59 protein-coding genes (1 of these 59 running past the window's edge) are annotated in these 57671 nt (G+C 44.6%); 55 read left to right on the top strand and 4 right to left on the bottom strand.

The window, feature by feature from the left end; translation table 11 throughout:
- The 14 genes from PHS53_04130 to PHS53_04065 form a co-directional block, all read left to right on the top strand.
- Positions 1-1159, top strand: part of the annotated coding region (locus PHS53_04130; protein ID MDD5357307.1) for a hypothetical protein (this coding region is incomplete at its 5' end). 2240 nt of the annotated region lie to the left of the window's left edge; 1159 of its 3399 annotated nt are in view.
- Between the two features lie 61 nt (positions 1160-1220).
- Complete coding sequence (locus tag PHS53_04125; protein ID MDD5357306.1) at positions 1221-2117, top strand: hypothetical protein; 897 nt, start codon at positions 1221-1223, stop codon at positions 2115-2117.
- A gap of 260 nt (positions 2118-2377) precedes the next feature.
- Positions 2378-2587, top strand: coding sequence for a hypothetical protein (locus PHS53_04120; protein MDD5357305.1), 210 nt, complete (start codon positions 2378-2380; stop codon positions 2585-2587).
- A gap of 114 nt (positions 2588-2701) precedes the next feature.
- Positions 2702-4630: an SUMF1/EgtB/PvdO family nonheme iron enzyme gene (locus tag PHS53_04115; protein MDD5357304.1), complete on the top strand. Its 1929-nt coding sequence runs from the start codon at positions 2702-2704 to the stop codon at positions 4628-4630.
- Between the two features lie 243 nt (positions 4631-4873).
- The gene (locus PHS53_04110; GenBank protein MDD5357303.1) at positions 4874-5143 is read left to right on the top strand and encodes a GIY-YIG nuclease family protein; all 270 of its coding nucleotides are present in this window, start codon (positions 4874-4876) and stop codon (positions 5141-5143) included.
- A gap of 14 nt (positions 5144-5157) precedes the next feature.
- A complete protein-coding gene (locus PHS53_04105) occupies positions 5158-6915 on the top strand; it encodes a GspE/PulE family protein (GenBank protein ID MDD5357302.1) in 1758 nt (585 codons plus the stop codon).
- Positions 6916-6925: 10 nt separating this feature from the next.
- Positions 6926-8155 (top strand): type II secretion system F family protein, encoded by a 1230-nt coding sequence (locus tag PHS53_04100; protein ID MDD5357301.1) that lies wholly within the window; start codon positions 6926-6928, stop codon positions 8153-8155.
- Positions 8155-8634 carry a prepilin-type N-terminal cleavage/methylation domain-containing protein gene (locus PHS53_04095; protein ID MDD5357300.1) on the top strand — a complete coding sequence of 160 codons (480 nt, stop codon included), beginning with the start codon at positions 8155-8157 and terminating at the stop codon, positions 8632-8634. The genes PHS53_04100 and PHS53_04095 overlap by 1 nt, the downstream gene beginning before the upstream one ends.
- Before the next feature lie 5 nt (positions 8635-8639).
- Entirely contained in the window at positions 8640-9122 is a 483-nt protein-coding gene (locus PHS53_04090) for a hypothetical protein (GenBank protein ID MDD5357299.1), read from the top strand.
- A 3-nt stretch (positions 9123-9125) separates the two neighbouring features.
- Positions 9126-9677 carry a hypothetical protein gene (locus PHS53_04085; GenBank protein ID MDD5357298.1) on the top strand — a complete coding sequence of 184 codons (552 nt, stop codon included), beginning with the start codon at positions 9126-9128 and terminating at the stop codon, positions 9675-9677.
- 6 nt (positions 9678-9683) lie between these two features.
- Complete coding sequence (locus PHS53_04080) at positions 9684-11126, top strand: hypothetical protein (protein ID MDD5357297.1); 1443 nt, start codon at positions 9684-9686, stop codon at positions 11124-11126.
- Between the two features lie 31 nt (positions 11127-11157).
- Positions 11158-11922 carry a triose-phosphate isomerase gene (gene tpiA / locus PHS53_04075; protein ID MDD5357296.1) on the top strand — a complete coding sequence of 255 codons (765 nt, stop codon included), beginning with the start codon at positions 11158-11160 and terminating at the stop codon, positions 11920-11922.
- Between the two features lie 119 nt (positions 11923-12041).
- Positions 12042-13181: a phosphoglycerate kinase gene (locus PHS53_04070; GenBank protein ID MDD5357295.1), complete on the top strand. Its 1140-nt coding sequence runs from the start codon at positions 12042-12044 to the stop codon at positions 13179-13181.
- Positions 13182-13365: 184 nt separating this feature from the next.
- Positions 13366-17523 carry a PKD domain-containing protein gene (locus PHS53_04065; protein MDD5357294.1) on the top strand — a complete coding sequence of 1386 codons (4158 nt, stop codon included), beginning with the start codon at positions 13366-13368 and terminating at the stop codon, positions 17521-17523.
- Positions 17524-17585: 62 nt separating this feature from the next.
- Here PHS53_04065 and PHS53_04060 read toward each other — a convergent pair whose 3' ends face one another.
- A complete protein-coding gene (locus PHS53_04060; GenBank protein ID MDD5357293.1) occupies positions 17586-17948 on the bottom strand; it encodes an HIT domain-containing protein in 363 nt (120 codons plus the stop codon).
- A 118-nt stretch (positions 17949-18066) separates the two neighbouring features.
- Between PHS53_04060 and PHS53_04055 the strand changes: the two genes are divergently transcribed.
- From PHS53_04055 to PHS53_04025, 7 genes are all read left to right on the top strand, one after another.
- Positions 18067-19176 carry a hypothetical protein gene (locus PHS53_04055; protein ID MDD5357292.1) on the top strand — a complete coding sequence of 370 codons (1110 nt, stop codon included), beginning with the start codon at positions 18067-18069 and terminating at the stop codon, positions 19174-19176.
- A gap of 6 nt (positions 19177-19182) precedes the next feature.
- The gene (locus tag PHS53_04050) at positions 19183-19482 is read left to right on the top strand and encodes a hypothetical protein (protein MDD5357291.1); all 300 of its coding nucleotides are present in this window, start codon (positions 19183-19185) and stop codon (positions 19480-19482) included.
- A gap of 48 nt (positions 19483-19530) precedes the next feature.
- Positions 19531-21255, top strand: a complete 1725-nt coding sequence (gene recJ / locus PHS53_04045; protein ID MDD5357290.1) for a single-stranded-DNA-specific exonuclease RecJ — start codon at positions 19531-19533, stop codon at positions 21253-21255.
- A 65-nt stretch (positions 21256-21320) separates the two neighbouring features.
- Complete coding sequence (locus tag PHS53_04040; protein ID MDD5357289.1) at positions 21321-21746, top strand: hypothetical protein; 426 nt, start codon at positions 21321-21323, stop codon at positions 21744-21746.
- 169 nt (positions 21747-21915) lie between these two features.
- Positions 21916-22677, top strand: a complete 762-nt coding sequence (locus tag PHS53_04035; protein MDD5357288.1) for a ribonuclease HI — start codon at positions 21916-21918, stop codon at positions 22675-22677.
- A 2-nt stretch (positions 22678-22679) separates the two neighbouring features.
- Positions 22680-24206 carry a ComEC/Rec2 family competence protein gene (locus PHS53_04030; protein ID MDD5357287.1) on the top strand — a complete coding sequence of 509 codons (1527 nt, stop codon included), beginning with the start codon at positions 22680-22682 and terminating at the stop codon, positions 24204-24206.
- A 217-nt stretch (positions 24207-24423) separates the two neighbouring features.
- Positions 24424-25443, top strand: coding sequence for a hypothetical protein (locus tag PHS53_04025; protein MDD5357286.1), 1020 nt, complete (start codon positions 24424-24426; stop codon positions 25441-25443).
- Between the two features lie 65 nt (positions 25444-25508).
- Here the strand turns inward: PHS53_04025 and PHS53_04020 are convergent, their stop codons facing one another.
- Positions 25509-26105 (bottom strand): Fe-Mn family superoxide dismutase, encoded by a 597-nt coding sequence (locus PHS53_04020; GenBank protein MDD5357285.1) that lies wholly within the window; start codon positions 26103-26105, stop codon positions 25509-25511.
- Between the two features lie 80 nt (positions 26106-26185).
- Here PHS53_04020 and PHS53_04015 point away from each other — a divergent pair, with 80 nt between their 5' ends.
- From PHS53_04015 to PHS53_04005, 3 genes are read left to right on the top strand one after another with little or no spacing between them, the layout of a single operon-like run.
- Positions 26186-26446, top strand: coding sequence for a GIY-YIG nuclease family protein (locus PHS53_04015; protein ID MDD5357284.1), 261 nt, complete (start codon positions 26186-26188; stop codon positions 26444-26446).
- Positions 26443-27018: a hypothetical protein gene (locus tag PHS53_04010; protein ID MDD5357283.1), complete on the top strand. Its 576-nt coding sequence runs from the start codon at positions 26443-26445 to the stop codon at positions 27016-27018. Before PHS53_04015 ends, PHS53_04010 begins: the two co-directional genes overlap by 4 nt.
- The gene (locus PHS53_04005; GenBank protein ID MDD5357282.1) at positions 27019-27897 is read left to right on the top strand and encodes a ComEC/Rec2 family competence protein; all 879 of its coding nucleotides are present in this window, start codon (positions 27019-27021) and stop codon (positions 27895-27897) included.
- 108 nt (positions 27898-28005) lie between these two features.
- Here PHS53_04005 and PHS53_04000 read toward each other — a convergent pair whose 3' ends face one another.
- Complete coding sequence (locus tag PHS53_04000) at positions 28006-28248, bottom strand: bL28 family ribosomal protein (GenBank protein MDD5357281.1); 243 nt, start codon at positions 28246-28248, stop codon at positions 28006-28008.
- Positions 28249-28298: 50 nt separating this feature from the next.
- On the opposite strand from PHS53_04000, the gene PHS53_03995 reads away from it, so the two are divergent.
- The 19 genes from PHS53_03995 (at position 28299) to PHS53_03905 (ending at position 49736) form a co-directional block, all read left to right on the top strand.
- Positions 28299-28901 carry a site-2 protease family protein gene (locus PHS53_03995; protein MDD5357280.1) on the top strand — a complete coding sequence of 201 codons (603 nt, stop codon included), beginning with the start codon at positions 28299-28301 and terminating at the stop codon, positions 28899-28901.
- Positions 28902-29096: 195 nt separating this feature from the next.
- Entirely contained in the window at positions 29097-29753 is a 657-nt protein-coding gene (locus PHS53_03990; protein ID MDD5357279.1) for a hypothetical protein, read from the top strand.
- A gap of 4 nt (positions 29754-29757) precedes the next feature.
- Entirely contained in the window at positions 29758-30375 is a 618-nt protein-coding gene (locus PHS53_03985) for a glycosyltransferase family A protein (GenBank protein ID MDD5357278.1), read from the top strand.
- Positions 30376-30391: 16 nt separating this feature from the next.
- On the top strand, positions 30392-31033 hold the full coding sequence (locus PHS53_03980) for a class I SAM-dependent methyltransferase (protein MDD5357277.1): 642 nt from the start codon (positions 30392-30394) through the stop codon (positions 31031-31033).
- A 74-nt stretch (positions 31034-31107) separates the two neighbouring features.
- Complete coding sequence (gene rpsL, locus PHS53_03975; GenBank protein ID MDD5357276.1) at positions 31108-31530, top strand: 30S ribosomal protein S12; 423 nt, start codon at positions 31108-31110, stop codon at positions 31528-31530.
- An 86-nt stretch (positions 31531-31616) separates the two neighbouring features.
- Positions 31617-32087 carry a 30S ribosomal protein S7 gene (gene rpsG, locus PHS53_03970; protein ID MDD5357275.1) on the top strand — a complete coding sequence of 157 codons (471 nt, stop codon included), beginning with the start codon at positions 31617-31619 and terminating at the stop codon, positions 32085-32087.
- A 63-nt stretch (positions 32088-32150) separates the two neighbouring features.
- Positions 32151-32366, top strand: a complete 216-nt coding sequence (locus PHS53_03965) for a hypothetical protein (protein ID MDD5357274.1) — start codon at positions 32151-32153, stop codon at positions 32364-32366.
- Between the two features lie 90 nt (positions 32367-32456).
- On the top strand, positions 32457-34610 hold the full coding sequence (gene fusA, locus PHS53_03960; protein MDD5357273.1) for an elongation factor G: 2154 nt from the start codon (positions 32457-32459) through the stop codon (positions 34608-34610).
- Between the two features lie 288 nt (positions 34611-34898).
- Positions 34899-35441: a hypothetical protein gene (locus tag PHS53_03955; GenBank protein MDD5357272.1), complete on the top strand. Its 543-nt coding sequence runs from the start codon at positions 34899-34901 to the stop codon at positions 35439-35441.
- Positions 35442-35562: 121 nt separating this feature from the next.
- Positions 35563-38472 (top strand): Ig-like domain-containing protein, encoded by a 2910-nt coding sequence (locus PHS53_03950; GenBank protein ID MDD5357271.1) that lies wholly within the window; start codon positions 35563-35565, stop codon positions 38470-38472.
- 85 nt (positions 38473-38557) lie between these two features.
- Complete coding sequence (locus tag PHS53_03945; GenBank protein MDD5357270.1) at positions 38558-41146, top strand: fibronectin type III domain-containing protein; 2589 nt, start codon at positions 38558-38560, stop codon at positions 41144-41146.
- Positions 41147-41293: 147 nt separating this feature from the next.
- Complete coding sequence (locus tag PHS53_03940; protein ID MDD5357269.1) at positions 41294-44506, top strand: fibronectin type III domain-containing protein; 3213 nt, start codon at positions 41294-41296, stop codon at positions 44504-44506.
- A 212-nt stretch (positions 44507-44718) separates the two neighbouring features.
- The gene (gene tuf / locus PHS53_03935; GenBank protein ID MDD5357268.1) at positions 44719-45909 is read left to right on the top strand and encodes an elongation factor Tu; all 1191 of its coding nucleotides are present in this window, start codon (positions 44719-44721) and stop codon (positions 45907-45909) included.
- Between the two features lie 127 nt (positions 45910-46036).
- Positions 46037-46342 carry a 30S ribosomal protein S10 gene (rpsJ, locus tag PHS53_03930; protein ID MDD5357267.1) on the top strand — a complete coding sequence of 102 codons (306 nt, stop codon included), beginning with the start codon at positions 46037-46039 and terminating at the stop codon, positions 46340-46342.
- 94 nt (positions 46343-46436) lie between these two features.
- The gene (rplC, locus tag PHS53_03925) at positions 46437-47039 is read left to right on the top strand and encodes a 50S ribosomal protein L3 (protein ID MDD5357266.1); all 603 of its coding nucleotides are present in this window, start codon (positions 46437-46439) and stop codon (positions 47037-47039) included.
- A gap of 5 nt (positions 47040-47044) precedes the next feature.
- Complete coding sequence (rplD, locus tag PHS53_03920) at positions 47045-47719, top strand: 50S ribosomal protein L4 (protein ID MDD5357265.1); 675 nt, start codon at positions 47045-47047, stop codon at positions 47717-47719.
- Between the two features lie 5 nt (positions 47720-47724).
- On the top strand, positions 47725-48096 hold the full coding sequence (rplW, locus tag PHS53_03915; GenBank protein ID MDD5357264.1) for a 50S ribosomal protein L23: 372 nt from the start codon (positions 47725-47727) through the stop codon (positions 48094-48096).
- 5 nt (positions 48097-48101) lie between these two features.
- Positions 48102-48953, top strand: coding sequence for a 50S ribosomal protein L2 (gene rplB, locus PHS53_03910; protein MDD5357263.1), 852 nt, complete (start codon positions 48102-48104; stop codon positions 48951-48953).
- A gap of 285 nt (positions 48954-49238) precedes the next feature.
- A complete protein-coding gene (locus tag PHS53_03905) occupies positions 49239-49736 on the top strand; it encodes a PGDYG domain-containing protein (protein MDD5357262.1) in 498 nt (165 codons plus the stop codon).
- A 161-nt stretch (positions 49737-49897) separates the two neighbouring features.
- Here the strand turns inward: PHS53_03905 and PHS53_03900 are convergent, their stop codons facing one another.
- Positions 49898-50527, bottom strand: a complete 630-nt coding sequence (locus tag PHS53_03900; GenBank protein MDD5357261.1) for a transposase — start codon at positions 50525-50527, stop codon at positions 49898-49900.
- A gap of 182 nt (positions 50528-50709) precedes the next feature.
- Here PHS53_03900 and PHS53_03895 point away from each other — a divergent pair, with 182 nt between their 5' ends.
- The 12 genes from PHS53_03895 (at position 50710) to PHS53_03840 (ending at position 57492) form a co-directional block, all read left to right on the top strand.
- Positions 50710-51330: a hypothetical protein gene (locus tag PHS53_03895; GenBank protein ID MDD5357260.1), complete on the top strand. Its 621-nt coding sequence runs from the start codon at positions 50710-50712 to the stop codon at positions 51328-51330.
- A 191-nt stretch (positions 51331-51521) separates the two neighbouring features.
- On the top strand, positions 51522-51863 hold the full coding sequence (gene rpsS, locus PHS53_03890) for a 30S ribosomal protein S19 (protein ID MDD5357259.1): 342 nt from the start codon (positions 51522-51524) through the stop codon (positions 51861-51863).
- A 96-nt stretch (positions 51864-51959) separates the two neighbouring features.
- Positions 51960-52346 (top strand): 50S ribosomal protein L22, encoded by a 387-nt coding sequence (rplV, locus tag PHS53_03885; GenBank protein MDD5357258.1) that lies wholly within the window; start codon positions 51960-51962, stop codon positions 52344-52346.
- 9 nt (positions 52347-52355) lie between these two features.
- Positions 52356-53030 carry a 30S ribosomal protein S3 gene (gene rpsC / locus PHS53_03880; GenBank protein MDD5357257.1) on the top strand — a complete coding sequence of 225 codons (675 nt, stop codon included), beginning with the start codon at positions 52356-52358 and terminating at the stop codon, positions 53028-53030.
- Positions 53031-53038: 8 nt separating this feature from the next.
- Positions 53039-53455, top strand: coding sequence for a 50S ribosomal protein L16 (gene rplP, locus PHS53_03875; protein MDD5357256.1), 417 nt, complete (start codon positions 53039-53041; stop codon positions 53453-53455).
- A 93-nt stretch (positions 53456-53548) separates the two neighbouring features.
- Positions 53549-53728 (top strand): 50S ribosomal protein L29, encoded by a 180-nt coding sequence (gene rpmC, locus PHS53_03870; GenBank protein MDD5357255.1) that lies wholly within the window; start codon positions 53549-53551, stop codon positions 53726-53728.
- Between the two features lie 5 nt (positions 53729-53733).
- Entirely contained in the window at positions 53734-53991 is a 258-nt protein-coding gene (gene rpsQ / locus PHS53_03865; protein ID MDD5357254.1) for a 30S ribosomal protein S17, read from the top strand.
- Positions 53992-53995: 4 nt separating this feature from the next.
- Positions 53996-54367, top strand: coding sequence for a 50S ribosomal protein L14 (gene rplN / locus PHS53_03860; protein MDD5357253.1), 372 nt, complete (start codon positions 53996-53998; stop codon positions 54365-54367).
- Between the two features lie 174 nt (positions 54368-54541).
- The gene (gene rplX / locus PHS53_03855; GenBank protein ID MDD5357252.1) at positions 54542-54847 is read left to right on the top strand and encodes a 50S ribosomal protein L24; all 306 of its coding nucleotides are present in this window, start codon (positions 54542-54544) and stop codon (positions 54845-54847) included.
- 9 nt (positions 54848-54856) lie between these two features.
- Positions 54857-55405: a 50S ribosomal protein L5 gene (gene rplE, locus PHS53_03850; protein ID MDD5357251.1), complete on the top strand. Its 549-nt coding sequence runs from the start codon at positions 54857-54859 to the stop codon at positions 55403-55405.
- A gap of 112 nt (positions 55406-55517) precedes the next feature.
- Positions 55518-56957, top strand: a complete 1440-nt coding sequence (locus PHS53_03845) for a Ser-Thr-rich GPI-anchored membrane family protein (protein ID MDD5357250.1) — start codon at positions 55518-55520, stop codon at positions 56955-56957.
- A gap of 349 nt (positions 56958-57306) precedes the next feature.
- Positions 57307-57492 (top strand): type Z 30S ribosomal protein S14, encoded by a 186-nt coding sequence (locus tag PHS53_03840; protein MDD5357249.1) that lies wholly within the window; start codon positions 57307-57309, stop codon positions 57490-57492.
- Positions 57493-57671 lie beyond the last annotated feature (179 nt).

Raw genomic sequence — 57671 nt, 5'->3', positions numbered from 1 at the left:
GATCGAATTGTCGGGGACGAATCACGTCTCTCCGGATCCGAATCTTGCCAATACCTCTTCTCCTGATTATGGCATGCAAGGAGTGACATTTAACAGAACAACAAAGAAATTTATCGGTTTCGGATGGAATGCTGGTGTTGGTTCTGGGGGATTGGGTTGGGTAAAGTTTTGGGATGTAAACTACACTGGAACTATTCCTGCACAGATCAGCACTACGTGTTCTTCAAGTCCAAGTGGTACGGTATACGTCGGAACTCCCGTGACATGGTCTTTGACTGCACCTATTAACGGCACAGCTCCTTATCATTATGCATGGTCTGGAGAAGGTATAGTCACGCCAGCAGCAGATGCTCCTTCTGTTACTGCTACTTATACAACAACAGGTCCAAAACAAGCATTTGTTACAGTAACTGATAGCGCAGGTGGTTCGGTCAATCCTACCTGCACTATTACAGCAGATCCTTCTCCTACCCCTCCTCCGACACCCCTTTCTGTAACAGATTGCGAGGCAAATCCTACAAGTCCGATCTTAAATCTTCCAATGAATTGGGTCGCAATTCAGCATGGTGGCTCGGGATCTTACAGTTATAGTTGGTCTGGCGATGGTATAACAACAACAGGTGCAAATCCTAATTATGACGATCCTTCTCCGCAGGTTACCTATACATCGCTTTCGCCGAGTCCTCAGAAGACAGTGAGTGTCACTGTGACTGATAATGTAACACACGAGACTGGCAACAGAAGTTGTTCAGCGACTGTTAAAGAGGCTTTCGTCGGGACCTGTCCCAATAAAAGCGTGATAATGACTTCTTCTGGTCTCTCCGTTCCTTTCTCCTGGGTAGTTTCCATTCCTACGGACAATCTCCCTGCGCCCGTTCCTCCCGCTCTACCTCCTCATTGTGATTATTCTTGGGAGATTGTAACTGGCGGAAACCCAATCCCATCTTTGACAAATCCAGCAGGCGGGGCTTGCAGTCCAAACACTTCTGTCACAAGCAATGCGATTTCCTATTCGGCTACCGGAACAAAAGTAGTTAATTTTAAAATTCATGCGATAGTGACAACGACACTGGATGACGGCACCACAGTTACCACACCAACAGATACGCTTATACCCTGCTCGGCTAATGTGATTGACCCTAAGGGAGTAGAGCGTTAAAAATGTAGTATACTTAATAGCAATAAAGTATTAAAAATTTATTAGATAAAAATTCGAACGTATGACGAAAAAAGATTTTTTACAAGCTATTAAAATTTCCGCTCTCGCGCTCTTTCTCATCCTCGGAGCAACAGCTTTGAACGCGTCACCGTGGACGGGTCCTACTGGTGGAACTCCGACAGCCAACAATGTGAGCACGTATGTAAGTGTCGGATCTTTAGCACAGGCAAGATTAGGAGACTTTATTCTTGGACAATCATCTGTGCCTGGTACGCATGCGAATTTTGATGTAACTGGGAGCGGTTCTTTTACCAACGGTGTTGTCGTGGCAAGTCAGTCAGCGACGAATGGTATTTATGTACAGAATGGGAATGCGGTTGTGCTGAATGGGAGTCTTGGAGTTAAAACAGCTACTCCGACTGATCCGCTTCAGGTGAAAGGCAATGCTCGTGCCACCAAATTCTGTATCGGTGATACTGCTACTGCTGATGCAGGTTGTATTAGCACTTGGCCGGCCGGTGCTACTTACGGAGGAACCCCTGGAGTGGGGAAGGTTTTAACCGACACAACGGGGAATGGAACTCCAGCATGGCAGGCAAAATTGAAGTGCGTGACTTTTAACTTTCAAAGGCCAAAAGCTCCAGCTCTCGGAGGCAAAGCAAATAATTGGTTTCATAAGAAATGTAGTGACGCTGCGGCTGCAGACGGACTTCCAAGTGGAACGATCAATACTTACACACGCCTGACAGGTATTGCTATTCGTTGTGATGATGGCGGACTCGGCACATACAATATTGAGCCAGGTGCGGGAGCGATGGGCTCTGATATTTCGCCTATATCTGTAACTGGACCATCAGACAGTACTGTTCTTGCAGGAGATGAAGGAGCCATGTCTTGTAATTCAGATGAGAATACGAATAATGTTTCTGTGATGTATTTAAGGTGTTGCGAGCCATAAAGATAATGCAGTTACGGCAAAATCGTTCTTACCGCACCGAACAATAATAAGGGTCTGATCGCAGATTCAAAAGGGAATGGGACGCAGAAATTTCTAATTTAGCAGGGAATCTTAGACGCAAGTGTAGGAAGAAAACTATCAAAAGGAGAAAGCATTTTTAAAAGCATCACAAAATTTCTAGTCCCATGAACTCGACTTCTTCATCAGTAAAAATTATAATTCTTTGCGTCGTGCTTATCAGTGTAGGATTCTTTTTGTGGATGAGTTTTTCTAACAAAAAGATAGAAGACGCAAGGACAGAACAACAAAAAATCCTCGATAGCCTTAAAGGCTCTTCAAATGCTCCTGTCGATATGAAAGTGCAAGCACAAGTCCTGCAAAGTCTTTCAGCCCCCACTTCAGAGAAAAATACCCCAACTCCTTTAACTGCGGCTCAAAAGAAGGCCATTCTTGACTCATTGACAAAGTAGGAATCTTATTGCCCTCCTCCTTTTCTTGTGGTACTATAGATACTGGAACTGTCTGGCTCATTGGAGCTGACTTCTAGTTGTTTGACAAGGAACTCATTGCTCGAAAGGAGCACCATGAAAACCATTCGGATTGTAGTTCTCGCGCTTTTTGTGTGCGCGGGTGTCTCGGTTCGCGGCGATGATGTCGCGGACAAGCTCGACCAGTTGCAGCAGAAATTGGACACGGCCAACGGCGCTCTTGCCGAAGCTGTTACCCACATGTTTTCCCGCGGCAACTTACAAGCTGTCGCGGGAAAAGTTGATGACGCACTTGCATTCGCGGCGACTCTTGAGAGCGCAGCAGAAGCGGATTCTCTGCCTGTCGTCAAAAAAGGCGCCAGCGCTTTTAAGAAGGCGCTTCAGAAAGCAAAGAAAGCAGTCGCTGATCCTGCAAAATACCAGCAGTGGCTTCCAGTAATTCTTGGGGCCATGGACTCTGGAGGGAAGATCAAAACGGCGATGCTTCGCGTGAAAACGTTAGGTCCGCTCGTTATCGTAAAATCTTCATCAGTGAAGGTGCAGGGAAAGTCGGGGAAGACTGTACAATTCAAGGTCTACCAGATCGGTATTGCTGCGACGACTCCAGAGGCGACTGTTACGAATGTCGCCGGTATCGCCGGTAATATCGTAGACGGAAACCCCACGTGGAAGAAGACAAATGTTGTGTCTCTTACCACGGGAGGAAACGGCGGAGCGGCAAAAGTTACGGTCACGGTAGGCACAAGATTTGGAAGCGGGTTTGTGTTTAACAGCCTGCCTGTTGTCTTGTCTCCTGTCTCCACTCCCACATTCAGTCTGCCAGGAGGTGTTTACACCACCGGACAGAGTGTGACGATTGATTGCGCCACAGCCGGCGCGACAATCTATTACACGACTGATGGAAGCATTCCCACGCCTTCGTCTTCGGTGTACACCGGGGCGATCGCGTTTGGGTCGACGACTACGATCAAAGCTATTGCGCTCAAGGACATCTATTCCGACAGTGCGGTAGCCAGTGCAACGTACACTATTCAACTTGTTCAGGTCGCGTCTCCCACCTTCAGTCTGCCCACAGGTATTTACCAAAGCGGGCAGAGTGTAACGATCTCCTGCGCCACAGCCGGCGCGACAATCTATTACACGACTGATGGGAGTGTGCCGACAGCATCTTCGCTTCAGTACACTAGTCCAGTCTCTGTCGGTAATACGACAATGATTCGGGCGATTGCATTGGAGAATGAAATGCTAGATAGCGCGGTCGGCAGAGTGTATATCGCAATCAATTCAATTGACCTCGGCAACGGTGTCAAGTTGGAGCTGGTTCACATTCCCGCGGGTTCGTTTATGATGGGAAGCCCGGAGACTGAAATTGGTCATGATGTTGGAGAAAGTCCTCGGCATCAGGTGACCATTAGTCACGCGTTCTTTATGGGCAAATTCACAGTCACTCAGTCACAATATACGAAAGTGATGGGGAATAACCCAAGCCATTTCATCGGGTCGGAAAACCCCGTTGAAACAATGGGGTTCGAAGGCGCCCAGGCTTTCTGTGCGGAACTCAAGGCTATGACGGGATTGGACGTTCGCCTCCCAACAGAAGCTGAATGGGAATATTCGTGCCGTGCCGGGACGACGACGGCGTTTTATGCCGGAGATTCTTCCAACAATTATGACGATCCTGTTATGGACAGTATCGGCTGGTATGATTCAAATTCGGCAACGCCGGACTATCAGCCTGGCTATGGTACAACCCATCCTGTCGGGCAGAAGTTGCCAAACGCTTTTGGTCTGTATGACATGAGCGGGAACGTGTGGCAGTACTGCCAGGATTGGTTCGATGTGTACCAAGCTGATGCGGTGACTGATCCACAGGGACCAGCATTCAATCCAGCGTATCCTTCGCACGTTCTTCGCGGGGGGTATTGGTGGGCTACCGCAACGACTTGTCGGTCAGCTACCCGAAGTTATCTTCCTGACATTGGAGCTGGTGATTATGGATTTAGAGTCGTGGTAAATGCACCCTAAGGTGCATGGAGTTTCTTTGTTGTTAAGGGCGGTTTGGACACGTGTTGTTCTTTCCGCCTTTTTATTTGCCCTGTAGTAGAAAACAGCATTGCACAAAATGTGCAGGAAAATCGATGCTGTTTTTCACTACGGGGTTTGCCTATTTTGTACACAGAACGGTGAAAACGGGTCTCTCTATTTTTGGTATACTAAAGAGAAGGAAAATCGTAATCATGCATCCTGTAGTAGAATTTTAGTCCGATTATGTTCTACACTTATGTAATCGAAAGTTTGAAAAATGCACAATGGTATATTGGTTTTACAGCAGATTTGAGAAAACGATTAGAAGAACATAATCAAGGGTTAAATTTTTCTACAAAACGATATCGGCCGTGGAAATGTGTTTATTACGAAGCTTGTATCGATAAAGATGACGCTTTTCGCAGAGAGCGATATTTAAAGACAACACAAGGTGGTAGGTTATTAAAACGGAGAGTCAAAGAATATTTGTACAAGAAAAATTTAACAGACTAAAATTTCACTACGGGATGCACATTGATGAGAAACAATTGAAAGAATTCATTCTCGACTCGGGCCTTGTTTCTCGAGCTGATTTCGAAAAGGTAGAGGAAGAAGCCATTGCGGATAAAATTCCGATAAGCAAGGCGCTCATAAAGACCGGGAAATTGAACGATGATGATTGGAGAAGGGTGCAAGCCTATATGATGGGTATTCCTTTTGTTGATCTCAAGGGTCTCAAAATCGAGAGCGACGTCCTTTCGCTTATTCCGGAACCGATTGCCCGAAATCATAATATTCTCGCGTTTGAGAAAAATGGCGACTCTCTCCAAGTGGTGATGCTCGATACCGATGATCTTCCCGTTATTGATTTTATAAAAAAGAAACTCGGACTTAAAATTTTGCCTCGGCTGACCGATGTTGAGAGTATGAAATCCGCGCTTCTCCAGTATCAGAAAAGTTTGAAAGCGGAATTCGGCGACATTATTCAAAAAGAAGCGGAAGCAATTCAAACCTACACACCTTCAGATGACAAGGGGGCAGGCGCAACAGAAAGCGATTTGAAAAAAATGGCAGAGGATCTTCCTATCGTGAGGATCGTCGAGACCCTTCTCAAGCACGCCATCATCCAAAACGCATCCGATATTCATATTGAACCACTCGAAACTGAAGTTTTAGTGCGTTATCGCATTGACGGAATTCTTCATGACGCGATGGTTCTTCCTCGGAACTCTGCTCTCGGTATCGTCGCCCGCATCAAAGTGCTTTCGAATTTGAAACTCGACGAAAAAAGACTCCCGCAGGACGGACGTTTTAAAGTTGAGGCCAATGCCGAGAAAGTTTCTTTTCGCGTTTCTGTGTTACCGACCTATTTCGGAGAGAAAATTGTGATGCGACTTTTGAAAGAAGGGAAGTCCGGTTTTACTTTGGAGAAGCTCGGTTTTCATGGGGAGGGGCTGGAAAGAATTCATTCAGGCACCAAACAGCGCACCGGAATGATTCTCTGCGCCGGCCCGACTGGTTCTGGAAAAACGACGACTCTTTATACTGTGCTTGATATTTTGAATACTGCTTCAGTAAATATTTCCACTATCGAAGACCCGATCGAATATCAAATGCCCCGCGTCAATCAAACGCAGGTGAAGCCGGAGATTGGTTTCAGTTTTGCAAACGGGCTCCGCTCCCTTCTCCGACAAGATCCGGACATTGTGATGGTGGGAGAAATTCGAGACAACGAGACAGCTGGCTTGGCGATTAACGCATCTCTGACTGGACACTTGGTGCTTTCAACACTTCACACTAACTCTGCTGCTGGCGCGATTCCGAGACTACTTGATATGAAATGCGAGCCGTTCCTTTTGGTTTCGACATTGAATGTCGTCATTGGACAGAGACTCATCCGAAAACTGTGCGACAAGAAAGATCAGTATTTTTTAAGCAAGGCTGAATTCGCGGACATTTCAAAGGAGGTGGATATGAATCACGTGCTTGATATTCTTCGGGAAGAAAAAATTGTGGCAAAGACCGCCACCTGGGACAAAATACCTTTTTTCAGAGCGAAACCTTCCACGGATTCCGAAGATGGTTATAAAGGAAGAGTTGGTATCCACGAGGTGCTTAAAATTTCTGCTTCCATAAAAGATTTAGTTATGAAGAGAGCTTCCGCGAAAGATATCGAAGATCAGGCGAAGAAAGAAGGAATGCTTACGATGATCGAAGACGGCATTTTTAAAGCAGTGCAGGGAGTTACCACGATCGAGGAAGTTTTGAGAGTTGTGTCTGAATAGATTTATTTTTATGCCCACATTTCATTTTAGAGCACAGAGTATATCTGGAGATATATACGAAGGAGAACGAGAGGCGACTGATAAATTTGCCTTGTACCGGGATTTGAAAAAAGAAGGCCAAACTATATTCTCTGCTAATTCTGTCTCGAAAAGCAATAATGCTCTTTCCGGACTTGTATCGCGCGTAAGCGATTCTTTCGGATCTGTGGGCGTTCACGACCAGATTATGCTCGCCCGAAATTTGGGCGCAATGATGAAGGGCGGGCTCTCGCTTTCCCGCGCCTTGGACGTCATCTCCCGCCAGTCCAAGAGTGGAAAACTCAAAACGGTGGTGGCAAGTCTTCGAAGCGACGTGAGCCGGGGTATGAGCTTGAGCGAGGGAATGAAAAAATTCCCCAAAGTGTTTTCTCCCGTTTTTATTTATATGACGAAAGCCGGCGAGGAAAGCGGGAATCTCGACGAATCTTTGAAAGTCATCGCCAATCAGATTGAAAGAGTGTATCTTCTCCAGAAGAAAATAAAAGGGGCGATGATTTATCCGGCTATTATTGTTACCGTGATGATGATCATTGCTGTGCTTATGTTCGTCTTCGTGGTTCCGACGCTCGCGAGCACCTTCAAAGATCTTGGGGGAGAACTGCCTTTGACCACAAGGATTATCATCGGTATCAGCGACGTTTTGGTCAATCATTTTCTGCTTTCTCTCGGGGTCTTTCTTGGAATTGTCATTACTCTTGTGAGTTTCCTAAGAACAAGGACAGGAAAACGGATGATGGATTTTATTCTTCTCCATTTTCCTTTTCTTGCAACTTTGACTCGAGAAGTAAATTCCGCGCGCACGACCCGGACTCTTTCCTCTCTTCTTTCTGCGGGTGTGGAAGTAATCAGCGCGGTCTCTATCACAGCCGATGTTATTCAAAATTCATATTACAAAGCAGTGCTTAAGGCTGCCGAGATACGAATAGAGAAAGGCGAGAGCATCTCTAGCGCTTTTTCTGCGCAGGAAAAACTCTATCCTGTTTTTGTCGCAGAAATGGTCTCTGTTGGGGAAGAGACGGGAAAACTTTCGCAAATGCTTCTTGAGGTGGCAGCTTTTTACGAAGAAGACGTTGATCAAAAGACGAAGGATATGTCCACAATCATTGAGCCGTTTCTTATGGTCATTGTCGGAGTGGCCGTAGGATTCTTCGCTGTTTCAATCCTTTCCCCGATTTATTCTTTGGTTAGTCATATTTCATAATGAAACTTTTTTCAAACAATTTTCCCGCTCAAAAAGGTTTTTCCGTTCTTGAATTCTTGGTCGTCATTGCCATCTTCGCAATTATCGCGTCCCTCACATTCTCTTCATTTTCTTCCCTACGCCAGAGTAAGACGTTAGAAACGGACACACTTTCTGTTTTGTCGCTTCTAGAAAAAGCCCGCGCGGACACCCTTGGTTCAAAAGGAGCTACCCAGTATGGAGTGCATTTTGAAACCACGAAAGCCACTCTTTTCACCGGTGCAACGTATAGTTCGGGAAACGCTTCCAACATTTCAGTGATCTTCAATCCCCGCGTACAGATAAGTACAATAAGCCTGACGGGCGGGACGTCTAACGTTGTTTTCCAGAGACTTTCTGGAAAAACCTCAGTTTCGGGCACCGTCACGCTTTCTCTCACGGGAGCATCTTCGACAAAAATCATTTCTATTGCCGGTACGGGTCTCTCTCAAATACAATAGTTATTATGTCGAACGTCAAAATTCAAAAAGGAATAACAGTGGTGGAGGTCCTCATCGGGGCAAGTATTTTTCTCGTAGTTTTGCTTGGACTTTCTACCGCCCTCTCTCTCATACTCAAAGCCTCGCTTGCGAACACTTCGAAAATTCAAGCGACTTTTTTGGAAGAAGAAGGGTTGGAGGCGATACGGTTGCTCCGTGACGGCGGGTGGACGGCAAACATCCAGACTCTTTCGACAAATACAGACTATTATCTTACTTTTAATGGCACGAGTTACACGGCAACTACGACTTCTTCCGTCATAAATTCTATTTTCTATAGAAAATTCAGGATTTCGAATGTGTATCGGAATGGTTCGCAGGATATAGCGGGAAGCGGAACGCTTGATCCTAAGACAAAACTTTTCACCGTGACTGTTTCATGGAAAGATCATAACGCTACCTCAACAGAGTCCATTCAGACCTATCTTACAAATATTTTTAGCAATTAATGTATGCCCATTTTATTTTTTCGTAAAAAAGGAAAAGAAGCACAGAGAAAGGGGGGAGCGACTCTCATCGAGACACTTGTGTATATTTTCATTCTTGTAATTCTTTTGACAGCTGTTGTTACTGCTATGATTGCTTTCTCTCGCTCTTTCCGACTTCTTCAATCCGGGCGCAACGTAGAAAATTCTGCGATTGATGGATTTGAGCGGATGACTCGGGAGATCCACGACGCAAAAAGCATCGACATATCGGGGAGTACTCTCAACTCTTCGCCAGGAGTGCTTCTTTTAAATACTACGAATGCGAGCGGAGCTACGAGTACCGTGCAATTTTTCGTGACAAGTCAGACGCTTCACGTAAAAGAGAATGGCACGGATCAGGGAGCTCTGACGCGCTCTTCTGCCCGGGTCACCAGTCTTACCTTCCAGAGAGTTACCACGTCGCTCTCGGAAGCGGTCAAAATTTCAATGACGGTTGAAAGCGGTACAAGCACAAGTTACAAACAAGCATCTTTCCAGGACACTGCCGTACTTCGAGGTTCCTATCCTCTCCAATAAACATCAATGAAGTTATACAATTACAAAAAAATATCGAGAAAGCGCGGGCAAGCCCATGCACCAAGTTTTATCTTGCCAGCTTTGAAAAAGAATTACGGATATTTTTCAGAACTTTTTTCTCGGAAGAATTATAAAAAATCAAACTTGGTGCGCGGGCAAGCGGTTATGGTTGCCGTGATATTTTTTATGCTCATCGCCTTGGTGATTGTGCTTGGCGTCACCACCCCTGTTATCCGCCAAATCCGCATTGTAGTGGGACTACATTTATCTCGGCAGAGTTATTTTGCCGCAGAAGCGGGAAGTGAGGATGCGTACTATAGAATTAAAAATAATCTTACGACGTCGTTTCCGGAAACGCTGGTACTTGGCACAGCGACAACCACGGTCACACTTGCAACAACGGGCATAAACGAAGAGGAAATTACCGCAAGCGGTAATGCTTCTAATTATATTCGAACAGTCGTGAAAGATATTACGGTTACAGATGGTTTCTCTTTTAATTTCGGCGTACAGACTGGTGTTGGAGGGCTTTATATGAATAACGGTTCTCTTGTCCTCGGCAATGTATATTCGAACGGTATTATTCAGGGCGGGAGTAGCAATCCCAACAGCTATAATTTTATTGAAGGTTCTGCAGTTTCGGCTGGCCCCTCTGGTTTTATAAGCGACGTCCACGCAAGTTCGAGTCTTTATGCTCATTCGATTGATCACACGACTATTGGCGGAAGCGCTTATTATGCTTCAACTTTTACGAATTCAACTATTTCTGGGACAACTCATCCGGGAAGTGCCGACCAACCACTTATAGATTTTCCAATTCCCGACAGTCTCATAAGCCAATGGGAGAGCGACGCGGCAGCCGGGGGAACCGCAACCTGCACAAATGGAAGCTATACGATAACCTCAAATGTGACTATAGGACCGAAAAAGATTCCTTGCGATTTGACCATAAGTGGAAATGGTACGACGGTTATAGTCGCTGGAGCAGTGTGGGTCACAGGGAACATCACAATCAGTGGTACCGGGGGAACAGGAGTGCAGATGAAAGTAGCTGATCCAGTTGGAGATAAGAGTGTTCCTGTTATCGCTGACAATCCCTCTGCGCAGACTACATCCAGCAAAATTGTTGCCACTGGGAATTCGAATTTTTACGGTTCGACAGGAAATGCGGATTCATACGTAATGCTTATTTCAATGAATAAGAGCGCGGAACAAGGCGGTTCTGTTCTGGCAATGGATTTTGTAAACGGCGCTGCTGGAAATCTCTTGACGTATGCTTCACATGGCCAGATCAAGCTCGAAAATAACGTAGCGCTACGCGAGGTGACCGCTTACAAACTTACTCTTATTAACAACACCGAAGTTATCTATTCTATCGGACTTGCCCAAACTTTGTTTACTTCTGGGCCCGGGGGGACTTGGAAAATTAAAAAATGGCGCGAGATTTAGCTCTTTGTCCAGACGTGCTACAATGAACGTTATGGCGAAAAAAATTGTTATCGGCAACTGGAAAATGAACCCAGAGACTCTTCCTGAAGCTCGGGCGATTTTCTCGAAAATAAAAAAAATTGCCTCCGAGTGTAAAAAAGTAAACACAGTAATTTGTCCTCCCGTTCTCTATCTTTCCGACCTTGTCGCAAAGTCTTCCCGAAGCGATATTGTTTTGGGCGCTCAGGATACTTCTTCTTTTGAATCGAGCGGTTCATATACGGGTTTTCTCTCTCCTCTTATGATTAAAAATACCGGTGCGGAATATATCATTATCGGTCACTCCGAAAGGAGAAATGCCGGCGAGACAGACGATCTAATTAATAAAAAGATTCTCGCGAGTTTGGGCGCTGGGCTTAAAGTGATTTTCTGTGTTGGAGAAAAAGAACGCGGCCACGACGGGCATTTTCTCGAATTCGTGAAGAGTCAAATTCATTTAGGATTACAAGGCGTTTCGAAAAAAGCTTTGCCAAATATGCTTATTGCATATGAACCTGTGTGGGCGATCGGAGCGGAGAATGCAATTTTACCGAGAGACCTCCACCAAATGAAAATTTATATTCGGAAAGTCCTTTCAGAATTTTTTGGCCCGAGCGCTGTTGTTAAAATTCCTGTTATTTACGGAGGCACGGTGAATACAGAAAATGTGGAGCTTCTCCTTCTCGCAGGAGAAGTAGACGGGCTTTTGGTTGGACGAGAATCTCTCAACCCCAAAAATTTCGGTACGATTTTAAAAGTTGCTAATGCATCCAAATAATCAATGAAGTCCCGTAGTAGAAAATGGCATTGGAGCAAATCATAAAATATTCAAAAATATGAAACGGTTGAATTTAACAGCGGTAAATAATGAGAATGGCATAGCCGCTCCAAAGAGCGATGCCATTTTTCACTAACAGGATGAAGTCTATTCGAGAAGCCGGACAGCTAAAAGGAAAAAAAGTTTTGGTCCGGTGCGACTTCAATGTTCCTGTTTCTGGGAATAGTATTACGGATGATTATCGAATAGAGAGAACATTGTCGCTTCTTTTGTATTTGCAAAAAGAAGGAGCAAAAGTTGTGCTTATGAGTCACATTGAAAGCACCGAGAAAACGCTTCTCCCCGTTTTTGAATATTTGAAAAAAACTTTCTCAATTTCATTCGCGCAAGATATTTACGATCAATCAGCAAAAGATATTTATAATAATCTCTCTGAAGGAGATTTTCTTTTGTTAGAGAATGTGAGGAGATATGAAGGTGAAACAACAAATGACGAAAAATTTGCAAAAGACTTGTCAGAGTTCGGAGAAATCTATGTGAACGAAGCGTTTTCCGCTTCTCATCGCGCCCACGCATCTATCGTCGGAGTGCCAAAATATCTTCCTTCGTTCGCCGGACTTCTTTTGGAAGAAGAAGTACAAAATCTTTCGAGAGCTTTCAACCCTCCGCATCCATTTCTTTTCATTCTTGCTGGAGCAAAATTCTCAACCAAATTGCCTCTTGTAGAGAAATTTCTAAAACTCGCTGATACAGTGTTCATCGGAGGTGCACTTGCGAACGATCTTTTCAAAGCGGAAGGATACGAGACGGGGAAGTCTTTGGTTTCGGAAGAAAAGATTGATTTTTCTTCGATACTTCAGAATCCAAAACTCATCTTGCCGGAGGATGTGACGGTGGAGAATGCGGGAAAAATTTCTGTGGAAGCGCCTGACGCGGTTTCAAAAGAGGAAAAAATGACGGACGCTGGACCGAAGACAGATGAAATTTTGGAAAAGAAAATCAAAGAAGCAAAGTTCATTCTTTGGAATGGTCCGCTCGGTCAATATGAAGAAGGTTTCAAGGAGCCGACGTTCGTTCTCGCGAAAGCGATTGTGAAAAGCGGGGTGGAAGCGATTGTTGGCGGGGGAGATACTTTGGCGGCAATCCGAGAGCTCGATCTTTTTGATAAATTTTCTTTCGTCTCGACGGGGGGCGGAGCGATGCTTGAATTCCTTGCAAATGAGACTTTGCCGGGCATTCAAGCTTTAGAAAAAGCTTGAAATTTCGGGATTTTTTCAATTTAGAAAAGTTATCCACATTTAGACTCTTTTCATACGTTTAGCGGGAGAGTAATATAGAACGTAAGAGAGAGGCACGTTCTCGTGAGTAATCGTAAAAACGATTCCTTCCGAAAGCGTGCCTTTTGCATTATTAGAAAATTATTAGTTTTATAAGAAAACAAAAATGGAAATACTTCACACTACGCTTCAGGAAAATCACACTTCGTATGCTTCGTGGCACAAAAATCCGAAGAGCTCTTTGGTGCACTTTATTATTTTCATCCTCATCCTCATTTTTAGCCTTCAAACTATCTCCCAAGTTACAGAAAGGCTTGTCGGGGATTCTTTTGCTCCGATACAAGAGACGTCAAAAAATCCCGCCCTTATCTCCAAACATTTGGATATCGTAAAGCAGGAATTGCTCGCTTTTTCTGAGTACCTATCTTCTCCTGAAGGGGAGCTGAATTCAGCTTCTATAATGAGCAGTATCTCTTCACTCGTCGAAAAACACCAGGCGCTTTTCGCTGACCTTATGAATGTGGATCCTTACCGCGCCATTCATTCAGCTTTTACTCCTTCCGATATAGACGGTTTGCCATCTGCGGTTGCTGCTATAGTGGCGGCGGATGGGACGCAGGTAACTCTTACTGGAAAATTTGAGAAGATCCACAGCGACTCGATAGACCCAAATGATCCAATTGCTGATCAATACTTCCTCCTTCTTTCTGATGGTACCGAACAACCCCTTCAATTTACCGGAGAGGCGCCGGAAATAAATTCCACGGTACAAGTCACTATAACCGGCCTTATGCAGGGCGGGATACTTGTCGTCGCTCCGATTTCTCAAAATGTTCTTAATTCGCTTGCGCATGGTCTGGCGGTTACTTCCGGAGATGTGAAAGCTACTGCTGGTGTTGGAATTGACCCCGCTCACAGCACGGGGACTCACACCTATCTCGACATTCTTTTTAAATATCCTGAACAGCCGAGCGGCATTCCAGAAGATCCTGCTACCGAACTTGCAAATTTGAAAGCCTGGAGCGCAGAGCTTAATAGACAGACACTCGGCCGGCTTACTATCATTCCGACCGTCACTCAAGTTTTCGTACTCCCTCAATCTGCGTCTTATTATGCTTCGGTGAAGAACGGATTTTCTCTCGCTTCTGCTGATGCTAAAAAATTAGCTATAGCGGCTGGCTTCGATCCTAATAAGTTTGACTTTGTCTCTTATCGTTTTAACGCCGATCAAGCTATCAGTGCTTGTGCGGGGCTTGCTGTTGTCGGGGGGAAAACTTCTTGGCGCGTGAGCGGCGACGAAGCGACCTTCATCCATGAATTGGCACACAACGCCGGCTTGAATCATGCAAACTTTGAAAATGATCAAGATGGAGCAGTCATTGGTTCCGGATATGCTATGGAATATGGAGATCCAAATGACATTCAAGGCGGCAATATGACTGTTGGCATACCCCCAAAAGGTTTCAATGTTGCCGAACAGGCGGTAGCGCACTGGATTGACCCTGCACAAATCACTTCTCTTTCTCCAAGTTCAAACTCGGGCGGCACCTATCGTATTTATGCTTCTGACCAAGGCGCGAAGAGCGGGGTAAAGTATGCGCTGGATGTTACAAAAGACGCGACTCGCCATTACATGGTCGGACTCCTTGGAAATATTCATACCGTTCTCGGCTCGACTGTTATTAATATGTCAGCGGCGCCGAATTTCTTCACCTCAAACGGCGTTATGCTCTATTTTACATCCGCTCCCAATATCGAGGGCTCGGCGTTGGTCACTACTCACCAATCGATGAAGAAGACGATTATCGGACATCTCTTTCCTGATAGCAGTGCCGCAGCTCTTCTTCCGGGAGAAACATTCTGCGACAAAGATACCACTGATGGTGGTGTGTGCTTCACGCTTCTTAGAAGGGATAATAGCACTACTCCGCCTTCTGCTGATATGAGTGTAAAATTCGGCAGTTTTCCCGGCAATCAAAATCCAAACGCTCCCGTTATCACTGTGCCTGATTCTGTCGCGGCGTATCAAAACGCGACTTTTACGGCAACAGCAAGCGATCCTGATGGAGATCCCGTTACTCTTTCGTGGAACTTTGGCGACGGTACGTACAGTACTGACGCGAACGCAACGAGCGTGAGTAAAATGTATAGCGTACCCGGCACATATACAGTAACAGTCACCGCGTATGACGGAAAAGGAGGGAAAACTCAATCAGCATCAAAAACGATAGCTGTTACTTCGGGCACTCCTCCAAATGATAACTTCGCGAATGCGACAGTGCTCTCGGGCGCAACACCAACAGGAGCGGGAAGCAATGTTGGTGCTACCTCTGAAGCCGGAGAGCCAGCAGAATATCCAGGACTTGCGGGAACCAAAAAGTCTGTCTGGTATCGATGGACTGCTCCAGCGAATGCCCATATGGTCCTTGATACGGCGGGAAGCAGGTTCGCCACGATGGTATCTATTTTTACCGGCTCTGCGGTCAACGCCCTCTCACTTGTGGCTGATGAAAAGCCGACGAACGGGGTATATCATTCGGGTCAAGTGTCATGGGACGCAGTTCTCGGTACGACTTACAATATTGCCCTCTATGGAATAGATGCTACCGGAGCGCAAAGCGCGGGTGACTTTACCTTTGCTGTGAGTACAGTAAGTCAGGCCACTGTAGATGCAGCTGTAGCTGATACTCCTCCAACTATTGCTGAACCAGCAAGCGCTTCTCCCTCTACTACTCCTGACAATACTACGCAGTTGCATGTATCGGGAGCAGACGACAAGGGAGAGCCGAGTCTTACTTATTACTGGACGGTGAAAAGTGTGCCTTCAGGAGCTCACGCAATGTTTTATTTCGTTGATTCCATTGGCCGGGTAATATACGCAAGTCCAATCGGTCATGATGCGAAAAATTTGGAAGCTATTATGAGCGGACCCGGACAGTATGTTTTTGAGGCTCATGTAAAAGATACCGCTGGCCATGTTGTGACGAGCGATGTGACAGTAACTGCAACCGCTGAAGCCGAAAAATTTACCACTATTGCTATTCATCCTCCATTCGCGACAACCTATCCTGCTCCCGCAACTGAACCACTTATCGGCAAGCAATATTATGCCGTCGCTTTGAATCAGCGGGGAAATCCGATGACAACATCAGCGAATATCTCTTTCAATTGGAGCGTCAATGGCGGGGCAACGTTTACTTCAATTCACACGGTTCACGCGGAAACTCCCGGCGAGTATACGGTTACCGCGAGCGCGCAAGGAGTGACAGGAACCGGTATTCTGGAAGTCTTGGGTCACGATGACGTGGTTCGGGTCAATATTATGCGTCCCAACAATGGCGTATCAATAGCGGTCCTTGCTAATTCTGATTATCAATTCAACGCTATTGCCTCAAATATCTCTGGGGTGCAGGTTGTTCCTCAGCCCGCAAAGCACTGGAGTGTAAACGGCGGCGGCGCGATTGATGAAGCAACAGGACTTCTTCATGTCGGCAGTACGCTTGGACGTTATGTGGTATCGGTAAAGACTGGTCCGCAACAAGGGATCACAGATTCAGTAGAGTTTGTTGTAACGAATGACGCAAGTTTGGTACAAACTACTCATACCAATACTCCTCAAACTCCGAATATTCCCGCGGGAGCCGAGCCAGCAGTAAATTCGCCGACAGTAAATTCTCTTGTCTCTGGTTCGTTGCCAAAAATTACAAGCAACATTTCTTCAAGCGCGACTGTCGGACAAGCTTGGAGTTACCCGATCACCGCTTCCAATAATCCTACGGGGTTTGGTGTTACGAATCCGGCATCCTGGATGAGCGTGAATACAGCCACGGGAGTTATTTCAGGTACTCCGACTGGTGCCGGAACATATCGTCTCATTATCACTGCGACAAATGCGACAGGGAAAGGGAGTGCTATTCTCACTCTGACCATTGCTTCGAATGGTGTTGTCGCGAATCCAACCCCGTCTAGCAGCACGCCAACTCCTACTCCAGTTAGAAGCGCGACTCCAACACCCGTGCCTCCGGTAGCCGACTCAAGTCAGACGGTAGCGAAAATTTCTATTTCGCCAACCAGTCCTTCAGTATCGCGGGGCGGTTCCCAGCAGTTTACTGCTGTGGTTCAAAATGCAAACGGAGATGTTCTTTCAACTGCTGTCCATTGGAGTACAAATATAACTAGTACCCACAGGATTGATGCTAACGGACTTTTCACTTCAGATGCTAATGATCCTATTGGGTCTGCGGCTATCATCGCTTCAGTTCCCGGTACAAACGGAACAGCAACTAAATTTGGCTACACTACGGTAAAAATAATCGCTCCGTAATCAATTAGATTACTAAAGCTAATGGAAAAGCCGCGCCCTTAAAAAGGCCGCGGCTTTTGATTCTAAAGTTTTTTTCGAAGCTTCTGCACGTTTCCCTCAAGATCTTTTTTATCGCCTTTTACTTTATCATTCGGAAATACCCAGATGTGGGCATGAGGAACTTCATCACCAATTATTTTTGAGAGAATCCAATCTGTATTGAATGCTTTTCTTTGCGTCAGAGCGATTTTTTTTACCAACTCGAAATATTCGCCCGCATTCGGAACATCCCATACCCATCGGTAGTGTTTCTTGGGGATAACTTGTGTATGTCCTGGGGATTGGGGGTTGATATCTAGAAAAGCCAGAAAATCACTGTCCTCGTAGACAATATGAGCGGGGATCTCTTTTTTCACAATTTTGCAAAAGATGCAATCGTCTTCCATAGGTATATATTATAGAGGGAGAAAAAGAAAATGGAAACTAAGGAGAATGTGCTTTACACCCACCTTTACCGACACTATAATGATTGAATCATAAGCCTGTATTCAATTATTCCAAACTATGTCTTTTTTTGATTCATACAAGAAGGGGAAAGAGGCGGGTCAGGGAAAGACTGAAAAAGCGAAAGATCCTTCATTACATAAGGCCGAGACTGGTCCAGATATTACTGCGATTTTGCGCGATCCCGAAAGAAGCCATTTGTTTGGGGCGATGCTCGAAAGATTTGAAAAAGAGGGCGAGGAAACTGTTGAACTTTCGAAGAGGCTGGCGGAAGGGAAACTCGAAGGAAAAGATCTGGAGCAATTAGAAAAATTTCGCATCTATTTTAACGAGGTATCGAACAGAGCTGCCGAGGTTGCTGGCTCCATTACTCCTGAACTCATAGCGAGGCTCGCTTATCATTCTCCTGGACTTAAGAAAATCATTGGTCTTGTTGGTCCGGACAAAGTTACCCATATTTTGAAACAAGAGATTGGAGAACTTGCTCATACAGACCCGTCAAATTTTGAGAGTATCTCTGTTTATCTTGATAATCTCGCGAAATTTCAAGGAGGTGAATTGAAGGAAGCTGAAAAAAGAATTCAACAGACAGTGAAGAAATATGGGGTTAACCAGGATAGTTATCGCGAAGCAATGCTTATAGAAGATCCAGATAAGCGAAGCAAAGCTCTGCAAAAAATAGTACGCGAAAAATTTGGCAAACTTAAAACAGCTCTTGATTTGGCATCATTCCGGACTATTTCAGAAAAGAAGGCGTTCGAGCTTGATGCTAACCGTGGCGACATTGAAAACACCGTCTTGGAGCTTGATCAAAGGATGAAGATGATAGGGGATGCTTTGGACTTTACCATCTCCAATAACGATTCTGTTCGGTCCGCGGTTTCCAGAGAGATTTCGGGAAAATCGCCAGAGATAACAAGAAAACAATCTTTTTCTGGCGCGATGGCGACTGCTCTGACCGAAGAGAAATTCAATGAAGAGTGGCAGACAGAAAAAAGAGGGATTAGCGGTTGGGAAAAGCTTGACGAAGGGGAAAAAGAAAAACGTTTCGAAGAATTCAAGAAAAAAAGAATTAATAAAGAAGAGGAGAAGAAAAAAGAAGGATTTTGGAGTCTGGTCAATTCCACTTTTTCTATCCCGCTTATAGGCAGTAGGAAATTGTCAGTATAAAAATATATGTCAGAAAAAAAATTAGGAGAGTTGTACAAAAAATTTCTCGCTGTTGCTAACACGGAAGGCGAAGACGCGGCTCGGAAATTTCTCACCGATCATTTTAGCGATTTCCCGGAAGATATCCAGAGTAAAATAACTTCGGCTTTTTTTGAGGAATCTCTGCAGGATGAAGCGCTCGAAAAAAAACAAATCACGGGTATTCAAACTGAAGCGCTAGACGCAATGTCGCAGCTAGAAAAGATGAAAAGGGTGCTCGAGGATGCGCTTCGGATCAAAAATCTCCAATCCGAGCTTTCTTCGTGATTTTTTTCTCCCAATATCGCGTTTTTGAATGGTGATATAATGTTCTCTATGAAGTCTTATTCTACCCGGGCATGCTTGCCGAAAGATGCTGAAAAGGAGTTGGAAGCTTTTCCGGAGCTCACTCGTCACCTTTTATTTCATCGGGGTATACAAAATGGTGAAGATGCTAAAACATTTTTAAATCCTGATTATATTTCGCATGTCCATGATCCGTTCCTTCTCTCTGGAATGGAGAAAGCGGTGCAGAGAATTTTGAAAGCGATAGAAAAAAAGGAAAAAATTTGTATCTATAGCGATTACGACATGGACGGAATTCCGGGAGCAATCGTTCTCTCTGATTTTTTCAAAAGAATTGGCTACAAAGAAAATATTCGAGTTTATATTCCGCATCGCCACGACGAGGGGTTTGGATTGAATCATGATGCGATAGAAGACATTGCAAAGGAGGGTGCGAAGCTTCTCATTACTATTGATTGCGGAATTGCTGATCCGAAAGAAGTGGCCCACGCAAATTCGCTTGGTCTTGATGTTATTGTCACCGATCATCATCTGCCTGGGAAAATTTTACCCGAAGCGTTTGCGATCATAAATCCGAAATGTTCTCCGGAGTACCCATTTCAAGATCTTTGTGGTTCTGGGGTTGTGTTCAAACTCGTCCAGGCGCTTCTCTTGAAAAATGATTTTGGTTTGAAAGAGGGAACAGAGAAGTGGCTACTGGACATGGTCGGCATGGCGACCTGTTCGGATATGGTTCCGCTTGTGGGTGAGAATCGTGTTTTTGCGCAATATGGTTTGAAAGTACTACGCAAATCTCCTCGTGTGGGCCTCGTAAAATTTTTTGCAAAGAACCGCGTCAATCAGCGCGATCTTACCGAAGATGATATTGGTTTTACTATTGCTCCGAGAATAAACGCCGCGTCTCGAATGGGCGATCCGATGCAGGCCTTTCGACTTCTCTCGACGGATGATGAGGCGGAAGCAGACGAGCTCTCTGATTATTTGAATCAGGTGAACGATGAACGCAAAGGCGTAGTTGCATCGATGGTCAAAGAGATGAAGAGGAAAATTTCAGAGCGGTTTGCCAAGAAAGAGATGCCGAAAGTTTTGGTGATGGGAAATCCGCTTTGGCGCCCATCGCTTTTGGGACTGGCAGCGAATACTTTAATGGAAGCTCATTCTCGGCCGGTATTTTTGTGGGGCAGAGACGGAGGAGATGGAGAAGGTGCGCTTAAGGGCTCGTGCAGATCGGATGGGAGCGTATCTCTCGTCGGACTTATGCAAGCAACACGCCCAGGAGTATTTGCGGAATTTGGCGGGCACCATATGGCCGGAGGATTCACTGTCATATCAGACAAAGTTCATTTTCTTGAAGAAGAATTGGAACATGCATATGAGAAAGCGCGGGAGGCGTATGAAAAACCGGACGCCCTTGTGGCGGATAAAAAACTTTTGCTCGAAGATGTAAATTGGCAGACCTACGGTGAGATAGAAAAGCTCGCTCCGTTTGGGGTGGGGAATGCGAAACCTGTTTTTCTTTTTGATAAAGTCGCGATCGAAGAAGTAAAGCAGTTTGGGAAAGAGAAAAATCATCTCGAGCTTATCTTTAGAAAAGCAGACGGCAGAAAGGTTTCAGCAATTTCTTTCTTCTCTTCACTTAAAGATTTTGAGGTGCCAATCGAAAAGGGAAGTTCAGTTAATCTTGTCGCCTCGATGGAAAAATCTACCTTCAGAAATTTTCCTGAATTACGATTACGGATTATTGACATTGTATAATATTTAGTATATAATATAACTCGGTAGTTTTTCGATAACATTCACTCTTTTGGGAGACCGGGATCATGTTGATTCTCAGAGATTTTTTCCTTTTGGGCCTAGCCGGCCTTGGGATGGAAGTGGTGTTCACCTGGTTCTTCGCAGCGAAGAGAAACCAGACGAACGTCGTTCATCACCGGATGGCAATGGGGTATAGCCACCCCTATTTCATCATCACTTACGGAACTGTCGCGCTTTTGTTTGCGTGGCAGGGCAGTGCAATTTTCGAGTGGCATTGGATCGGGAGATACTTCTTTTTCACAGCGTATGCGTTCGTCCTCGAGGCGTTGCAGAACCTGTGTTTAAGACTCATCCACGGCCAAGGGCCTTGCGAAGAAGTCTACCGTAGGTCGGGGAAGGCACTTTTCGGCGGATTGGTCCGCTGGGACTTCCCATTTTATTTCGGTGGTGCTGGATTTTTGTTCCAGCTCGCCTACCAGTCAATGCACTAGAGAGATTGAAGGAGGGGAAAATGTTGAGATATCTCGGTGCAGAGACGCTCTTTTTGATGATGATCACCTTGATGCTTTTGGTGGTCTTCATTGTCGCGTGCTTAAGGCCGGTCTTTTAGTATCGCCGATCCGGAGAGGGTCGGCGGTTTTTTTATGTTACAATTTTGCAATGAAAAAGGACGAAATAATTATTTTCACCGACGGGGCCTCTCGCGGAAATCCAGGGCCGGGCGGGTGGGGAGCGGTGATAGCGTTTAGCGGCGAGCGTGGAGCGGATGGCGTGCATGCAAATTCAGCAGAAATGCGGGTTACTGAAATCGGTGGCAGTGAGAAAAAGATCACAAACAATAGGATGGAATTAACCGGAGCAATAGAGGCTTTTAAGTTTCTTTCTTCCTATCCGCTCGCCGCTAAACGCTTTACGCTGTTCTCTGATTCAAGCTATCTTTTGAATGGCATAACTAAATGGGCAAAGGCGTGGGAAGCGAATGGTTGGAAGACAAAAACAAAAGAAGATGTGCAAAATCGAGATTTGTGGGAGAAACTTCTTGATGCGATAGATGGCAAAAATATTGAATGGAAATATCTCGGTGGCCATGTGGGAATCGCCGGAAACGAGCGCGCGGATGAGATCGCAACTTCTTTTGCAGATGGAAGACCGACGAAGCTTTATAACGGAGTGCTTTCCGGATACGGGAGAGACATTTTGAATTTCGATCTCGACAAATCTCTCGCAAAAGAAAAAAGCGCTTCGCGCGCTCATTCGAACGCGAAAGCTTATTCATACTTAAGTCTTATCGATGGGGTGCTTATCAAACATTCGACTTGGGCGGACTGCGAAAAGCGAGTAAAAGGCAAAAAAGCGAAATTTCGCAAAGCCCTCTCGGCTGAAGACGAACAAGCTATTATGAAAGAGTGGGGCGTGAAATAGCAATGCAAAATAAAACTTTTTATATCGTCCTCTCCAGTTTTATTTTGGGAGTTTTTCTTCGATCGTTTTGGGAAATAAGTTTTACGCTTTCCGTACTCCTCTGTCTCGTGAGTGGTGCTGTACTTTTTTATATTTGGTATGTCCGTCAGAAAGAAGAGAGCGGTGAAAATTTTTCTAAGACGATAGTCACCGCGTCGCTCTGCCTCCTTCTCATATCTCTAGGTATCCTTCGTTACAGCATTTCCGAGCGAGGCCGCTACCCGCTTCCTGAAAGGTTTGTCGGGCAAAAAGTTTCCGCCGAGGGTGTCATTACAGAAGAGCCCGATATTCGTGATACTTACCAGAGGCTTACGATTATTCTCCAAAAGATCGCGTCTACTGCTGTTTCGGCGAAAATTATTACAAAAGCCGATCGTTATGCCAATTTTCATTATGGCGATCGAGTCAGTCTCTCTGGTGCGATTACGAAGCCGGAAAATTTTGAACCAGAAGCCGGCGCGCGGGCATTTGATTACGTTTCGTATCTGGCGAAAGACGCTATTTATTATGAGATGAAATTTCCCAAGATTTCTTTGATCGGAGAGGGAGAGGGAAATCCAATTCGTTCCGTACTTTTCAAGATAAAAAATAATTTTATCGAGCACATAAACGCCATTCTTTCTCCTCCGCACTCCTCGCTCCTTTCGGGGCTTTTAGTTGCGGGAAAAGGATCGCTCGGCAAAGATCTGCAAGACGAATTTGTGCGAGCCGGCGCGATTCAGGTCATTGTCCTTTCCGGGTACAACGTTACTTTAGTTTCTGACGCAATCACGAAAGCACTCTCATTTTTACCTCGCACTTCCGCTCTTTCGTTCGGCGCTCTCGGCATTATCCTTTTTGTTGTCTTAGCAGGAGGAACAGCGAGCATCGTGCGCGCGGGGATTATGGCACTCGTGGTGATTTTGGGAAAAGCTTTTGGGCGCCGATATGATGTTTTGCGCGCACTTTGTATTGCTGGAGCGCTTATGATTATCGTCAATCCAAAAATTTTAGCATTCGATCCCTCCTTCCAGTTATCTTTTCTAGCTACGCTCGGTCTTATTCTAGGAGCTCCGCTTATTGCACCTCACCTCTTATTTCTTCCCATCCGTTTCAAAATAAGAGAAACAGTGACAGCTACGATTGCAACGCAGATTTTTGTCTTGCCGTTTCTTTTATATCAGATCGGAAATCTTTCGCTTGTCGCTCTTTTCACCAACACGCTCATCATGATGTTCGTGCCTTTTACGATGTTTGTAGGTTTTCTTGCCACACTTCTTAGCTATATTTCAATCGCACTGGCTTTTCCTCTCACCCTCATTTCGTATGTTTCTCTCTGGTATGAGCTTTTTGTGGTCCACTTTTTCTCTTCGCTCCCATTTGCAGCGGTTCAGATTCCTTGGTTTCCTTGGTGGCTTATGTCTGCCCTTTATGTTCTTTATGCAAGGATACTTTTTCGATTTTACACAAGACGTGAGAATGTGGGGGATTTATTCAAAAACCAGCTATAAATAGAGCCACGCCGTGAACCTGCTAAGGTTGACGACGCGGGATGGGGATAACTGCCCTTTGCAAACCGAGTTGGCGGGGGTATTCTTAATCGCAAGAGAGACTTCTCAATATTTTGAGGAAAGCGATGACCATAAGAGTGGCATCGAGTTTTTTGTCTTTAAAAAAGATTTAAGTGTCGTCATTCATTAATCACATTATAAATAATCAATTATCACAATGAGAAAACCTATTCTCGTCGGTTTCGCGCTCCTCGCATTCACTATTATCTCGCCTTTTCTCGCGGGGACAAACTTACTGTTTACTCCTGTAGGAAATCAAGTTGCACAGGCCGCAGGCCAAACTATCACCATTACCTATCCGGTGGGCGGGAACTTTGCTCCGGGCCAGGCGATGAATATTGCTTGGTTTGCAACCGGGCTCAACACTCAAAATAATAGTCTTGGTTTAACTGTATATACTGCTGGACGCACACTTCTTTCTACAGTAGTGGGGAATCCTGTTTCTGGAGGAGTGGTTTCCTCTTTTGGCTCGTATCCTTGGGTCATCCCAGCCTCTGCGCCTGCTGGTAATTACACTGTCTATATGAGTACTGTAAGCTCATATGCCCAAAGCAGTTTTACCATTGTACTTCCGACTCCAACCCCGGCGCCAGTCCCGGTTCTTCAGGTTTCTTCTGGTGTTCAGCCAGCACCCTTACTTACGCTTGGTTCTGTATCAAATTACCCCGTGCTAAATGTAAATCTTACGGCAGTGGGGGGTAATCTTGCTGTGAACTCGCTTTCAATGGATGCTACGGCAACATCAACAGGCACTTCAACGAATCCTTCCAATATTATTAGTCTTGTTGGAGCGTATAATGCCTCGAGTACGCTTGGTACCACCACTTCTTCCACGGGTAGTACCACAGTAATGCGCACTTTTACCGTAAATCTCCGTCCACCTCTTGCGATTCAAAGAGGAACTACTCAGACTGTTACTTTCAAGATAAACACTACTACCACTCCCGGAAAACTTTACTTCTCTTTTGCTGGAGCGACTGTTACCCTTCCCGGGATTCTCGCTCCATACTCGTCGATTGTGAATGGTCCATTCGGCTTTAATTTGTCTAAATTGGCATTTCGGGCGCCAGATTTGGGAAATCTAGCAGAGTTGTCTGGGGGTATTCATAAGAATGTGAATGTGGTAGAACAATTCGCCTCTGTTCTAGAGTCCTTCGGACATTTTCTTGGGTTTTAAAATCAGGTAGAAAAGTAGCAGCAAAAAATCGGCCCTCTGGCCGATTTTTTGCTGCACCCATTTTTCTATTTCTGTGCGTTCGCGAAATTTTTTTCGATTGTCTCCCAATTCAGATTTTCAAAAAATGCTTCGACATACTTTTTCTTTTCGGACGGAATGTAATCGAAGAGGTATGAATGTTCCCACATATCAAGCATAAGAACAGGACGAGTATCAGTGAGCTGTCCTAAATGCTGTTCATCCATCCATGCATGAGTAAGCTGTTTTGAATTCGGGTCCCAGAGCATCATTGCCCAGCCAATACCGCGAGTGAGCGCGATTGATTTAAATCCCTGAAGCCAAATTTCAAACGATGGTGCTTGTTTTTCTATCTGCGCCTTTAGTTTTGAACCAGAAGAAAGACCCTTCGCTCCGCCTTCTAGTGAGTGGAAGTAGTATTCATGATTTCTCATACCGTCGAATTCAAATGAGAATCGGCGCTGGAGTTCTCCTAAGGCATAAGCATGTTTTTCAGAATCTGCCATGTATTCAGCGATTTTTTCTAGTATCAAATTGGCGTTTTTCACATATCCTGCATAGAGTTTCAGGTGCTCTGTAATAGTTTTTTCCGAGATTCCCTTAAGAGCGGGAATAGTGAACTTTTGCTCTTCATATTTTTGCATATGGGTGTGGATTAGTAGTGATAAAAATCAAGTATAGCATGATACTATGGACGTATGAATCCCGTTAGAGATATTTTGTTATGTACTATGTCTATATACTCAAAAGTGAAAAGAGCGGGAAGTGGTATACCGGAAGTACGGATGATTTACGGAAACGCTTAAAACAGCATAATGATGGAAAATCAACATATACAAGAGCCCATCGACCGTTTATACTTATATACTATGAAGCATGTTCTATTGAAGGAGACGCAAGGTCGAGAGAATTATTTCTTAAATCTGGCATGGGTAAACGCTACCTCAAAAATAGGCTTAAGCGTTTCCTATCTCTAACGGGATGAAAATCCTTCTCATTAACAACGGGGAAGTGCTCTCCGACAAGCTACAAAAAGCTTTGCAGATAAAACACACCGTCGATGTCATTGATTGGAAAAAAGATGAAGTAGGGGACGAAAATAAATACGATCTTATTATTTTGGCTGGCGGTCATGCTGATCCGGTAGTAGGGAATGACAAGATGCTCAAATCAGAAATGGATCTTATCAAAAGAACCAAAAAGCCACTTCTCGGAATTTCTTACGGATGCGAGCTTGTGGCGTTCGTATTTGGAGGTCATCTTGAGAAATTGGAACCTGCTCGAAAAGGGAATGTCGATGTGAATGTCGTCGAACCAGATCCATTGTTTGCAGACTGCAGGCATTTCAAGGCGTTTGAAAATGAGCGCTGGGTCATTACCGATGTTTCTCACGATCTCCAGCCTTTAGCTTTTTCTTCTTTTGGTATCGAAGCGTTGAAACACGTTTCTCGCCCTATTTATGGACTCCAATTTGACCCAGAGGCGTTTGAAGAAGCTGCGTCTGGAGAAAAAATTCTCTCTAACTATTTTAAAATTCTTGAAAGCAGTGTCGCTTAGATGGAGTATTTAAAAGCACATCGACGCTCTGCACTCCTTCTTTTTCTTTTGATTATAAATATTTCTATCTGGTATGCCGTGTCGGCAGAGAGCCGGCATGGCGTTTTGACTGTTGCTGTTTTAAATATCGGCCAAGGCGACGCGATATTCATCGAAGCGCCAAATGGAAATCAAATTATTGTTGATGGAGGTCCTGATCAAAGATTGCTTTCAGAGTTGGGCCACGTCATGCCGTTCTATGACCGTTCGATCGATATGATCATAAATACCAATCCTGATTCGGATCATTACGCTGGATTTTTGGATTTACTGAAATCATACAAAGTCGGTGAGTTTATGGAATCTGGAACAGTTTCAGATACGCCGACTTATCACGAACTGGAAAAAACTGTAGCAGAAAAACACATTCCCAAAATCATTGCGAAGAGGGGAATGAAAATTCTGCTCGACAAAGATGTTTCTCTGTATGTTCTCTATCCTGATCGGGACGTTTCGAATTGGACTTCAAATAACGGCTCAATTGTGATGAAGCTCGTCTATGGAGACACCTCATTTCTTCTCCAGGGTGATGCAACCGCAGAAGTGGAGAAATATCTCATCTCTCTCGAGAAATCTCCGGAATCGAGAGGTTACGGAGGGCTTTCCGGACAAGTACTCAAAGTTGGACACCATGGCTCCCGCACTTCAACTTCAGAAGAATATGTAGAAGCTGTGTCTCCCGAATACGCGGCAATTTCAGACGGGAAAAATAATCGTTACGGTCATCCGCATAAAGAGACGCTTGAAACGCTTCAAAAAAATAATGTAAAAATCCTCCGCACCGATTTGCAGGGGAGAATTATTTTTGAGTCTGATGGAGAAACTATCGCGGTAAAGTAAAAACTACCGCGAGGCAGTGAGAAATGGGAAGGGACCCATTTCGCAAGACCTTTTGAGATTTTTTGGAGAAAAATCCAAAAGGTGTACAGCTCCTGTAAGGAGTTTAAATTATATTAGTCCCGCTTTCTTGAGAACCGGGTAAGCCCCGTGTTTCTGAATAGTCTTGAGTCCTTTTGTTGAAATAGTAACAGTAATGAATTTTTTGAGTTCAGGAACATAAATCTTCTTTTTCTGAAGATTCGGGTAGCTTCGAGTCATCCCGGTAGGGTTGAACTGGGTTGCACGAGTTCGGTTTGAATATCCGCCCCGCATCATTGAAGTTTTTTTGGTTATTGCGCAGATTTTTGCCATATATTTCCTTTTTAGAGAAGTGCGCTCTATGCTATCATAGAAGAATCTCCATGGCAATTATTACCCTTTTTGAATTTGTAATACTCATTTTTTCGATCGTGCTCCATGAGGTGAGCCACGGCTACATGGCTAATTACCTTGGTGATCCAACCGCCAAATATGCAGGCCGGCTGACTTTAAATCCCATTAAGCATGTTGACCCGTTTGGCTCTATTGTTCTCCCCATTCTCTCATTTATAACAGGAGGATTCATCATCGGCTGGGCGAAACCAGTTCCATACAATCCGTACAACTTACGAAACGGCAAAACGGGGGAGGCACTCGTCGCTCTTGCTGGTCCTCTTTCGAATCTCGCAATCGCTCTTATTTTCAGTTTTGTCATTCGTCTTGGGCAAAATCTTTTGCCTTCTTCTTTCGTACTGATAGCGGGTTTCGTCGTCTATATCAATCTCACTCTTATGCTCTTTAATCTCATCCCCGTTTTTCCTCTCGACGGTTCTCGGATTCTCTTCTCTTTTCTACCCGTCAGGTTTCGATATATAAAGGATTGGTTTGAAAAATATTCTCTCTTCTTCCTCCTTATTCTTATATTCTTTTTTCTCCAGCCGTTCTCTCATCTCGTGGACGCTCTTTTCAATTTTTTCGTTCCGTAATCTCTTTTCCTCGGGGCGGGAGCACTACACAATAAATCCTTCTTGGAAGCCACATCTTTTTGTGATTAACTATTGGTGATGAATCCCGTAGTAGAAAATGGCATTGGAGCGAAACAAGAATTTTTTCAATAAATATGAAAAAGTCGGAATTATCAATACATAATATAGAAATCGCATACTTGCTCCAAGGGAGCGATGCCATTTTTCACTAACCGGATGAAAGTGCTTATTGCAGTATCGGTATCGGGGATAAAACAATCCGACCATCTCATGCATATGGTGAAAGAGGATCCGAAAAATATCGCTATTATTTCCTACGGTTCAAAATCTTCCGCTACGAATGATGATCGAAGTGCCATCATCAACATGACCACAAATAAAAATGTGTTGCGCTCGATGGCGCTCGCTTCTCCTGCTGAGTGGGTTCTTTTTCTTGACGATTCTGTATATTTGCCAAAGGGCTCTATCGAAAAATTCTTAAAAGAAGGCAAAGAAATCATGGGAGGGTGGTATCAAAGTTCTGGCGCAGTCGTCTGGAGCACACTTTCCGAAAACAAGGAAGGACGATTTGAATTTTTTACGAAACCCGAAAAGGGTACTGCTGAAGTGGGAGCGCTTGGTCTCGGCTGTCTTATGGTCCACCGTCCAACACTTATGAAAATCGCTTTTGAACCTGGCTTTGAGCACGTCTCTCTTATAGATGGAATGAAACAGAAGGACGGCCCGTTCCCGCATATGGGAGATGCTCTGGCCTTCGCTTTTTCTGCAAAAAAGATCGAAGAGAAAATTGCGATGGTGGGAGATGTTGTCTGTGGGCCGGAAATGCTCGCAAAAGAAGAAAAAACAAAATAATTCTATGCCTAAAGTACTTGCGATCATCCCCACAAAAGCAGAGATCGAGCCGAGAGCCCTGAAAGCTCTTCAAGCTCAAGACTATCCGGATTTCGGATTCCTCAATACTGTTCTTCAACCGACGAACCTCCATCCAGATCCGGAAAAAAATCGCGTAACGAATATCGTGGTGAATCGAAACTATGCTCGCAGGCTCGCCCTCGCGACCGACGCGGAATGGTTTTTCTGGATTGATTCTGATGTTGTTATTCCTCCTCATACTATTTCTGAATTTATGCGCCACCGTCTTCCTTTTATGGGAGGCTGGTACAAAAAGATGGCGGGGAATGATTGGGTATCAAGCCGATGGGTTGCAGAAGGCCTTTTCTATCTTTTTCAAGAACCGCAAAGGGGAGTTCAGCCGGTGGACATGATGGGACTTGGGTGCGTTATGATGCATCGCAAAGTTTTGGAGCGGATTGATTTCAAGCCAGGCACGGAAGTCTATTTACGAGACGTCTTTGGGCGAAGTTATTTCTATGCGGAATGCATGTATTTTTGCCAAGAGGCCATTCAGAACGGCATTCGCCCGCACATCCTCGGAAGCATCATTTGCGACCATATAGAGAAGAAAGTAGGGTAGGAATCTGTATTTAGAAATGAACCAGAAAAAAGTATATTCTCTCGTTGGGTATATAACCTCTTTTTATGACGCTCTGGCTTCTCTCGTCGGATATAAAAAATCTGTCGAGTATTTTGTCGCGCAACTGCCGTTTCCTGAAGATGCCGAAATAAAAGTGTTAGATGCAGGATGCGGAACGGGATTGTATTCATTCGCAGTATTGAAAAGATTCAAAAACGCAAAAGTCATTGCGTTTGATTTGAATAAAAAATTAGTTGAATATGTTGCGACAAAAGCATCTAGAAATGTATTGTCTGACCGACTGAGCCTATTTACAGCCGATATTTCGGGGCCACTTACAGAAATTGAAGATAAGAAATTTGATTTAATAATAACCGCGGGGGTCTTGGTGTATGTACCACACGAGAAAACTGTCAGGAATCTTTCCCGCTTTCTCGTTATGGGAGGGTATTTCTTCGACTCTCCGAATAGAGACAGCACCTGGGGTAGATTTGTTTGCAAAATATATGCCTGTAGACCATATCCTGCAGAGGAAGACATCTCTGTCTTTGTCGATAATGGGTATGTGCTAGAGAAAGATATAAAAGTATCAAAGAACCCGGCCGCCTCATTTAAAGACGCCCATATTTTTAAGAAGACCGGGGCTTTAGCACCGTAGGTATCTGGGCTTGCTTTTTTCCCTCTATTTCGATAGAGTACTGAGACTGTTTTCAAGCAGTTTTTATTTTGTAAATGCCGACAATCAATCAATTAATCAAGCGAAAACGAGTTCCGCTCAAACGCAAGCCAAAAGCGGTTGCTTTGATGCGCTCTTTTAATGCTTTGAAGAACCGACCGAAATTCCTCCCATCTCCATTCAAGCGAGGTGTGTGCACGAAAGTAACCACAAAGACTCCAAAGAAACCAAACTCTGCTATCCGAAAGATCGCTCGTGTACGACTCACCAATGGTCTTGAAGTTACGGCTTACATTCCAGGAATCGGCCACACTCTTCAGGAACACTCCGTAGTGCTTCTTCGAGGGGGACGAGTAAAGGATGTCGGACTTCGCTACACTATTGTACGAGGAGTTCTCGATGCGACTGGCGTAGAGAAGAGAATGAAAGGACGAAGTTCATACGGCGCAAAGAAACCAAAGGCTGCCAAAACAGCGTAAAGCGTGAAGCGGTTAGGAAATTCAAAAAATAAATTACCAAATAATTACTATACGCTCCCCGCTAAACGCTATCCGCTATCAAACACATGCGAAGAAAAATAAAAAACCGAAAAGTTGTTGGCCCTGATATGGTATTCAATTCTCCACGCGTGGCGAAGTTTACCAATTACCTCATGCTCTCTGGCGAGAAAAGTATTGCTCGAAAGGTTGTTGCGGATACATTTGAGCTTCTCAAAGAAAAAGCAAAAGTAGCTGATCCTGTAGAATTTTTGGAATCTGCTCTTAAGAACACGACTCCTCTTATGGAAGTCCGCTCACGACGAGTCGGAGGCGCCAACTACCAAGTTCCCCGAGAAGTCCGAAAAGAAAGACAGCAAGCGCTTTCAATGAAATGGATTATCGAAGCTGCCCGCTCAAAGAAAGGAGCAAACATGCACAAAAAACTCGCTGATGAAATCATCGCAGCTGCGAAGAATGAAGGGGAAGCGGTAAAGAAGAAAGAGAATACTCATAAGATGGCTGAAGCAAATAAGGCATTTGCCCATTTCACCTGGTAAGTTATCTTAAATAATCTTAAAAAAGATCCAAAATGGATCTTTTTTGTTGTATACTTATCTAATATGAATCTAAAAGATCTTCTTAGGAGACCAGAATTTTATGATATTTTTGGCGTACCGATTTGGATTTTTCTTATTGTATTGACAATTTGGTCTTTAAAAACTGGCTTACCAATGCCGACGTGGACGATTATTGTTCTACTTTTCATTGGAATTCTTGGACTGATTGTCGATGGCGGAATGGTTTTTGCAAAGTTTTTGAGAAAGGGAAACAGATAAAACTTTTCCCTTTGCTTTTTTTCAACTTTTACGGTACTCTAGTGTCACGTTAATCAGGGCCTTCGGGCTTTTTATATTTACAAATAAATCATGGAAAGAGACTATCCACTCGCAAAAGTTCGTAACTTCGGAATCATCGCGCACATCGACGCCGGAAAGACCACCACGTCCGAGCGAATTTTGTATTACACCGGAGAAATTCATAAGATCGGCGAGGTGCACGAAGGAGAGACGACGACTGACTGGATGGAACAGGAACGAGAACGAGGTATCACGATTACTGCCGCTGCGATTACTTGTTTCTGGAACAAGACCGATCTTCCAGACCGCTCAAAGAAAGAAACAAAATATCGTTTCAATGTTATCGATACCCCAGGGCACATCGACTTTACTGTGGAAGTGAAGCGATCTCTTCGCGTGCTCGACGGTGCTGTCGTGGTATTCGACGGAGTAGCCGGTGTGGAACCCCAATCAGAAACCAACTGGAGATACGCGGATGAAGGAAACGTGCCCCGAATCTGTTTCATCAACAAGCTCGACCGAACAGGTGGAAGCTTCGAGCGATCATTCCAATCAATTCTCAATCGTCTCAATAAAAACGCTGTGCGAATGCAGCTTCCTATCGGAGAAGAAGAAAAATTCGAGGGAGTTATCGATCTTCTTAAAATGAAAGCGTTCTATTTCGAAGGAGAAATGGGAGGCACTATTGTTGAAAAAGAAATTCCTGCCGAATATCTTGAATCTGCACAGAAATACCGAAATGAGCTCGTAGAAAAGATCGTTGAACGAGATGAGAAACTCATGAATGAGTATTTTGAAGGAAAAGTTCCTCCTGTGGATGTTTTGAAAAAACTTCTTCGAGAAGCGTGTCTCAAAGTAGAAATCGTTCCTGTATTTACCGGTTCTGCACTCAAAAACAAAGGAGTTCAGCTTGTGCTCGACGCCGTCGTTGATTATCTTCCATCTCCGCTCGATATTCCACCTATTAAAGGAATTGATCCAAATACAGATCAGATTATTGAACGACACGCTGATGATTCTGAACCATTTGCTGCACTCGCATTTAAACTCCAAAGCGATCCATTCGTTGGACAGCTTACTTTCTTCCGCGTCTATTCTGGGACACTTGAAGCAGGTTCATACATCTACAACGTCACAAGTGGAAAGAAAGAAAGACTCGGCCGAATCGTTAGACTTCAGGCTGACAAGCGTGAAGAAGTGAAGAAAGTATTCGCTGGAGAAATTGCCGCTGCTGTGGGACTGAAAGAAGCAAAGACTTCTGATACCTTCTGTGATGAAAATCATCCAATCATTCTTGAAAGAATTAAATTCATGGAGCCGGTGATCTCCCTTCGAATCGAACCAAAGACAAAAGCCGACCAGGAGAAAATGGGATTTGCCTTGAAGCGTCTTTCTGATGAAGATCCTACTTTTAAAGTGGTTGCCGATTCTGAAACAGGGGAGACGGTTATTAAAGGTATGGGAGAGCTCCAGCTTGAGATCATGGTTGACCGAATGAAACGAGAATTCGGAGTGGAAGCAAATGTCGGCAAGCCTCAAGTGGCATACAAAGAAACGATTCAGGGCAGTGCTGAAGCTGAACACAAATACATCAAACAATCTGGAGGTAAGGGACAATACGGACACGTGCGCATTACGATCAAACCTCTTGAACCGCTTGAGCTTGCAGAAGGAAAGAAAATTCCGAAGAACGTACACCGAGAAGAAGAATTTGAATTCATCGACAATATTAAAGGAGGTGTTATCCCAAATGAATTTATTCCTGCTGTTGAGAAAGGTGTGAAGGAAGCAATGGAGCGAGGAATTGTTGCTGGATACAAAATGGTAAATGTTTCTTGTGAACTTACCTTCGGTTCATACCACGACGTGGACTCGTCTGAAATCGCTTACAAAATTGCCGCTTCGCAAGCTTTCCAAGATGCTGCAAAACGAGCAAAGCCAGTTATTCTTGAGCCGATTATGAAAGTGGAAGTTGTCACACCTGATAAATTCATGGGAGACATCACTGGACACTTGAGTTCGAAGCGAGCGGTGATCGATGGTATGAGCGAGAGGGGAATGAACAAAGTGATTGATGCAAAAGTTCCGCTTGCTGAAATGTTCAGTTACGTCACTACTCTCCGCTCGATGTCAGAAGGCCGAGCAAGCTACACGATGGAATTTGATCACTATGAGGCTGTACCGCCGAATGTGGCTACTACTATTATTGAAGCTAGAAAGTAATCTTTTGTTTATTTTGAGCGAACTGCTTCGTTGGAAGCTTGCGTTTGCTTCTGCGCTGTAGGAGTACTACAGCTTAGGCGCAAGCCGCACTTCCGCCTCGCATTTCATCTCAAAATAAACAAAATCTCTATTACTCTCATGCACGAAAAAAGGCCCTACTAGGACCTTTTTTCGTGCTGTGGATAACATTGACAAAAAGCCTATTTTACTGTTAAATTAATATAGCTTAGGATCTGTTTCCGAGCGATGCAAGTAAGAAACAGGGCAGTACCTTTAAAGGGGGATTTCATGAAAGCATTCATGATCATGTTTCTTCTCGTGGCATGTTTTTTTGTTCGCGCAGAGGAAGAGAAACCGATCTCTAGCTGTATCGTTGGCATCTGGACTAACGACAGCCTGTTGTTTGATGACCAGCCCTACCACCTCTATCAGGTAGTGAGGTTCGGTGAAAACGATTACGGCCTTCTCGTCTACACTGCAATCCGCTCTAACGGCAAGTGGACGCTGACATTGGGAGAATTGTGCCGTGGCTGGATGACCTCGTTTCGTGGCGACACCTTTTTCCGATTCGAGTGTCTTACTGGTGTCGGTAACAGCGACAAGAAGTCCGAGCGTTCGGCGGTTGTCTATCGGGTGCGTCTCCAGAAGGATGGAACGATAAAGGTCCGCTGGGTCTATAGCACGAAAGAGAGCAAGCGTTCAGACGCTTTTGCTCTCACAGAGACACCCGAAGACCTTCAAGAGATAATGGAGGCCGAGCAAAGTCCCGATTATATCTACGGTGACGATGAAACCCAGTTCTCAAAACTGGAATTCACCTCTTCGCAGTGAGGTTACAACTCACTCATCGCAAAAGCCACGCCAAAAGCGTGGTTTTATTATTTAGCAGAATTTTTATACTTGTACACACATGTTGTGAGACAGGAAGAGCTAGAGTTGCTAAAATAAAAGAATGCAAAAGACAAGGATCTTTTCTCTAGTATTTCTTTCGCTAGTTTTTTTTCTTTCCTTCTCTGGAGTTGCCCGAGCCGACGTTTTACCTCCCCAAGTCTTTGCACCAGGAGATCATATACTCGACAAGATATTGATTGACGCGAATGGAGAACAGCATATCTTCGGGCCGCTCATATTTATATATACTACTGTTGGAGGTACAGACTATACCGTAGTGATGTTGGGGTACAGAGTTACCGAAAAAGGGCAAGTCTGTATTATGGGATGGGATGGATCATCTAAACAAGTCAAAATAGCAGATCCAAACAAAAACGAATGCATTGACGAGAAAAAATTCGAGGATTTGATGCTTCAATATTTAAATAGTCATGCGAGAGATAAGATAACGATACTAAATAAATCAGTTGCATTGTATGGCTCTCCACCAAACGGGGGCTTCAGCTTTCATTTCTTGGGAAATGGGGCTTTCGATCCTATTACTAGAAAAGGTGAAACTGACGGACCAACCGTATCTGGACTTATAAATGATAAATTCCCCGACAAAGGTGTCCATCAAGGAGATTTAAGAAAGGGTGCCAACGGAAAATGGGAATTTGTGGGGACACCCGTTTTTTCCTCGCTTAAGGTAGCTGCATATCCTCCCAAAATAGCTTTAAATGGAGGCGGTGATGCCACAGCTGAACCTAAAGATCAAAATGGACAAAAATTTACAGGGCTAATTCCTGCAATTAAATGGACTTCTGGGACTTGCGTGGGTATTGATGAAAAGGGGCACTATAGCGGTAATAAAGTCGGAGATTGCGATGTGATTGCGACAAGTGGGAAAGTTGTAGGGAAAGCGGGTGTCACTGTTGTTAGCGGACCTTTTTTAAGTGTAACTCTCGTCGCGAATCCCCATACTCCTGACAAAATCTTTGTGAGAGATCCGTCGTACGTCATTGCTACTTGGGTAACTGACCAAGACCCACCATACACAATGACCTACTCGTGTGGTGATGGAGATACAAATGGGCCAATCGATACTTCAGAAACAAGTTTTAGTTTTCCTACTTGTAGTTATGGGGAGCCTGGTATCTACTTTCCTAATATAAAAGTCAGCGCGAAAGCGCCGGAAGCTTTTGATGAGGAGAAAGATTCTGTGACAGTTATCGAGAAGCCCGTGAGCGATGATACTAGTAATGCAGTTGTAAGCGCTGATCCAGGATGTTACAGGATTCCTCTCCTCAATCCTCCTCTTCAATATTGCCCGCCAGCAAGTATACTGCCTCTGCCAATTTCACCTCCACCACCGCCCGCTCAGAATCCCCCAGGCCTTCAGGGTGTTCCGCCTAATGATTTTCCAGAACCCGTAGAACCTCCCGATATCACAGAGCCGGGGAATAGTGGGATGTTTCCTCCTCCATCGCTGAATGTTCCTCCAGATAAAGTCCCGCCACCACCGCCTGATGATAATACTCCAGCTACAGATGAACCATCCGCTGATGCCCCGCCAGATGATGGAACTTCTGCGCCACCCGATGACGCGACTGCACAAGAACCTTCTGCTCCGGAACCTGAAACTCCAAAAGATGATATCGGAAAGTTTCCTCCTGCCGCGGAAGAACCTCCTGCAACACTGGAGGACGAAACCGATCAAGGTTTTTTATGTCCCTTTTTCAAAAATCATATAGAGCCTATTTGGCCTGATCTTCTTGGACCCATCGGACCTTTTATCTGTCCTCCCGCAGACACTCCTCCGGCCGATACAACTCCGGCAGACACCGCTCCACCAGCTGATAATTCTCCAGCAACTGGAGGGCCGGCTGATGGTGGTTCAAGTGGAACAGACGGAACTCCTGGTTCTGGTTCAGGTTCTGGAAATTCAAACAAAGGTCCTTCCAGTTGTAAACCCAAATATACAGCAAGTCCGTGTGATTCGAATCAAATAATGACATATTCGAATCTTGGCCAGAACTCAACGCAACCTGAAGCGGATAGGGCGCATAGGTCGTACCCAAGCCTAACAGATTTTTGTAAAGACATCCCTACTAAGCAATGTTCTCCGGATAATGACTGCGAGAAGAAAAATATATATTGCTATACAAAAGGGTATGACAGTAAAGGCAGATATGCATTTACTCCTGTCAGTCGTAGTAAAGGGGAACCTGGTAGAGATGGTGGGATTCAAGCCTGCAGTTGCGGTTCAGGAATTTCGAACACCTCAACTTCATATTCCAATCCTAATACCACAGTTCCCGATTCTGCTACCAATGGGAATGTAAATAACTCATATTCTAATCCCGCTCCAACCGCAATTCGTCACAGTGGCGGAGGGGGAAGTTCGGGCACCAATAGAACCACTACGACACCGCAACCCACGGCTGCTCCGACAGCTGCTCCGACAGCCACTTCGGGAACTGTCCCAGATACAACACCTCCAACTGTTTCCATTACTTATCCCGCTTCAGACGCCACTGTCTCCGGAATAGTGACTGTCTCTATTAGCGCTTCTGATAATGTTGGAGTGGCTAAAGCAGACTTTTACATTGACGATAGTTTTATCGGAAACGACACTTCCGCGCCATTTAGTTATTCTTTTAATCCGGGCTCTGCAGGTGAGCATATTCTTACCGTACTAGTTTATGATCTTTCAAATAATCCCTCATCAGATTCTGTTTCATTCTCCACAAGCGGAGGCGGGGCAACCTCAACCATTCCGCCCACTGTGACTGCAGCACCTACCCATACTACGGCAGCAAGTGCGACCGCGATTCCCACCTACTCCGCAGTCTCGACTTATACTACAACTTTCCCTTCATATAGTGGGGGAGGAATGGTAAGCGGTCCTAGCTCCTATTTCTATCAAAAAAATCTTGCGGAAGCGACGGCCTCGATTCTCGAAGCTTTTGGTCATTTATTGGGATTCTAATCGCCGGGGTTTGGTTGTGGATGCGTTTTTATAAGGGATGTATATAATGTATTGAGTCATATTTATTACTAAGTATCATTTTTGTATGAAGAAATATCTATCAACTCTTGGATTAGGAGCATCCCTTCTTGTCTTGGGCCTTTCCGCTTTTGTGAGTATTGCCGGAGCGGTAGGCACTGCAACAAATTCCGTTTCGGTTCCTTATGTCGTGAGCCAAAGAGCTCTGCCTATAAACGGGATTGAAACAGTTGCGTTAGAGCTTCTTGTCCCCGGGGGTGTGGCGGTCTCTTGGAACATAGATTGGGGTGAACAGGGGACGGCAGATGAAAAAGGAGTTTTGCAGGCTCAATCTTCCGACCGGAAAGAAGTTTTTACGCGTACTCATAAGTACACAAAACCTGGCCAGCACAAGATTACCCCGACTTTTTCAGGAACTTCTTCGAGCGCCCCTTCTGTTCCGGTGATTCCAAATGGAAAAGATTTGTCTTCACACGTTCTTGTACGAACCAATCCTCTTTTGCCTTATGGCGGTGCTGCTTCGTCCCTTCGTTTCAGCGCGATCGTAGTCTGTCCTCCGCCAAGTACGGGGCTTGGTCACTCTACGGGTCTTACTGAATGCTTTGTTGATTTCAAGCGTCCAGGGAGCGCCCAAGCTGGCAAAGTAGCAGTATGGGAGCTTGAAGGAAGAACACAGACTGCATTAAAATCGGGTGTGGATATAAATTGGGGAGATGGGAAGACATCTCATGTAGACAGTACTGTAGAGACAACTGCGACTAACTTTGTCTTAAGCCACACTTACCCAGCGGTTGGAGTATACAATGTGAAATTTACTCTCTCTAGTGGTGTGACACTCGCCGATACCATCCGCGTAGTTCGTCTCCCAGCAAGTCAGACAGCAGATATTCCTCCTCCGGTAATATCAGGGGGTGACGGAGGCAATTCCACCGCCTCTCTCTCATTCACCGCAAATGGCCAGGCTGTCTCATCCATTTCAGTATTGCCGACTGATTCAGTCACGCTTGCTTGGAAATTAAATGATCCAGTTCATACAGACCCGGTAGCACTTTGTACAAAATCTGGAAGTTGGAGCGGGTCCGGTCTTGCTTCCGGGAGTGAGTCCAAGTCTTCTCTTTCTCTAGGACAGACATACACCTACAGCATCACTTGTATAAATCTTTCTGACTCTCTTCATCCAAGCTTCACGAAATCGATAACAGTAAATGTTGTATCATCAACAACTGATTTGCCTCCTTCCATAACTTCTGTCTCTACAACAGGAGTAGTCGGAATGTATTATATTAATGGTTCTCGGTTTACTTCTGACACGAAAGTCAATTTTGACAGTAGATCACCGATTTCCGGTTCTCTCCAGAGTTCAGCGGGTTTTCTCTTTACTCTCTCTCCTCTTCCTTCTTCTGGAAATCATACGGTGTCCGTTACTAACAGCAAGGGTACGAGCAATAGCGGGACTTTGACGATTCCTGGGGGAGATACCCAATCAATTACGGTCATTAGTCCGAATGGGGGAGATCGTTTCGTAACCTCAAATGGAATCATTCCTGTCTTGTTTGGTCTGAATCTGGACGCAAGCCATATCAGGATTCATCTTCTTAACTCTTCTGGTGCAGACGCATTCACTTCAGCTCTTATTTCCAGAACTGTGGCGGGGAATGTTACGAATCAACCTAATGTAAATAATTACACTAAGCTCAATATTAATTCCTCTTGGAGCGGATCGTTCAAGGTAAAAGTATGTGATGAAGATCGTAACGTGTGCGATGAAAGCAACAATTCATTCTCGATCAATGCCGGGTCAGATACCACTCGACCAACTCCTCCCACAAGCTTTACTGCGTATGGTGTTGGCGCCAATAGTCTCTCGCTTCAATGGAGCGGTGCTACCGATAATGTGGGAGTCACAGGCTACACCATCACTCGTGACCCAGGCGGTAGCGGTAGCACCCTCACTCCCAACGGTGCTTATAGCGGTACGGGTGTTACGGGTCTTTCTCCTGGAACTAGATATACTTTCACAATTACAGCTAAAGATGCGGCGGGCAATGTCAGTGTAGAGAAGACGGTTACAGTGACAACTACGAGTGCAGGTAGTGGCACACCCCTCTCTTGCTCTGTCTCTGCGACACCTTCGAGTGCGAAAGTGACCCAGTCAATTACATTTACAGCAACTGCAAGTGGGGGCAGTGGATCTTATTCCTACGAATGGTTGTTTAGTGGTTCTTACAGATCTCCAACAGATAATAATATATTCAACATAACCTACACCACTCCGGGGTCTTACACCGAGTCAGTAAAAGTCACCTCTGGCGGTCAGACAGTCACATGTTCTACGCCATCGATATCTGTACTTGCTCAAGACGCGTGTACATCTGGGGTATTGAGTATTGTCACACCTTCTCAAAATACAACGTGGGCAGTTGGAAATCATGAAGTAAAATATTGCGATGATGTTCGTGTCAGTAACATCAAGGGTATTTATCAAGATTTAGGCGGAATTAGCCATCAATTATTCCTGCTCAGTAATAGCGGTACTGCACCGAAAACAACCACTGTAAACATACCAAGTACTTGGCCAAAGGGTGCTGGGTCTCTCTGGATACAGACAAATGCTGGAGACATTATCTCTCCTCTAGTGCGTGTTACTTTGCAATAGGTGGGGTGTCAGTAATAGCTAGAAACAAGAAAAACCGCCAATAAATAAGGCGGTTTTTCTTGTGGAAAACCGATTATCATTTAAGTCTCTGAAGAGGTACTATTAAAGCAAAGGAGTATTTTTTTTATTAACAATCATAAAATTATTATGAGTCATTCACACGCTGTTAATCCAGCAAGAATCGTTGCAATAATAGGAGGAATTTTGGCGCTAGCCGCGCTCGCTTTTTCATTTGCTTTGCCAGTACACGCGGCAGTTTCGGATGCAAGAATTCACGCTTACCAAGCAAGCATTCTTCCTCCTGGTGTTGTCGGTCCTTTTGGTCCTCTGACCAAAGCTCTGACATTGAAGAAGTACGGAGTCACTACTGTCCCGGCTCTCCAAACTATTCTCATTGGTAAAAAACTCCTTTACCTCGTTCACGTAACTTCTCTCTTTGGTCCTCTGACCATAGAAGCAGTGATTCGAGACTTTGAAGCTGGTGGAACAGTTTCAGGAAATTTCCCGCCAGGATGTACCAGCGCTTCAGGCTATAGCACGCTGACTGGTTTTGCGTGCGTGTCATTGCCGGGAGGAGGAACTGGTCCATGCAGTGGGGGCGCGTTGTTCAATAATATAACTGGTGCAAGTTGTTTCGCTTCGCTCCCAGCTGGCTGTACGCTTACAACAAAATACAGCCCATTAAGTGGTTCTCTTTGTGTAGCTTCGGGAGGTGGTAGTGGTGGCGGAGGTGGCGGTGGAAGTGGTGGTCATAGTGGCGGTTCCTACACACCCGTTTTCAGTTCTATCGAATTAACAACTTCTTCGAGCCTTACTGTTGGGACAAATGGAACAATACAATTTACCGCAACTGCGAAAGATCAGAAAAATAATGATCTTCGCACACAGCCGTCCTCGTTCACTTGGTATGCGACTGGGGGGACAATTAACTCAAGCGGTCTCTTTAGAGCTCCCTCAAGTATAACGGGCACGTCACTTCCGGTGACAGTGAGCGCTTATTCCGGAACGATAATCGGTACAAAAGAAGTTACGGTGTCAAACGCAGCTCAAGTCTTTACTTCTATCTCTGTTACTCCAGAAACTGCTAGTGTCACAGTTAACGGAACCCAGCAATTTACTGCAACTGCCTTAGACCAGTTTACCCACGCGTTATCTACACAACCCGCCTATTCTTGGACTACGACTGCGGGGACTATTTCAAGTGGAGGACTTCTCACAGCTCCGGGGACTGCGCGTACGGTAACGGTGACAGCTTCTTCTGGCGGTAAAAGTGATACTGCAACTGTTACGGTGAACGCTACCTCAGCTCCAACCATCACTTCCGTTTCCCCAACATCGGTAACAGCGGGAGTAGCGACACCTGCGGTCATTAGCGGTACTAATTTTTCCACTGACGCGGCTCACCCAAACTTGATAACCCTCGTAAATACTGCCAACGGAACGCCCTACCAAACTCAAGCTTCCTCAGCAAACGGGACGTCTCTAAGCTACACCATTCCAGCAGTTGTAGCGGGCACGTATAGTTTGTCAGTTTCTATTGTTGGTGGAACGAACAGCAGTAATTCTAAAACAATTACGGTGAATGCTACCGGTACACCAACCCCTTCCGTCACCCTGACCGTCGCAGCAAGTTCACTGCCATCTGGAAATGGAACGTATCTCACTTGGACATCTTCCAACGTCACTTCATGTACGGGAACCAACTTTACTACAGCGAACGGATCGGTTACATCAGGTGCAACTTACAATTCTACTGGTATTTATACAGGTCTCCTCACGCAATCAAAGACATACACCATCACGTGTACCGGATCATACGGAACGGTTACAGATTCGAAGACGGTGACGATTACCACTACGCCCTCAGCTCCAACCATCACTTCCGTTTCCCCAACATCGGTAACAGCGGGAGTAGCGACACCTGCGGTCATTAGCGGTACTAATTTTTCCACTGACGCGGCTCACCCAAACTTGATAACCCTCGTAAATACTGCCAACGGAACGCCCTACCAAACTCAAGCTTCCTCAGCAAACGGGACGTCTCTAAGCTACACCATTCCAGCAGTTGTAGCGGGCACGTATAGTTTGTCGGTTTCTATTATTGGTGGAACGAACAGCAGTAATTCTAAAACAATTACGGTGAATGCTACAGGTGGAGGTGCCGACGTCACTGCGCCCACTTCTCCTACAAGCTTTACTGCTTCAGGTATAGGCAACAATAGTCTCTCACTTTATTGGAGCGGAGCAACCGACAACACTGGTGGTAGTGGAGTCGCAAGTTACACCATCACCCGTTCTCCGAGCGGTACCGGCAGTACCCTTACTTTTAATGGCGCTTCGAATAGTGGGACTGGTGTTGCAAGCCTCTCCGCTTGTACAACGTATACTTTCTCGATCACAGCCACTGATGGTGCTGGCAATGTCAGCTCTCCTGCAAAGACGGTTACGGCGACGACTACGGGTTGTCCAACCACCGCCTCCATCGACGTAGCAGGATCAACCAGTCTCACACAAAATACGACATACACATATACATTCACTGCAAAAAATGCATCTGGCGTCGCCCTTTCTCCACAACCTGCCTTCGACTACTTTACCTCATCTGTTTCAGGAACTATCGGAGGAACCGCAGGTGCTGCAACAAGAACTTACACTCCAACTGCTACCGGCAGTGGAATGCTGACAATTCACAGCGCTGATGGTGTATACAAGTATGTCAATATTACGGTGGGTCCCGCTGCAGACACAACGGCTCCTGTCTGGTCGGGCTCTTCCACCTTTACCACCTCCAACGTAACATCAAATAGTTTGACCTTGAATTGGAGCGGAGCAAGCGATAATTCCGGAGGTACTGTGAACTACCAGATAACAAGTTCGCCTAACAGTAGTGTTAATGGAAATCAGATTAGCGGTCCTGTCGGGAGCATGAATGTGACGGGATTAACAGCGGGTGTTACCTATACATTCTCGATTGATCCCATAGATAATTCAGGGAATGTTGGTATTAGAAAGAGTTTTCCTCCTGTTACCACGCCAGCAACGCCCTCAATCAGTTCTATTTCACCAGGGTCAGGGCATCCAGGAACAATGGTTACGATTAATGGTCCGGTGGCGTTCCCTTATGGAACAGTCTATTTTGGAAATTATAGTTCTGTTACTGGTACGGTTAATGGTAATAATGTTACATTCCAAGTTCCCACTGGTGCCCCAATTGGTTCGTATGTAATCAAGGTCTATATAGGAGGAACTGCTCAATTTACTAATACAGCAGTCTTCAATGTGACAAGTCTTTCCGTTGCTCCGACTACCAGTAGTGTCGCTTCGGTTCTTGAATCCTTCGGGCATCTCTTAGGGTTCTAGATCTCTTATCGAAGAGGATAGGAAAGCCCCCACTAAAGCTTTAGTGGGGGCTTTGCCTTGAATTGACTTCTTTTCGGCATTTGTTATGATGAGTGCCATCGCATTTTTCGTTTATTTTCCTGCACGATCTTTGATTTTGGGCAGAAAAAATAGGCGTGGCGTTTTGTTTCGTTGTTAGAAATTATTTATTATTAATTTATTTAATAAAAACTATGGCAGAATTTAATCGCTCGAAGCCTCACGTAAACGTCGGTACCATCGGTCACGTTGACCACGGGAAGACAACTCTTACTGCGGCAATTCTTAACTCACTTCATCTCTCTGGACAAACAGTGAAGTTGAAAAAAGTTGACGAAATTGACTCAGCGCCTGAAGAAAAGGCCCGAGGTATTACGATCGCCCTCTCTCACAACGAATACGAAACAGCAACTCGACACTACGCTCACATCGACGCTCCTGGACACGCCGACTATATTAAGAACATGATCACCGGTGCCGCACAAATGGACGGTGCTATTCTCGTTATCGCAGCTACTGACGGAGTGATGCCACAGACTCGTGAGCACGTTCTCCTCGCAAAGCAGGTTGGAGTGCCAAAGATCATCGTCTTTCTAAACAAAGTAGACATGGTTGATGACAAAGATCTCGTAGACCTCGTTGAAGAAGAGGTTCGAGAACTCCTTACAAAGCAAGGCTTTGATGGAAAAGGAGCTCCTGTTATTCGAGGTTCAGCACTCAAAGCTCTTGAAGCAACATCAAAAGACGATGAATGGGTAAAGAAAATTCTTGAACTCACCAACGCTCTTGATACCTATATCCCAGTTCCAAAGCGAGAAACAGACAAGCCTTTTCTTATGCCTATCGAAGACATCTTCTCGATTGAAGGACGAGGTACTGTAGTGACTGGAAGAATTGAAAGAGGAATGGTGAAAGTTGGAGAGGAAGTTGAAATCGTTGGTATCAAGCCAACAGCAAAGACTGCTGTGACTGGTATTGAAATGTTCAACAAACAGCTTTCAGAAGGTATGGCAGGAGACAACGCTGGAATTTTGCTCCGAGGTACTCGAAAAGAAGACGTACACCGAGGTCAGGTTATCGCAAAGCCAGGTTCAGTTACTCCTCACACAGAATTTACTTCAGAAGTGTACATCTTGAAGAAAGAAGAAGGCGGACGACATACTCCGTTCTTCACTGGTTACAAGCCACAGTTCTACTTCCGAACAACAGACGTGACTGGAGAAGTGACTTTGCCAGAAAAGACAGAAATGGTTATGCCAGGAGATACGATTACTTTCAAAGTAAAATTGGTTGCTCCGATTGCTCTTGAAGATCAACAGCGATTTGCTATCCGAGAAGGAGGCAAGACTGTGGGTGCCGGAGTTGTAACGAAAGTCATCGCCTAACCCTACACCCTTTACCCTAAACCCTATTCAAATGGCTGTGAAAGAAACAACAGAAAAGAAAGTTCCTGCAAAGAGAGCGTCTGCGAAGAAAGCAGTCAAAGTATCTCCCGCTCCAAAAGATGGCGCGATCTCAAAATTGCGCATCCGAGTTCGAGCATATGAATATAAAATTCTCGATCTTTCGGTAAAGCAGATCATCGACACTGCTCTTCGCTACGATGCGAAAGTTGTTGGCCCCGTTCCGCTTCCAACAGAAATAAATAAATACACAGTCAACCGCTCTGCGTTCGTGTACAAAAATGCACGAGAACAGTTCGAAATGCGAGTCCACAAGAGACTTATTGATATCTTGAATCCGTCAGGGAAGATCATCGAGGCTTTGACCAATATGAACCTCCCAAGTGGTGTAGATATCGACGTCAAAATCCTCTAAACAAAAAGAGGGAAGCAGAATAGCTTAAAATGGCTTTAAGCTTTACTTTTTGGTCTGTTTCTGTTAAGTTGAGTGAGATTTTTTTGCAAAAAACATGAAATTCGTCCTAGGACAAAAGGTAAATATGACGCAAGTCTTCGATGAAAACGGGGCACTTCACCCTGGAACGATTATTTCCTGTGGCGCAAACGTTGTTACTCAAGTGAAAACAGACGAAAAAGACGGCTACAAAGCTGTACAAATCGGCTACGGCACTCGAAACCCAAAGAACGTAAACAAGGCTCAAAAAGGCCACACAAAAGAGCTTGGAAATTTCTCTAATTTCCGAGAATTCGCAGGCGTTTCAGATTTGAAAGTCGGCGACACACTTAGCCCAGCACTTTTCAAAGTTGGGGAGAAAGTCGTCATCACTTCTGTTTCAAAAGGAAAAGGTTTCCAAGGTGTTATCAAGCGACACGGCTTCGGCGGAGGACGACGAACTCACGGGCAGAAACACTCTGAACGAGAACCTGGTTCTATTGGAGGAGGGCTTCGAACTCGTGTTCCAAAAGGAATGAGAATGGGAGGCAGAATGGGACAAGACACGATTACTTCAAAAGGTATGACTGTGCTTATGGTTGACGAAGCAAAACGAGAAATTATTATCGGCGGAGCGGTTCCAGGACGACGAGGAACACTTGTTGAGATCAAAGCCTAAATACAATGGAAGCAACCGTTTACAACCAAAAGGGAAAAGAAACAGGGAAAGTAAAACTTCCTGAAGCAGTATTCGGCGTTCACTGGAATTCTGACTTGGTTCACCAAGTGACGACTTCAATGAAGACCAACGCACGAAAGCCTGTTGCTCACACAAAGACTCGAGGAGAGGTACGAGGAGGAGGCAAGAAGCCTTGGAGACAGAAAGGTACTGGCCGAGCTCGTCACGGTTCTACTCGTTCTCCTATCTGGGTTGGCGGAGGTGTTGCTCACGGTCCTCGAAACGATCAGAATTTCACTCGAAAAATCAATCGTTCTATGAAAGCGAAAGCTCTCTACACGATCCTTTCTAGAAAATTGAAAGATAAAGAAATCATCTTTGTCGATACTTTGAATATGGATAGCGGAAAGACAAAAGATGCAAAGGAGATCGTTATGAATCTCGGCAAGATCGCAGGATTTGAAAAGCTTTCTACAAAGCGAAAGAATGCGGCTTATATCACTCTCGGACACAAGGACGTTGCGGTAGAGCGAGGTTTTGGAAACTTTGGAAATGTTACTGTGGACGAACTTCGAAATATGAATCCTATGGATCTCATGCAGAATGCATATCTCATCATCACAGAACCAGAAAAGTCATTTGAATTTCTTTCTTCAAAAATTCCCGCTAAGACTAAATAATTACCATGGCTATTTTCGCTAAAAAAGAAGAGGTAAAAAAGAAAGCAAAGGTTGTGGAAACAGAAGTTGCTGTTGTAAAAGCGCCTTCGACGAAGCCTCATGCTGACCTTTCTCATATCGTCCTTCATCCTCGAGTGACTGAAAAATCATCACAAGAAGCTGAAAAAAATATCTATGTATTTTCTATTGCTCACTCTGCAACAAAGGCTACTGTCGCGTCTTCGATAAAAGAGATGTATAAAGTGACGCCGACGAAGGTAAACATTGTTTTCACCCCTGCAAAGAAAGTGTTTGTCCGAGGGAAAGTGGGGATGAAAACACGAGTGAAGAAAGCATATGTTTTTCTGAAAAAAGGCGACAAGATTGAATTTGTATAAAAAACATGAAGACCTATAAACCAACAACAGCATCACGACGTGGAATGACCGGTATCAACTACCGAGAGTTCCTTACTGCGTCAGAGCCTTTGAAATCGCTCACGTCAGGTTTTAAGCGAGATGTGGGACGAAACAGCTTTGGCCGTTTGACTGTGCGCCACAAAGGAGGCGGACATAAGCGACTTTTCCGAGATGTTGATTTTCGATACAACAAGAAAGATGTTCCTGCAAAAGTGTTGACCATTGAATACGATCCAAACCGAACTGGTTTCATCGCACTCGTACAATATCAGGATGGAGAGAAGCGCTATGTGCTCGCTCCAAAGTCTATGAAAGTTGGTGATTCATTCGTCGTTTCTGAAAAAGCTCCTGTAAAAATGGGCAATCGAATGCCTCTCAAGAAAATTCCAGTTGGTACTTTTGTATATAACGTAGAACTTAAACCCGGAAATGGTGGAAAGCTCGGCCGCAGCGCTGGAAACTACATCGAAGTTGTTGCGCAGGACGCCAATTACACTCACCTCAAAATGCCTTCGACAGAAATTCGACGAGTACACGAAGAGTGCTACGCATGTGTCGGTGAAGTTTCAAATGATGAAAATCGTCTTGTAAATATCGGTAAAGCAGGACGTTCTCGATGGCTTGGTATCCGACCGACAGTGCGAGGTACTGCTATGAACCCGGTAGACCACCCACACGGAGGAGGTGAAGGACGACAAGGACGAGGAAGCCGACGACAAAAGACTTCATATGGAAAGCCGACAGGAAAAGGACAGAAATCCCGCCGAGCAAAAAAATATTCAAACATTTTCATCGTCTCTCGACGAAAGGTGGGGAAGGGGAAGAATAAGAAATAAGGCACTCGCCCACACCTTTTGGAAAACAGCCCCACTGGTTCTCCGCTTAAATAATAGTCACTTTTCTTCACGGAAAATTGAAAACTCAAAAACCGCACCTCTTCGGGGGCGGTTTTCTCAAACAATTCAGTTTTCCTAAAAAGCTCCTTTGTTTTGCGCAGAGCCCAGTGAGTTTCCCAAAAGGTGTGGGACTCGCTTTCGTGCTAAGGAAGTTCATCCTTTTTGATATCTAGTAAGTGAGAAAAGAAAAGAGTACAATTATTTATTATTAATAATTTAGATAAAATGACAGAACAAGCGCCGGAGCCCATAACTTTTAAAGAAATTAACAGACATGCACCGGAAATTATGCAGGGACTTGAAAATGCTCCTATCTTTAAAAAACAAGGAGAAATGAGAGCTGAGATCGCCAAAGGGGGAGAGGAAATAATTACAAAATTAACAGACGGAACAACTGAAACGAAAAATGTAGCGAAAGCAGGTGATGCTATTATTACAAACCCCGGTGGCGAACGATATGTTATTGACGGAATAAAATTTGCAAAAAGATATGAACCAAAAGCCGGAGAGCCAGGAGTATATTCGGCAAAAGGATACTGTAAAGCAATCGATAATCCTTTTAATAGCCCAGTTACGATGATGGCATCCTGGGGAGAAATGCAGAATGGTGCTGCTGATTGTCTTATCGCTGATACTTATGATATTGATACAAAGGCAATGGGGGGGGAACCTTATATAATTGCTCGCGCGGAATTTAATCAAACTTACAAGCTGGCAGAATAATGACGGTTTTACCTGCTTTGTTGACTTTTGGCCCCTCATTCGTCTATACTAGTGTCATCACCAACGGAAAAGATCACCCCTTAAGGTTCCGTCCTTATGGGGCCTTTTCTTTGTTATTTTTAAGGTGTCAAGGACTGTCCTTGACACTCGGGCCCTTAATCCTAATAAGGGGATTCTTCGGATTTCAGAAAGAGGGCAAGTGTCTCTTTTTCGAAATCTTTCGCTCCGAACATTGGTAGTAAAAAATCTGTGTGGATAATCGGTAAGTTTCTTTTCTTTGTAAAATCTTGGTAACTGCTCCATGTATATTCACCAGGGTGTTTTACGATATTTGCTTTGACCGGATTCATATGGATATAAGATGAAGTCCAAAGGAGTTGCGGATCGGATTCGATGACTACAGCTTTATATCTCTCCTGAAATACATGCCCGACTCTATGATATTTTTTATTGAGATACATCGCATAGCTCGTGGATATTTGGGAAATGATTTTTGCTATTTCTGTCTCTCCGCATTGTTCAATCAATAAATGGAAATGATTTGGCATGAGACAAAATGAATGAAGTTTGAAGAGATCAGCTCCTGCATTGATTCTAATTCGAGAGTGGGGGAATGACAGCAGGTCTTCTTTTTGAAGAGTTTCTCTTTCAATGCCTAGGGCGAGTCCGACTCGAAAAGCGAAAGCTTTGTAGTCCTTTTCATCATGAAAAATTTTCTCTCGATTATTTCCTCTGTTGTAAACATGCACGAAAGTACCCTCCGCACTATTTTTGTAATCTCTCTTTTTCATCCCTCTATTATGTCAAGGACTGTCCTTGACAGCAACGGTAAATATTCAAACATCTTTATTTTTTTTAGTTTTATGTAATTGACTTTCTGAGACGCAATCAGTAGTCTCTAACCCAGAGAAGCGATTGGTCGCTTCGGCCTGTTCTTGGGTACGCCCGGGGACATTAAAGAAAGGAGGAGGGTATGCCCTCTTTCAAGAAAGACGAGCTAGGCAAGCTCATTGTGAAAGGTGGATTGTCCACAGAAGCCAGGTTTCTCTCTCTTTTGGATGAACTTCGCAATAATATGAAACCGTATCTAGATACGGTTTCGTTGGCGAAGCTTTCCGAGTTCAAGTGCTTAAAGGATTATGTTTGGGAGAGAGAGGTGGGTCGATCTGTAATTACTGGTTACGAAGACGGGAAGTCGACAGCAGATATCCAAGGAATTTTTGGGAAAGGAGAGAAGATAAGTATCCCCGATACAGGGCATCGCTATAGTTCGGGGACATATCTTTGCAATGGAACAATCCCCATCTGGGGTCTGAGTCGGAGTGGCGACTGGCTTTTGGTAAACGTCTCGATTGTCGGCGCTGCGGGGTATAAAAATCGGGGGACGGAAGTGGTGCAGGCGGTACGAGTCGACCGAGTAAACATCACTGACCTCGTAAAAGGTGTCCGTTTAGATCCCATTCAGATATGGAACCAATTGGTTCGGACCACTCAAGAGTGGGCAGAAAGTCGTGAGCGACTCTGGAAAACAATGCTCGAACTTCGTGCCCAAGTGGTCCAGAGTGACTACATCGTACAGGCTGCTTTCAAGTAAAGTTACATAAGGCGTCCGCTCCCAGAGCGTGACGCCTTTTTATTCAATTTTTAGTTAAAACCTCACAGTCTACTGGTTAAAAGCCACCTCTCGTTGACACTTATAGGCCATTTTGCTAGTATCTTGCCAAGTTCTCTTGAGGGCTTTTTATTTTTCTGTTCGCGAAAAAGCTCAAGTTTGCTTATTAAATCATGACACGATCGCTCAAAAAAGGCCCTTATATTGACCCGAAACTCTTGAAAAAGATTGAAGGCAAAACTCCCCAGACAACTGGGCTTATTAAGACTTGGTCACGACGCTCACAGATCGCACCGGAGATGGTAGGTTTTAAATTTGGCGTTCACAACGGCCGAGAGCATCTCGAAGTTCTTGTCTCTGAAGAAATGGTGGGCCACAGACTTGGAGAATTCTCACACACACGCAAATTCATCCGACACGGAGGTAAGATGCAGAAAGAACTTGAAATGAAGAAGAAAGAGGCAGAAGTCGCTGCTGCTCAAGCTGCAAAGGGCTCTGCTGATACTAAAAAATAACGAACTAGGGTAGAGGGTGAAGGGGACAGGGTATAGAAAACACTGAAACCAAAATCCTAAACCCTCAACCCTTTACCCTAAACCCTAATCAAAAACATGAAAGCTTACCTATCAGATTACAGACAATCACCTCGAAAAGTTCGCCTTGTTGCGGATCTTATTAAAGGCAAGAGCGTTGTCGAGGCACAGAGCCAGCTTTCATTTCTCCCGAAGAAGGCGAGCGAAGTTTTCGCAAAGCTTCTCGCATCTGCAGTTGCAAATGCAAAAAATACAAACGGATTCAAAGCGGAAGATCTTTTGGTAAAAGAAGTTCGAGTAGATACTGCACGAGTTTTGAAGCGATCAATGCCTCGAGCTCGAGGTTCTGCTTTCCAGATTTTGAAACGAAATAGTCACGTGTCTATCGCGCTTGCTGAAAGAGGAGCTGACATCGCGAAAGTAACAGCAAAAATTAAGAAAGAAAAAACAGCAGTTAAGAAATAATTTTTTATCATGACACACATTGTTCATCCATATTCACATAGACTTGGCATCATCAGAGACTGGAAGAGTCGATGGTTTAGTGATGGCAAAGGATACCGCGCATCTCTCAAGGTGGATGTACTCTTGCGAGAATACTTGGCAGTCAAATTCCGAGGAATGTTCGTGAGCGGAGTTGATATCGAACGAAATCAAAAGACAATGCGAGTTATCATCAAAACTTCTCGACCAGGCGTGCTCATCGGACGAAACGGAGAGGGTCAGGTAAAACTTCGAAATGATATTTTAAAACAATTTGCTCGATGGGGAGTAAAGACAAAAGAGGAATTGAAAATTGATGTTGTTGAAATTCGTTCTCCAGAATCAAATGCCGCTATCGTTGCACAAATGGTTGCCGACTCTCTTGAAAAAAGAATGCCTTTCCGACGTGTTGCAAAACAGATCGTTGAGAAAGTTATGGCAAATCGAGACGTGCTCGGAGTGAAAGTAGGTCTTTCAGGGCGCCTAGGAGGTGCTGATATGGCACGACGAGAAAAGATCAAGAAAGGACGAATCCCTCTTCAGACATTCCGCGCTGATATTGATTTTGCACGAGAGAAAGCTCATATGAGTTACGGAGATATTGGAATCAAAGTTTGGATATACAAAGGAGAAGTTTTTTCCGATAAAAAGCCAGCCGCTAAATAATTACTACCATGCTTCTTCCTAAAAAAGTAAAACATCGAAAGTGGCAGACTATGCGCCGAAATATGAAGAAGGATCGCGTGGAGACACGAGGTACTACTATTGCTTTCGGTTCATACGGAATCAAATCTTTGAGCGCGATGCGAGTGCGTTCCAATCAGCTTGAAGCTGCCCGAAAGGTGATGTCACGACTTGTCGGTAAGACTGGAAAGATTTGGATTCGCGTTTTCCCTGATATGCCCTATACTGCCAAAGCTGCAGAAGTAGGTATGGGAGGCGGAAAAGGAGATCCACAGGGATACTGCGTGCAGGTATACCCAGGACGAATCATTTTTGAAATTGACGGAGTTGATGATGCAACAGCACGAGAGGCACTTCGAAAGGCGGGCACAAAGCTTCCTTTGAAGACCGTTATTTTAAAGAGATAAGATTTACGATTCAGGATATATGAATAATGCAAAATAAAATCGAATCCGAATCCCATTCTTAAATCATGAATCTTAAATCATAAATCTACCCGTATGGAAATCAAAGATACAAACGAAAAAGAATTGAACCGAATGCTCACTGAAAAGCGAGCAGGTCTTCAGAAATTCCGATTTGGAGTTTCAGGAAGCAAGACAAAGAATGTTCGAGAGGGAAGAGTGTTGCGAAAAGATATTGCTCGAATTTTGACTCAACTCAACACAAAGACTAAATAATTATCATGGCTGAACAAGTAACCAAAACAGAAAAGAAAGCAGAGGGGAAACTTTTTACCGGCAAGGTGGCATCAAACAAGATGGCGAAGACCGTCGTCGTCGAAGTGATGCGATATGTAAAGCACCCAAAGTATCAGAAATTCTTGAAAAAGATAAAGCGATATAAAGCGCACGCGGAAGGAACATACGAAGTAGGTCAGACTGTTACCATTCAGGAATGCCGACCGATGTCCAAAGACAAGTCATTCATCGTCATAAAATAATTGTATGATTCAACCACGATCCATCGTCAAAATAACGGATAACTGCGGGGGAAAGATCGGCCGTATTTTCAAAGTGCTTGGTTCAAGTAAGAAGCGATACGCTCGCATCGGAGACATCGTGGTGCTTTCTGTCCAGACTGCAGAGCCTCGAAAGGGAGTAAAGAAGAAAGATGTGCTTCAGGCAGTTGTCGTGCGACAAGTACAGCCTTTCCGACGAAAGGACGGTTCTTATATTCGATTTGATGAGAACGCAGTAGTTATCATCGAAAAAGGAAAGCAGGAGCCTATCGCAGGACGCGTTTTCGGCCCAATCCCTCGAGAAATTTCTGAAATGGGTTTTCAGACTATTGCATCACTCGCACCGGAGATTGTTTAGAAAATTAACGAACGTAGTGAGTATAATTTACTTAACCCCCCACCAATTCCTAACATTCAAAAGATATGAAAACCATAAAAGGAAAAAAGAATTTATTCGTAATCAATCTTAATACGTCAAGTATGAGAATTGGTGGGGGGTCAAGATTTTCTAACTCGCTTCGCTCATAACAAAATCATGATTAAAAAAGGAGACAACGTAATAGTGATGACAGGAAAGGACAAGGGCAAGACCGGTACGGTTGTTCGCGCTTTTCCAAAACTTTCTACTTTGATCGTTGAAGGAATCAACAAGCACAAGAAACATCAGCGACCTCGAAAAGAAGGTGAGAAAGGCCAGACTGTCGAGAAAAGTTTTCCAATGCACGCTTCAAACGTCATGATTGTTGATAAGAAGAGCGGAAAGGGAACACGAGTTGGTTCAAAGATGGTTGGTGAGAAGAAAGTGCGAATCGCTCGAAAAAGCGGCCAGGAAATTTAAATCAAACACATGGATTCAGTAAAAGAAAAACAGAATAAAGCGTTTGAGCATCTCAAAACAAAGATGCATTACAAGAACGCAATGCAGGCGCCAAAGATGGTGAAGGTTGTGGTGAGCGCTGGCGTTGGTTCTATGAAAGACAAGAAGAAGATCGAACTCGTTGCAAACCGACTCGCAAAAATTACCGGCCAGAAGCCTGCAGTTCGAGGCGCAAAGAAATCAATTGCGTCTTTCAAAGTTCGACAGAATGATCCAGTTGGATATCAGGTCACTATCCGAGGAACGCGAATGTACGGTTTTCTCGATAAGCTTTTGAATGTCGCCCTCCCTCGAACGCGAGACTTCCGAGGACTTTCTAGGAAAGCAGTGGACGCGATGGGGAACTACACGATTGGAATCAAGGAGCACACCATTTTCCCAGAAACTCCGGATGAAGAAATCAAAGATGTGTTCGGTCTTGCAGTAACGCTCGTTACGAACGCAAAGAATCCAAAAGAAGCCGAGGCTTTTCTTGAATATATTGGGTTACCGCTCAAGAAGGAAGAGGTCAAGAAATAGTATATAAGAGCAAAAAACCGCCGAGAAGAGCGGTTTTTTGCTTCAGAATTTTCCACCTCTTTTTTTCGAACGCATGATACAATAAAGCTATTAGTAAAATCACTTATTAAAAATGAAAAAATATCTAGTAGGACTTACTATTCTAGCTTCTTTTGTGGTTGTATCATCTGTCTCTGCTCAAGCGACAGTTGTAAGATTTACTGTTTCTACAGCATCATACAACCCTGAATCATATCCGAATGCGTTTAATGTTTCTTATGCGTTTTCTGATGTGACAGCACAAGGTGTGACAGTAACAGCTGATTGTCATGAGGGGCTTATAATCCAGATGCGAGATGATGCTGGCAAACTGCATCCTTTTAGTTGCGGAGATATTGGAGCTGGTGGTACGAATGGATATTTCCCTTCGGGCGAATATTCAACGGATCTTGTATTTACAAATAATACCTCTCAAAATATTAATGAGGGACTTTTACTGTCTGCTTATGGAATAAATTCTGTTTCTAGGACGGTAACAATAATCCCTAACCAGCCACAAAATCCTTTCAAAGTAACGTTTCCTTCTTCTGGAGCGACCTTGAATCAAGGTTCAACCTACAAACTCATGTGGTCTGGAAGAGATAATGGAGTTAGGAGCTACTCTGTGTATCTGGTTGGAGGAAGTTTAGGTTCAAATGGAAGCCGCTATCTTGGTACTGTAGACACAGAGAATCAGGATTGGTTTAGTTGGACAGTTCCTTCAAATATCCCACCTGAATCAGGTTATCAAATCCAGTTTAGTGGCGCTGGCGCTACTGGTGATAATAGCTCATCATTTTCGATTGCGGCAAGCACTAATCAAAATCTGTATCCCTTTACTGTGACATATCCATCCGCCGGAGCCACTCTGAAACAGGGAATGATTTATAAACTTCTGTGGTCTGGAAGAGATGTCGGGGTTACAAGTTACTCGGTTTATTTGGTGGGGGGCGCACTTGGATCGAATGGTAGCCGCTCTCTCGGGACAGTTAATACTGCTACTCAAGACTGGTTTAGTTGGACTGTGCCGGGAGATGTCGTCCCGAGTTCTGGATATCAAATCCAATTCAGCGGCGCTGGTGCAACAGGTGACAACAGTGATTCTTTCTCGGTTGTCGCGCGATCAGCGATACCTCCTGCAGTTGTACCTCCTCCAGATTCTTCGGTGGGATGTGAACCAGGATTCCGCTTTAATCCAAGGACGGGACATCCTTGCAATGAAAATACCAATGCTGATACTGCTCACAATGCGGGAACCGCTGATATAGATACCCAAGCTTCCTCCTCTTCATGTGTTGTTCTTACTTATGATCTTCGCTATCAGTCACGAGATATATCCACTAACGGTGAAGTTTCTTCCTTGCAAGACTTCTTGCAATCGAAAGGATATCTCAGTTCAGAACCAACTGGATATTTCGGTATGTTGACTTTCCAGGCAGTCAAAGATTTTCAGAAAGCCAATGGTATTAGTCCAACTGGATTTGTGGGTCCAATAACACGAGCGAAGATCCACCAGGTTAGTTGCGGAATTTGATACAATTTTCAAAAATAACCAAAGAAAAAGCCACCCAATGGGTGGCTTTTTCTTTGGTTTGACAGCGATAAAACCCTTTGCTAGTATAGCCCCAAGCCCTTTAGGCTTTTTTGTTTGCAAGGTGAGCCGATGGTAGGTACCGTCGGAGCAAGACCTTTTCAGGATTTTTCGAGTGCTCTCACGAAGAAAAAACCGAAAAGGTGTACAGCACCTGTAAGGTGGAGGCTTTTCTTAGATGCAATCATACTCCAGCGTCTAAAAGTAGTATCTGCCTAGAATGCAACGGATAAGCCCCTAAAGCGTTTTATTAAAGAAATCGGCTTTCTCTGAAAGTCATAAGCTGTTCAAAATGGCCAAAACATCAGTTGTTGCGCGTTCAAAAAAGAAGCCAAAATTTGCATCTCGAGTTGTTCGACGATGTTTTCGATGCGGACGAAAGAACGGCTATATGCGAGATTTCGATATGTGCCGAATTTGTTTCCGAGAGTTTGCTAACGAGGGAATGATTCCAGGTATCAAGAAATCATCATGGTAAAAAATTTGTAAAATCGGAGCACTTCATCGTTGGTTCGGATCGAAGGCATCCTCGCAGTAGGTCATCTACAGCTCAGACGCACTTCTCCCTCCCGCCTCGAATTGCTCACAATTTAACAAATTTTAAAAAATATTTATGTCAACCGATTTAATTTCAGACTTAATAATTCAACTCAAAAA

This window comes from Candidatus Paceibacterota bacterium, assembly GCA_028714635.1.
Taxonomy (GTDB): Bacteria; Patescibacteriota; Minisyncoccia; order Phycocordibacterales; family JAQTLZ01; genus JAQTLZ01.
The sequence above is the reverse complement of the archived record's forward strand: the minus strand, read 5'-3'. Positions and strand labels throughout refer to the sequence as shown.

What these genes read in the sequence shown, in the direction of transcription:
- PHS53_04125 (MDD5357306.1), top strand. Translation starts at nt 1,221, where the DNA reads ATGACGAAAAAAGATTTTTTACAAGCTATTAAAATTTCCGCTCTCGCG.
- PHS53_04120 (MDD5357305.1), top strand. Translation starts at nt 2,378, where the DNA reads ATGAGTTTTTCTAACAAAAAGATAGAAGACGCAAGGACAGAACAACAA.
- PHS53_04115 (MDD5357304.1), top strand. Translation starts at nt 2,702, where the DNA reads ATGAAAACCATTCGGATTGTAGTTCTCGCGCTTTTTGTGTGCGCGGGT.
- PHS53_04110 (MDD5357303.1), top strand. Translation starts at nt 4,874, where the DNA reads ATGTTCTACACTTATGTAATCGAAAGTTTGAAAAATGCACAATGGTAT.
- PHS53_04105 (MDD5357302.1), top strand. Translation starts at nt 5,158, where the DNA reads ATGCACATTGATGAGAAACAATTGAAAGAATTCATTCTCGACTCGGGC.
- PHS53_04100 (MDD5357301.1), top strand. Translation starts at nt 6,926, where the DNA reads ATGCCCACATTTCATTTTAGAGCACAGAGTATATCTGGAGATATATAC.
- PHS53_04095 (MDD5357300.1), top strand. Translation starts at nt 8,155, where the DNA reads ATGAAACTTTTTTCAAACAATTTTCCCGCTCAAAAAGGTTTTTCCGTT.
- PHS53_04090 (MDD5357299.1), top strand. Translation starts at nt 8,640, where the DNA reads ATGTCGAACGTCAAAATTCAAAAAGGAATAACAGTGGTGGAGGTCCTC.
- PHS53_04085 (MDD5357298.1), top strand. Translation starts at nt 9,126, where the DNA reads ATGCCCATTTTATTTTTTCGTAAAAAAGGAAAAGAAGCACAGAGAAAG.
- PHS53_04080 (MDD5357297.1), top strand. Translation starts at nt 9,684, where the DNA reads ATGAAGTTATACAATTACAAAAAAATATCGAGAAAGCGCGGGCAAGCC.
- tpiA (MDD5357296.1), top strand. Translation starts at nt 11,158, where the DNA reads ATGGCGAAAAAAATTGTTATCGGCAACTGGAAAATGAACCCAGAGACT.
- PHS53_04070 (MDD5357295.1), top strand. Translation starts at nt 12,042, where the DNA reads ATGCCATTTTTCACTAACAGGATGAAGTCTATTCGAGAAGCCGGACAG.
- PHS53_04065 (MDD5357294.1), top strand. Translation starts at nt 13,366, where the DNA reads ATGGAAATACTTCACACTACGCTTCAGGAAAATCACACTTCGTATGCT.
- PHS53_04060 (MDD5357293.1), bottom strand. Translation starts at nt 17,948, where the DNA reads ATGGAAGACGATTGCATCTTTTGCAAAATTGTGAAAAAAGAGATCCCC.
- PHS53_04055 (MDD5357292.1), top strand. Translation starts at nt 18,067, where the DNA reads ATGTCTTTTTTTGATTCATACAAGAAGGGGAAAGAGGCGGGTCAGGGA.
- PHS53_04050 (MDD5357291.1), top strand. Translation starts at nt 19,183, where the DNA reads ATGTCAGAAAAAAAATTAGGAGAGTTGTACAAAAAATTTCTCGCTGTT.
- recJ (MDD5357290.1), top strand. Translation starts at nt 19,531, where the DNA reads ATGAAGTCTTATTCTACCCGGGCATGCTTGCCGAAAGATGCTGAAAAG.
- PHS53_04040 (MDD5357289.1), top strand. Translation starts at nt 21,321, where the DNA reads ATGTTGATTCTCAGAGATTTTTTCCTTTTGGGCCTAGCCGGCCTTGGG.
- PHS53_04035 (MDD5357288.1), top strand. Translation starts at nt 21,916, where the DNA reads ATGAAAAAGGACGAAATAATTATTTTCACCGACGGGGCCTCTCGCGGA.
- PHS53_04030 (MDD5357287.1), top strand. Translation starts at nt 22,680, where the DNA reads ATGCAAAATAAAACTTTTTATATCGTCCTCTCCAGTTTTATTTTGGGA.
- PHS53_04025 (MDD5357286.1), top strand. Translation starts at nt 24,424, where the DNA reads ATGAGAAAACCTATTCTCGTCGGTTTCGCGCTCCTCGCATTCACTATT.
- PHS53_04020 (MDD5357285.1), bottom strand. Translation starts at nt 26,105, where the DNA reads ATGCAAAAATATGAAGAGCAAAAGTTCACTATTCCCGCTCTTAAGGGA.
- PHS53_04015 (MDD5357284.1), top strand. Translation starts at nt 26,186, where the DNA reads ATGTACTATGTCTATATACTCAAAAGTGAAAAGAGCGGGAAGTGGTAT.
- PHS53_04010 (MDD5357283.1), top strand. Translation starts at nt 26,443, where the DNA reads ATGAAAATCCTTCTCATTAACAACGGGGAAGTGCTCTCCGACAAGCTA.
- PHS53_04005 (MDD5357282.1), top strand. Translation starts at nt 27,019, where the DNA reads ATGGAGTATTTAAAAGCACATCGACGCTCTGCACTCCTTCTTTTTCTT.
- PHS53_04000 (MDD5357281.1), bottom strand. Translation starts at nt 28,248, where the DNA reads ATGGCAAAAATCTGCGCAATAACCAAAAAAACTTCAATGATGCGGGGC.
- PHS53_03995 (MDD5357280.1), top strand. Translation starts at nt 28,299, where the DNA reads ATGGCAATTATTACCCTTTTTGAATTTGTAATACTCATTTTTTCGATC.
- PHS53_03990 (MDD5357279.1), top strand. Translation starts at nt 29,097, where the DNA reads ATGCCATTTTTCACTAACCGGATGAAAGTGCTTATTGCAGTATCGGTA.
- PHS53_03985 (MDD5357278.1), top strand. Translation starts at nt 29,758, where the DNA reads ATGCCTAAAGTACTTGCGATCATCCCCACAAAAGCAGAGATCGAGCCG.
- PHS53_03980 (MDD5357277.1), top strand. Translation starts at nt 30,392, where the DNA reads ATGAACCAGAAAAAAGTATATTCTCTCGTTGGGTATATAACCTCTTTT.
- rpsL (MDD5357276.1), top strand. Translation starts at nt 31,108, where the DNA reads ATGCCGACAATCAATCAATTAATCAAGCGAAAACGAGTTCCGCTCAAA.
- rpsG (MDD5357275.1), top strand. Translation starts at nt 31,617, where the DNA reads ATGCGAAGAAAAATAAAAAACCGAAAAGTTGTTGGCCCTGATATGGTA.
- PHS53_03965 (MDD5357274.1), top strand. Translation starts at nt 32,151, where the DNA reads ATGAATCTAAAAGATCTTCTTAGGAGACCAGAATTTTATGATATTTTT.
- fusA (MDD5357273.1), top strand. Translation starts at nt 32,457, where the DNA reads ATGGAAAGAGACTATCCACTCGCAAAAGTTCGTAACTTCGGAATCATC.
- PHS53_03955 (MDD5357272.1), top strand. Translation starts at nt 34,899, where the DNA reads ATGAAAGCATTCATGATCATGTTTCTTCTCGTGGCATGTTTTTTTGTT.
- PHS53_03950 (MDD5357271.1), top strand. Translation starts at nt 35,563, where the DNA reads ATGCAAAAGACAAGGATCTTTTCTCTAGTATTTCTTTCGCTAGTTTTT.
- PHS53_03945 (MDD5357270.1), top strand. Translation starts at nt 38,558, where the DNA reads ATGAAGAAATATCTATCAACTCTTGGATTAGGAGCATCCCTTCTTGTC.
- PHS53_03940 (MDD5357269.1), top strand. Translation starts at nt 41,294, where the DNA reads ATGAGTCATTCACACGCTGTTAATCCAGCAAGAATCGTTGCAATAATA.
- tuf (MDD5357268.1), top strand. Translation starts at nt 44,719, where the DNA reads ATGGCAGAATTTAATCGCTCGAAGCCTCACGTAAACGTCGGTACCATC.
- rplC (MDD5357266.1), top strand. Translation starts at nt 46,437, where the DNA reads ATGAAATTCGTCCTAGGACAAAAGGTAAATATGACGCAAGTCTTCGAT.
- rplD (MDD5357265.1), top strand. Translation starts at nt 47,045, where the DNA reads ATGGAAGCAACCGTTTACAACCAAAAGGGAAAAGAAACAGGGAAAGTA.
- rplW (MDD5357264.1), top strand. Translation starts at nt 47,725, where the DNA reads ATGGCTATTTTCGCTAAAAAAGAAGAGGTAAAAAAGAAAGCAAAGGTT.
- rplB (MDD5357263.1), top strand. Translation starts at nt 48,102, where the DNA reads ATGAAGACCTATAAACCAACAACAGCATCACGACGTGGAATGACCGGT.
- PHS53_03905 (MDD5357262.1), top strand. Translation starts at nt 49,239, where the DNA reads ATGACAGAACAAGCGCCGGAGCCCATAACTTTTAAAGAAATTAACAGA.
- PHS53_03900 (MDD5357261.1), bottom strand. Translation starts at nt 50,527, where the DNA reads ATGAAAAAGAGAGATTACAAAAATAGTGCGGAGGGTACTTTCGTGCAT.
- PHS53_03895 (MDD5357260.1), top strand. Translation starts at nt 50,710, where the DNA reads ATGCCCTCTTTCAAGAAAGACGAGCTAGGCAAGCTCATTGTGAAAGGT.
- rpsS (MDD5357259.1), top strand. Translation starts at nt 51,522, where the DNA reads ATGACACGATCGCTCAAAAAAGGCCCTTATATTGACCCGAAACTCTTG.
- rplV (MDD5357258.1), top strand. Translation starts at nt 51,960, where the DNA reads ATGAAAGCTTACCTATCAGATTACAGACAATCACCTCGAAAAGTTCGC.
- rpsC (MDD5357257.1), top strand. Translation starts at nt 52,356, where the DNA reads ATGACACACATTGTTCATCCATATTCACATAGACTTGGCATCATCAGA.
- rplP (MDD5357256.1), top strand. Translation starts at nt 53,039, where the DNA reads ATGCTTCTTCCTAAAAAAGTAAAACATCGAAAGTGGCAGACTATGCGC.
- rpmC (MDD5357255.1), top strand. Translation starts at nt 53,549, where the DNA reads ATGGAAATCAAAGATACAAACGAAAAAGAATTGAACCGAATGCTCACT.
- rpsQ (MDD5357254.1), top strand. Translation starts at nt 53,734, where the DNA reads ATGGCTGAACAAGTAACCAAAACAGAAAAGAAAGCAGAGGGGAAACTT.
- rplN (MDD5357253.1), top strand. Translation starts at nt 53,996, where the DNA reads ATGATTCAACCACGATCCATCGTCAAAATAACGGATAACTGCGGGGGA.
- rplE (MDD5357251.1), top strand. Translation starts at nt 54,857, where the DNA reads ATGGATTCAGTAAAAGAAAAACAGAATAAAGCGTTTGAGCATCTCAAA.
- PHS53_03845 (MDD5357250.1), top strand. Translation starts at nt 55,518, where the DNA reads ATGAAAAAATATCTAGTAGGACTTACTATTCTAGCTTCTTTTGTGGTT.
- PHS53_03840 (MDD5357249.1), top strand. Translation starts at nt 57,307, where the DNA reads ATGGCCAAAACATCAGTTGTTGCGCGTTCAAAAAAGAAGCCAAAATTT.